General features: G+C 56.7%; 38 protein-coding genes and 1 pseudogene (1 of these 39 running past the window's edge). 21 read left to right on the top strand and 18 right to left on the bottom strand.

Translation table 11 applies throughout. The annotated features are described in order from the left end of the window. Both RDV48_24945 and RDV48_24940 read right to left on the bottom strand, forming a co-directional pair. On the bottom strand, window positions 1–4429 hold the 5' portion of the coding sequence (locus RDV48_24945) for an SDR family NAD(P)-dependent oxidoreductase (GenBank protein MDQ7826074.1). Its footprint begins 2021 nt before the window's first position; 4429 of the gene's 6450 nt are visible here — the first part of the coding sequence; the start codon lies at window positions 4427–4429; its stop codon lies beyond the left edge, outside the window. A gap of 11 nt (window positions 4430–4440) precedes the next feature. Beyond that, a complete protein-coding gene (locus RDV48_24940) occupies window positions 4441–6147 on the bottom strand; it encodes a PfaD family polyunsaturated fatty acid/polyketide biosynthesis protein (GenBank protein MDQ7826073.1) in 1707 nt (568 codons plus the stop codon). A 494-nt stretch (window positions 6148–6641) separates the two neighbouring features. Here RDV48_24940 and RDV48_24935 point away from each other — a divergent pair, with 494 nt between their 5' ends. After that, on the top strand, window positions 6642–7412 hold the full coding sequence (locus RDV48_24935) for an EcsC family protein (protein ID MDQ7826072.1): 771 nt from the start codon (window positions 6642–6644) through the stop codon (window positions 7410–7412). On the opposite strand, the gene RDV48_24930 is transcribed toward RDV48_24935, so the two are convergent. Then, the gene (locus RDV48_24930) at window positions 7409–10918 is read right to left on the bottom strand and encodes an AAA family ATPase (protein MDQ7826071.1); all 3510 of its coding nucleotides are present in this window, start codon (window positions 10916–10918) and stop codon (window positions 7409–7411) included. The two genes, RDV48_24935 and RDV48_24930, sit on opposite strands and share 4 nt — an antisense overlap. A 90-nt stretch (window positions 10919–11008) precedes the next feature. After that, window positions 11009–11788 carry a polysaccharide deacetylase family protein gene (locus RDV48_24925; protein ID MDQ7826070.1) on the bottom strand — a complete coding sequence of 260 codons (780 nt, stop codon included), beginning with the start codon at window positions 11786–11788 and terminating at the stop codon, window positions 11009–11011. Between the two features lie 144 nt (window positions 11789–11932). On the opposite strand from RDV48_24925, the gene RDV48_24920 reads away from it, so the two are divergent. Beyond that, window positions 11933–12526 (top strand): class I SAM-dependent methyltransferase, encoded by a 594-nt coding sequence (locus RDV48_24920; protein ID MDQ7826069.1) that lies wholly within the window; start codon window positions 11933–11935, stop codon window positions 12524–12526. Here the strand turns inward: RDV48_24920 and RDV48_24915 are convergent, their stop codons facing one another. From RDV48_24915 to RDV48_24900, 4 genes are all read right to left on the bottom strand, one after another. Beyond that, window positions 12527–14599, bottom strand: a complete 2073-nt coding sequence (locus tag RDV48_24915) for a S46 family peptidase (GenBank protein ID MDQ7826068.1) — start codon at window positions 14597–14599, stop codon at window positions 12527–12529. Window positions 14600–14994: 395 nt separating this feature from the next. Beyond that, the gene (locus RDV48_24910) at window positions 14995–15195 is read right to left on the bottom strand and encodes a hypothetical protein (protein ID MDQ7826067.1); all 201 of its coding nucleotides are present in this window, start codon (window positions 15193–15195) and stop codon (window positions 14995–14997) included. Between the two features lie 212 nt (window positions 15196–15407). Beyond that, on the bottom strand, window positions 15408–15620 hold the full coding sequence (locus RDV48_24905) for a hypothetical protein (GenBank protein MDQ7826066.1): 213 nt from the start codon (window positions 15618–15620) through the stop codon (window positions 15408–15410). 176 nt (window positions 15621–15796) lie between these two features. Beyond that, on the bottom strand, window positions 15797–17095 hold the full coding sequence (locus tag RDV48_24900; protein MDQ7826065.1) for an ankyrin repeat domain-containing protein: 1299 nt from the start codon (window positions 17093–17095) through the stop codon (window positions 15797–15799). 58 nt (window positions 17096–17153) lie between these two features. Between RDV48_24900 and pyrB the strand changes: the two genes are divergently transcribed. The 10 genes from pyrB (at window position 17154) to RDV48_24850 (ending at window position 27410) form a co-directional block, all read left to right on the top strand. Further along, window positions 17154–18761, top strand: a complete 1608-nt coding sequence (gene pyrB, locus RDV48_24895) for an aspartate carbamoyltransferase (GenBank protein MDQ7826064.1) — start codon at window positions 17154–17156, stop codon at window positions 18759–18761. Window positions 18762–18771: 10 nt separating this feature from the next. Next, entirely contained in the window at window positions 18772–19464 is a 693-nt protein-coding gene (locus RDV48_24890) for an orotate phosphoribosyltransferase (protein MDQ7826063.1), read from the top strand. 1 nt (window position 19465) lies between these two features. Next, window positions 19466–20374, top strand: coding sequence for an orotidine-5'-phosphate decarboxylase (pyrF, locus tag RDV48_24885; GenBank protein MDQ7826062.1), 909 nt, complete (start codon window positions 19466–19468; stop codon window positions 20372–20374). Continuing rightward, entirely contained in the window at window positions 20371–22089 is a 1719-nt protein-coding gene (locus RDV48_24880; protein MDQ7826061.1) for a dihydroorotate dehydrogenase, read from the top strand. Before pyrF ends, RDV48_24880 begins: the two co-directional genes overlap by 4 nt. Before the next feature lie 80 nt (window positions 22090–22169). Beyond that, window positions 22170–23210 (top strand): dihydroorotase, encoded by a 1041-nt coding sequence (locus tag RDV48_24875; protein MDQ7826060.1) that lies wholly within the window; start codon window positions 22170–22172, stop codon window positions 23208–23210. A 29-nt stretch (window positions 23211–23239) separates the two neighbouring features. Further along, window positions 23240–23812, top strand: a complete 573-nt coding sequence (locus tag RDV48_24870; GenBank protein ID MDQ7826059.1) for a hypothetical protein — start codon at window positions 23240–23242, stop codon at window positions 23810–23812. Between the two features lie 64 nt (window positions 23813–23876). Then, complete coding sequence (locus tag RDV48_24865) at window positions 23877–24404, top strand: GNAT family N-acetyltransferase (GenBank protein MDQ7826058.1); 528 nt, start codon at window positions 23877–23879, stop codon at window positions 24402–24404. A 132-nt stretch (window positions 24405–24536) separates the two neighbouring features. Beyond that, a complete protein-coding gene (locus tag RDV48_24860) occupies window positions 24537–25916 on the top strand; it encodes an NAD(P)H-dependent oxidoreductase (protein MDQ7826057.1) in 1380 nt (459 codons plus the stop codon). A 1-nt stretch (window position 25917) separates the two neighbouring features. Beyond that, window positions 25918–26562 (top strand): ankyrin repeat domain-containing protein, encoded by a 645-nt coding sequence (locus RDV48_24855; protein ID MDQ7826056.1) that lies wholly within the window; start codon window positions 25918–25920, stop codon window positions 26560–26562. A 5-nt stretch (window positions 26563–26567) separates the two neighbouring features. Next, window positions 26568–27410, top strand: coding sequence for an MBL fold metallo-hydrolase (locus RDV48_24850; GenBank protein MDQ7826055.1), 843 nt, complete (start codon window positions 26568–26570; stop codon window positions 27408–27410). Here RDV48_24850 and RDV48_24845 read toward each other — a convergent pair. From RDV48_24845 to RDV48_24820, 6 genes are all read right to left on the bottom strand, one after another. Next, window positions 27380–28531, bottom strand: coding sequence for an aminotransferase class I/II-fold pyridoxal phosphate-dependent enzyme (locus tag RDV48_24845; GenBank protein ID MDQ7826054.1), 1152 nt, complete (start codon window positions 28529–28531; stop codon window positions 27380–27382). The two genes, RDV48_24850 and RDV48_24845, sit on opposite strands and share 31 nt — an antisense overlap. After that, the gene (locus RDV48_24840; protein ID MDQ7826053.1) at window positions 28528–31098 is read right to left on the bottom strand and encodes a glycogen/starch/alpha-glucan phosphorylase; all 2571 of its coding nucleotides are present in this window, start codon (window positions 31096–31098) and stop codon (window positions 28528–28530) included. The genes RDV48_24845 and RDV48_24840 overlap by 4 nt, the downstream gene beginning before the upstream one ends. 36 nt (window positions 31099–31134) lie before the next feature. Continuing rightward, window positions 31135–32028, bottom strand: coding sequence for an aminotransferase class IV (locus RDV48_24835; protein ID MDQ7826052.1), 894 nt, complete (start codon window positions 32026–32028; stop codon window positions 31135–31137). A gap of 3 nt (window positions 32029–32031) precedes the next feature. Beyond that, window positions 32032–33063 (bottom strand): GDP-mannose 4,6-dehydratase, encoded by a 1032-nt coding sequence (locus RDV48_24830; GenBank protein MDQ7826051.1) that lies wholly within the window; start codon window positions 33061–33063, stop codon window positions 32032–32034. A 125-nt stretch (window positions 33064–33188) separates the two neighbouring features. After that, window positions 33189–33878: a WbqC family protein gene (locus tag RDV48_24825; protein ID MDQ7826050.1), complete on the bottom strand. Its 690-nt coding sequence runs from the start codon at window positions 33876–33878 to the stop codon at window positions 33189–33191. A gap of 28 nt (window positions 33879–33906) precedes the next feature. After that, window positions 33907–34851 carry an SDR family oxidoreductase gene (locus tag RDV48_24820; GenBank protein MDQ7826049.1) on the bottom strand — a complete coding sequence of 315 codons (945 nt, stop codon included), beginning with the start codon at window positions 34849–34851 and terminating at the stop codon, window positions 33907–33909. Between the two features lie 277 nt (window positions 34852–35128). Between RDV48_24820 and RDV48_24815 the strand changes: the two genes are divergently transcribed. From RDV48_24815 to RDV48_24790, 6 genes are all read left to right on the top strand, one after another. After that, window positions 35129–36607 carry a PAS domain-containing sensor histidine kinase gene (locus RDV48_24815; GenBank protein ID MDQ7826048.1) on the top strand — a complete coding sequence of 493 codons (1479 nt, stop codon included), beginning with the start codon at window positions 35129–35131 and terminating at the stop codon, window positions 36605–36607. A gap of 84 nt (window positions 36608–36691) precedes the next feature. Beyond that, window positions 36692–42373, top strand: a complete 5682-nt coding sequence (locus RDV48_24810; protein MDQ7826047.1) for an alpha-2-macroglobulin family protein — start codon at window positions 36692–36694, stop codon at window positions 42371–42373. Further along, entirely contained in the window at window positions 42370–44733 is a 2364-nt protein-coding gene (gene pbpC, locus RDV48_24805) for a penicillin-binding protein 1C (protein MDQ7826046.1), read from the top strand. The genes RDV48_24810 and pbpC overlap by 4 nt, the downstream gene beginning before the upstream one ends. 45 nt (window positions 44734–44778) lie before the next feature. Next, window positions 44779–47358 carry a PEP/pyruvate-binding domain-containing protein gene (locus RDV48_24800; protein MDQ7826045.1) on the top strand — a complete coding sequence of 860 codons (2580 nt, stop codon included), beginning with the start codon at window positions 44779–44781 and terminating at the stop codon, window positions 47356–47358. Window positions 47359–47430: 72 nt separating this feature from the next. Then, window positions 47431–48222 carry a hypothetical protein gene (locus tag RDV48_24795; protein ID MDQ7826044.1) on the top strand — a complete coding sequence of 264 codons (792 nt, stop codon included), beginning with the start codon at window positions 47431–47433 and terminating at the stop codon, window positions 48220–48222. Window positions 48223–48287: 65 nt separating this feature from the next. Then, window positions 48288–49391, top strand: a complete 1104-nt coding sequence (locus tag RDV48_24790) for an ankyrin repeat domain-containing protein (GenBank protein MDQ7826043.1) — start codon at window positions 48288–48290, stop codon at window positions 49389–49391. A 30-nt stretch (window positions 49392–49421) separates the two neighbouring features. Here RDV48_24790 and RDV48_24785 read toward each other — a convergent pair whose 3' ends face one another. The 3 genes from RDV48_24785 to RDV48_24775 form a co-directional block, all read right to left on the bottom strand. Next, complete coding sequence (locus RDV48_24785; protein MDQ7826042.1) at window positions 49422–51812, bottom strand: prolyl oligopeptidase family serine peptidase; 2391 nt, start codon at window positions 51810–51812, stop codon at window positions 49422–49424. A 97-nt stretch (window positions 51813–51909) separates the two neighbouring features. Continuing rightward, the gene (locus RDV48_24780; GenBank protein MDQ7826041.1) at window positions 51910–52338 is read right to left on the bottom strand and encodes a type II toxin-antitoxin system VapC family toxin; all 429 of its coding nucleotides are present in this window, start codon (window positions 52336–52338) and stop codon (window positions 51910–51912) included. Continuing rightward, the gene (locus tag RDV48_24775; protein MDQ7826040.1) at window positions 52322–52591 is read right to left on the bottom strand and encodes a type II toxin-antitoxin system Phd/YefM family antitoxin; all 270 of its coding nucleotides are present in this window, start codon (window positions 52589–52591) and stop codon (window positions 52322–52324) included. The genes RDV48_24780 and RDV48_24775 overlap by 17 nt, the downstream gene beginning before the upstream one ends. Before the next feature lie 239 nt (window positions 52592–52830). On the opposite strand from RDV48_24775, the gene RDV48_24770 reads away from it, so the two are divergent. The 3 genes and pseudogenes from RDV48_24770 (at window position 52831) to RDV48_24760 (ending at window position 54453) form a co-directional block, all read left to right on the top strand. Then, window positions 52831–53421 (top strand): hypothetical protein, encoded by a 591-nt coding sequence (locus RDV48_24770; GenBank protein ID MDQ7826039.1) that lies wholly within the window; start codon window positions 52831–52833, stop codon window positions 53419–53421. 344 nt (window positions 53422–53765) lie between these two features. Continuing rightward, a complete protein-coding gene (locus RDV48_24765; GenBank protein ID MDQ7826038.1) occupies window positions 53766–54149 on the top strand; it encodes a hypothetical protein in 384 nt (127 codons plus the stop codon). A gap of 97 nt (window positions 54150–54246) precedes the next feature. Further along, window positions 54247–54453 (top strand): annotated as a pseudogene (locus tag RDV48_24760) (aspartate/glutamate racemase family protein). A gap of 191 nt (window positions 54454–54644) precedes the next feature. On the opposite strand, the gene RDV48_24755 reads toward RDV48_24760, so the two are convergent. After that, complete coding sequence (locus RDV48_24755) at window positions 54645–57185, bottom strand: HNH endonuclease signature motif containing protein (GenBank protein MDQ7826037.1); 2541 nt, start codon at window positions 57183–57185, stop codon at window positions 54645–54647. Between the last annotated feature and the right edge of the window lie 486 nt (window positions 57186–57671).

The raw sequence follows: 57671 nt of genomic DNA, 5'->3' as shown, positions 1-57671 counted from the left end.
CAAAGAATGAACCCCTCTCCCGCGCGCTCTCCTTGAGAGCGGGAGAGGCTTCCTTAAGGACCTTGAAGGCCTTCATGAGGAAATTGCTTTCTGTAGCGCCCGATGGGGCTATTATAAGGAGGCCTCCGAGAGAGGGGGGCGCACCCTGGCGGAGCAAGGTTTCAATTTTTTCGACGTGCGGCCTGTATCCCATGGCCTCAAGAATCTCAGCGAGGCTCGAGGCAAAAGGCGACCCGTCATCGGTGACCCAGATTTCGGATCCGGCCTGCAAGGCGAGCTTTTCCCTTCCGGAGACCCCGTTGAGCATCTGCGTGATGAGCACAAGCCGCTTGAGCTGCTTTTCTCCTTCTTCGCGGGGCTCTGGCATGGGCATCTCCGTGGCAGGTCCTTGCAGCGGCTTTTCGTCCCGGGGGGCTTCACCTTCCAGGAAAGCCACAATGTCGCTCAGGGTTTTCATCAGGGCCATCATGTCGGATTTCACGGCAGGCATTGAGGGGAAGCGCTCCCTGAGGGCCGAGAATATCTCGACTCGCTTGATGGAGTCTATTCCCAGGTCTCCCTCGAGGCTCATTGAGGGCTCGAGCATCTCGGCAGGGTAGCCTGTTTTTTCCGCAATAAGGTCGGTAAGGGCAGCAAGGAGCTCTCCCGGCTTTTCCTGCACGGGAGGCGGCGAAAAGGTGACGCTCCTGGCGTCAAGGAACAGCACGATCTCCCTGAGGCTCTTCAATGCAGCCATCTCGTCGGACTTGATGGCCGGAAGGTCTGGATGGGCTTCCCTGAGGGCCGAGAATATCTCGACTCGCTTGATGGAGTCTATGCCCAGATCGCTGTCAAGGCTCATATCCAGGTCCAGCATCTCGGCAGGGTAGCCTGTTTTTTCCGCAATGATGGAAAGCAGGCTTTCCGCAATACCCCCGCCCCGGGGATTATCGAAAGGGCGGAGGGTGCCGGGATTCCCGCTCGTGCTCATGTGCTTGATGATGTCTCCCGGTGTTTTCATCCGGGCCATCTCGTCGGATCTCAGGCCGGGCATCGCGGGATAGCGTTCCTTGAGGGCCGAGAATATCTCGACTCGCTTGATGGAGTCTATGCCCAGGTCGGCATCAAGGCTCATGCCCGGCTCAAGCATTTCCACGGGGTACCCTGTTTTCTCGGAGATGACTTCAAGCAGGAGCTTGCCGAAGTCTCCCGCGGGAGCCGCCTCCTGAGATGCTGCAGGCGGTGGCTCTTTCATCAGGACCGGAGCTGCTTCTCTGATTTCCGGCAGCGGGAGCGGTGCGGCTGAAGCTTCCCTGCCGAGGGCTGCCAGCAGCAGGTGCTGCTGCTGCCCCGCTATCTGCTGGAAAGTGTGAAGGGCCTTGTCCTGGTTCTGGAGGAACTGCTGGTGCATGAGGGCCGTCTGCTCCTGTATCTGCTGGAGAGCTTTTATGTTCTGCTGGGTAAGCCTGAGCAGCTCCACCATGGACTGTTTCCGGGGGCTGTCGGCAGAGAAAGCCTTTTCGCTGCTCTCCGGCTTCGGCGCCGCAGTCCTTGGGGCCTCTGTGCCATTGTTCCTCTCCGGTGCTCCTTCCTCACTAATTGCAGCCTTCTTGGCGGGATTCACGTAGTTGGCCCCACAGAGGGGTATTGTCATGCGTTTCTTCTGCTGATCAACGGTTGTGATGTTTCTCTGGAGAGGGTTCCAGAGGGTAAGGTCCACCGCATGCCCTCCTGCGGCAAGAGCAGCAAGGGCTCTGGCCAGGTCGCCTGTACCGTGCCTTTTCCCTGATGACCCGTCGATGGAAAAGGCCTCGAAGTCACCCCTGCCATTGAGTATGGCCTTGACGAGGCCTGTCATCCTCGCGCAGGGCCCCACTTCAAGGAAGGTCCGCACGCCGGAGTCATACATGGCCAGGATCTCATCAACAAAGCGCACGGGCTTTGCCAGGTGGCCGACAAGAAGGGCCCTGGTCTTTCCGGGATCATCCGGGTACAGACAGGCCGTCGTGTTGGAATAGACCGGGATGGAGCAGCACCTGAAAGGCACCTTGTCGAGCCCCGCGGCAAAAGGAGCCTGGGCATCGGCCACGAGGGGACTGTGAAAGGCTGCGGAGACCGTAAGCTTTGTATTCCTTATGCCCATTGCAGTGATGACAGCGGCTGCCCTCTCTATTTCAGCGGTGGCTCCAGAGAGCACCGCCTGCTGGGGGGCATTGTGGTTGGCAATGACCAGGTCAAGGCGCTCCTTCTCAATGATGTCAGAGAGGAGCCCCGCCTCGAGCTGCACGGCGAGCATTGAGCCCAGGTCGTCCTTCCCCTCGACCATCAGGCTCCCCCTGAGAGAGGAGAGATGGTAGAGCTCTTCCGGGGTGATTGAGCCTGCCACGCAGAGGGAGACAAGCTCGCCGTAGCTGTGGCCGCCCAGTGCTTCCGGCTTTATGCCGAAGTGCTCCAGGACTTTCCAGGCTCCGTAGCTTACGGCACCGAGGGCGGGCTGCGCCACGCGGGTATCGCGGAGCTCCCGCTCCTGCCTCTGCTTCTCCTCTTCGCTGAAGGCAGGGTGGGGATAGAGGTAATTTACGAGGCCCGCCCCCAATTCTTCGGGAGCCAGGGAGGCAAATGATTCATGGGCATCTCTCAGGACAGCGAGCATTTCAGGGAACTGCGAGGCGAGGTCCCTGAGCATGCCTGTATACTGAGCGCCCTGCCCTGGGAAGAGGATCGCCAGCCTCCCCGAAGGGGCTCCGCTTCCGTAGAATGCTCCCTCGGGCGTGTTCCACGCTTTCCTTTCAGGGTGCTTTCCAAGCATCACGAGGGCGCTCGAGACGACCTTGTGGGGCTCTGCGCCCTCTCTTTCAAAGACCATCAGAAGCCTGCAGGGCTCTTTCAAGTCGAAGGTCTTCCGTGTGGCCTCGGATTTCTCAGAGAGCTCTCTCCATGAGATTCCGCCTTTCCAGTCATCGAGGGAGGCTTCGAGCCCGCCGGGGCTAGAAGCCGACAGGGCGGCAATCTGCACACGGCCGTCCCAGTCTGTGGAGAGCTTCACCGGTGATGGCTCTTCCAGCACGCAGTGGAAATTGCTCCCGCCGAAGCCGAAGGAGCTCACGGCGGCCCTCCTGGGATGGGAGGTGCTGCCTATCCAGGGCCTCTTCTGCGTGTTCAGGTAGAAGGGCGTCCCCTGGGCAAGCAGCTCATCAAAGGGTTTCTTCACTTTGATCGTGGGAGGCAGCACCTTGTGGTGAAGGGACATTGCGGCCTTGATGATTCCTGCGATGCCTGCGGCAGCTTTCGTATGGCCAATCTGTGACTTCACGGAACCGAGGGCGCACCAGGCGCCGGCGCTTCCGCCCTCGTTGAAGACAGCATTAATGGAAGTGAACTCTGTGAGGTCTCCTACCTTCGTGCCTGTTCCGTGGGCTTCCATGAGCTCCACGGTGCGGGGCTCTATTCCAGAGATGCGGTATGCCTCCCTCATCGCCCTTATCTGCCCGCCGGCCTGGGGGGCGAACACCGCGGCGCCCTTGCCGTCGCTTGAGGTCCCCATGCTTCTTATGACGGCGTAGACCCTGTCGCCGTCCCTCTTCGCATCTTCAAAACGCTTGAGCACTATCATCCCGATGCCCTCGCCGAGGACTGTTCCGTCACAGGAAGAGTCAAAAGGCCGCGCGTTGCCCGTGGGTGAGAGGGCCGGGGTTTTGCTGAAGCACATGAACATGAAGATGTCATTGAAGGTGTCAACGCCCCCGGTGAGGACCATATCACTTCTCCCTGATGAGAGCTCAAGCCCCGCCAGGTGAAGAGCCGAGAGGGAGCTTGCGCAGGCGGCATCCACCGCGCAGTTTGTCCCCCCCAGGTTGAAGTAGTTGGCAATTCTCCCTGCCACCACGTTTCCCAGGAGCCCGGGGAAAGAGCTTTCCTGCCATTCCACGTAGGAATCGGCAATTCTTTTCACCACGCGCTCGGTGAGATCGCTGTCAGCTCCCTCGTCTCTGAGAGCCCTTCTCCAGATGGGGTGGCCCAGCCTTGCACCCAGGGGGACCACAAGCTCCAGGGTCCCCGTAACACCCAGGATAACGCTTGTGCGCTCCCTGTTGAACTCTTTGCCGTTGCCGTACCCGGCATCCTCGAGGGCTCTCTTTGCCACCACCAGGCCCAGCAGTTGCGAGGTGTCCGTCGCCTCGAGGGAATTGGGCGTGATGCCGAATTCCATGGGATCAAAGTCTATGGGCGATATGAACCCGCCCTTTTTCCCGTAAGTCATGTCGGGGACCCTGGGATTCTCGTCAAAATAGTCATTCACGCTCCAGTGCGTGGGAGGAATATCGGTGATGGCGTCAATTCCGTTTTTTATGGTGGACCAGTATTCCTGGAGGTCCTCCGCCTTGGGAAATACGCAGCCGATGCCTATGATTGCGATGGGGGCGGGGGTAAGCGTCGATTCGCGTTTCAAGGTATTCTCCTTTAACTCAGGTAATTGGCAAGCTGTTCTTCTTCAAGAGGCCTGGGGCTCCCCACTTGGAAAAGGTCGATACCCTGGCTTCTCAGGTGGGCAAGCCTCATGGCAACAGCGGCTCCGTGGAGCAGGTTCAGGGCGACAAGGGCAACTTTGCGCCGCTTCACATGCTCGAGCGGCGAGCCTTTCACCCATTCATTGAAGGCTCCCATCGAGGGGCCGCACCATATCTGGTAGTCCAGCTGCCTTGAAGGCTCACCGAGGATTGCCCACCGTGCCGACTGTCCAAGATAGTACCTGAAGAGAAGCGCCATCTTGTGTCTGGCGTTCTGCCCGGCGAGATCAATCTGGCCCGGGTCCCGTTCGAGAAAGTACTCACATGTCTGATTCCAGACTTCCTGAAAGGATGCCCGGAAGAAATTCTTTTCTATGGTTTCCCGCTCTTTCGGCGGGATCTCCTCCAGGCTCGCGCAGGTCTGGTAGAGCTGGTAAAGCTTTGCCGCCCTCATGGGAAACATGGTGCCTGTCTTGATGGCCTGTATTTTCACCCCCAGCTCGAACATGTCTGCCGAGGGGGCCATGGTGATGTCAGCCTGCCTTGTCTTTGAGAGAAGGTCCCGGACGGCTTCGGAGGTCCCGGATTCTATGCAGGACTGGTTCACCGAGCCTGTCATTATGTATGCGGCTCCCATGGTGAATGCGGCAGCAGCCGAAGCAGGAGTGGAGATCCCTCCCGCTGCGCCCACGTGCAGCTTCTGTCTGTAGCCGAATTTTTTCTGCAGCTCGTCGCGGAGGGCGCACATGGCGGGAAGGAGCGTCACGAGGGGCCTGTTGTCGGTGTGCCCACCCGAATCAGCCTCGGCGGTGAGGGCATCGGCCAAAGGGATCACAGCTGCCAGGGCTTTCTGCTTTTCCGAGATGCGGCCCGATGAGACAAGCTCTTCAAGCACCGCCTGAGGAGGCGGCGAGAAAAACCTCGTGGCCACCTCGGCCCGGGAGGCTTTTGCAATGATGCGGTTTGCCACTGTTATGGAGCCGTCAGGCCCTTCTGACAGTCCCGCTGCGCGGTATCTCACCAGGGCGGGCGTGATGTCCATGAAGGCCGAAGCCTCAATGAGCCTTATGCCGCGCCGGAGATAAAGGTCTGCAAGGGCCTCTTCCATGGCGGGCTCCCCGGGGCTGTGTATGAAGTTGAAACCGAATGGCCTGGTGCCAGGTGCAACGCTGAGGCGGTCTATGGCCTGCTCTACCTTTGCCGCTGTCTCGCCGCCCGCACCGAAAAAGCCCAGCATCCCCGCGGCAGCCATTGATTCAACCATCTCAACGGAGCTTATGCCATGGGCCATTGAGCCGGCAATGCATGGATAGCGGATACCGAGGAACTCCATGAACGCAGCATCTCCAAGCAGTTCCGGGTGGCTTGGAGGCACATATGCCGCCACGGCGAGGGTATCTTCACCATGGGCGCATGATTCCCTTAGATCCTTCCTTGTCACTGAGAATCCCCCGTCGTCTGCAATGAGAAGAAAGGACTTTCTCACATTCAGCAGGGCTTCCCGCAGAGCGGCGTCTCCCCTCCGTAGCTCTGCGTCGCCGCGGTGCCACCATCCAAGAGGAGAAAGCTCGGCCTGGGAGCCCTGTACATAGGGAAAAGCGCGCGCAGAAGAAACCCTGGACGCCTCGTGAGCAGATAAAGTCAGCCCGGGTGCATTCATGTTCATTCTCTTTATTATAATAGAAATGCCGGGGAAAATAAATACTTTTCTCTTATTTCCCCAAAGCGGTGAATCTTTTCGCCACCTCCGGGGAAAACCCTTCTTGAAGGGGAGTATTTCATGGTCAGGGGGGGATAAATATCGCCTGTGGACTTCTGGAATATATGGATTGGCAGGTTCAAGAGAAGAGAGGAGAGATTAATTAAGGGTGAGTCGAGGGGTTCAGGGAGGCAGGCAGATTGAAAAGGCCAGTGATCAGGGTCTGGCTGACCAAGGGAACGTCATTTGTCCCTCTTTCACTTTCAGCCCCCAGCCCCTGGTCGCTGGCCTTGTGCTCCCCGCACAGTTCATCCTTATTATAGCAGGCAGGTATTGCCAAATTGTTGCGATTTTGTAATATTTTTTGCAGCCTTTCAAAGGAAAGGCCCCGCAGCAGGGAGAAATGATAAGTACCCAGGACCGTAACCTACGGCCGGAAATAAGGAGGAGCGACGATGGAAGACAACGGGATGGACCTCTTGGACAAGCTTTTCCGCGATATCGACGCGGCAAAGGTCAGGCTGAAGGTGAGGGAGCTCCGCGATGAGCACCCCGATCTCACCACTCATGAGCTCTGCCTTAAAGTCATCGAGGAAGACGCTTTTTTCGCCGGGCTCATCGGCGGGACCACCGCCGCGTTCCCCTGGCCCTGGACAATGATCCTTGTGGCGCCGGATCTCATTATGCTTCTTGGTCTCCAGAGCAGAATGGTTCTCAAGATAGCCTACCTTTTCGGCTTTGACCCTGCGGGCAGGGAGCGCGCCATGGAGGTGCTCGGCTGCCTTGGGGCTTCTGTGGGAGCCGTGGCAGGCACCTACGGAATCAAGAAGATGCTTGAGGGCCATGTCACAAGAAGACTCGTAAAGATGCTCATAAGGAAAGTGGTGACTTCCCTCGCCAGGAAGTCGGCATCACGGATGGCGCCGTTCCTCACCACCCTGGCCGGCGGCGCACTCAACTATGGAAGCGTGCAGCTCGTGGGGAAGACAGCTCTTCACTTCTATGAATCCCGCTGCAAGGAGGAGTCCCCTGAACCGGATTCTCCTTCTTCAGATGAAAAAGATCTCGACAGGCACAGCGGGCTCACAGAGGATGAAGATGAGAGGCCCGGGCCCCCCTCGGTGGAAGATATTGAGAGGGAGGTTGATGAAGAGATCGGCGCAGAGGAGCCTGCAGAGGAAGAGGAGTCCGGCGGAGACAACGTTGACGAGATAGACGAAGACTAAGGAGCATCCTCATCGACATCCCAGGCTTCTCCGGCCTCGAGACTCCTGAGGTGGGCCAGGATGAACTCGTCAATGAAGCCTTCAAGAACCTGGCTCACCTGCGTGGTGCGCACGCCGGTGCGGACATCGCGGACAAAGCGATCCCCCAGGGGGGAGTAAATCCTTATGATATCGGGCACATCCTGCCCCTTTTTCTTTTCGCCGCGCTTCCCCTTCAGCGCTTCACGGGCATTGAGCAAGTCGGCAGGCGAGTCTTTGTCATCAAGGCTGTCAACGGCTGCTGCAACGGTCCTGAAAGGCGCAACGGAGCCGCGCTCTTCGCCGCGCAGCACCAGCTTGTGGGTGCCGGCCTCTCCCTTCAGGAAGCCGTATACATTGGTGCCTTCAATAAGGATGCCAAGCTCCGATGCCTCAAGCTCTTCAATGCGCTTGAAAAGGCCCTGGAGCGAGTCGGCGGAAAGCCTGGTCCAGCAGGGCTCCATGGGGGGGCCTTTCCTGAAGTCAGGGATATGGGCCTTCACCTTGAGGCCCTTTTCCTCTATCCAGTGCACGTATTCGCCAGTTCTCACCATGACACCCGACTCATATCCTTTCCGCCCCGCCCAGGAGAGGTACATCTTCGCCAGGGCCGCCACCCACTCGGCGCGCTCCCTGGCCGAGCGCTCGCCCCTGACGGCCTGGCCGATGGCAGAAAGGTGCATGAGGGCTCGGCCGCTCTCCGAAAGATGGGCGCAGAGGAGCTCGATCTCCAGGAAATCAGCGTCACGGCAGAGATCGGTGTAATTCTGGGCCAGGTCGGCGCCGTAACGTGCGTCGCGCTGGCGCTTCGTGAGGGTGGCAAACTCCTCGAGGTAGGAGGCGCGGTCCGCGAGCTGCTCGAGGCGCTTGGTGAGGCGCTCCAGCTGGTATATCCTCTCGAAGGCTTTCATGCCCTCCCGGCCGTCGGAGCGGAACTCCTTTTTCCTTGTCTCTGCGAGGAGCCGTTTCCATTCAATCCTTATTCTTTCCACATTGTCGCTCTGCAGCCAGCGGTGAAGCCTCAGGCGGATCTCTGCAAAGCCTTCGACAAGCTCCGAGATCTGCATTTTTCTCTCAGTGGCGGCACTCAGCGACAGGGGAGCCTCTTCCTGCTTTACCACCTGCCGCGCTTCTGAGAGGGCCGTGGCATGAATCACCGTCCGGCCGTCTTCGCAGGACACTCCTATAAGGTACGGAGACGAGATCCTGTGCGATACCAGGTAATGGGCAAGAGGCACGTTGATGGACCTCTCAATCTCCCGCTTGAGAGGCCTGGCGCCATAGTGGGGGCTGAATCCCTTCTCGATGAGGAGCTCCATCATGGAGGGATCTACCTCCACAAGGAGGCTTCTCCTGGTAATCCCCTCGCGCTCGAGAAGCTTTGCAAGCTCCCGGGAGGCAACCTCCTCCATTGCGGCTCTGCCGAGAGGGTGGAACACGACGATGCCATCGAGCCTGTTGACAAACTCGGGGCGGAAGAAGTGCTCCACCTGGTCCCGGAAATGCTCCTCCACGGAGTGCATGGAGCTGTCCCGGCGGAGCCCCGGCTTTCGCTGTTCTTTAGCCGTGGCTCCCAGGTTCGAGGTCATGATGATGATGGCGCTCCTGAAGTCTGCCGTGCGGCCCTTGGCATCGGTAAGGCGCCCTTCACCAAGCACCTGGAGCATGCAGTCAAAAATGCTCCCGTGGGCTTTCTCGAACTCATCCAGGAGCACCACAGAGAAAGGCTGAAGCCTGATGCGCCTTATGAGCTCGCCTTCCTCGTCGCCATGAGGGGAGCCTATGAGCTTTGCCACGTTGAATGGCTCTGCATACTCGCTCATGTCGAAGCGGACAAGCCTCTCGCGGCTGCCGAAAAGGTATTCCGCGAGAGTCTTTGCCATCTCGGTCTTTCCCACGCCGGTAGGCCCTACGAAAAAGAGGCACCCCATGGGCTTCTGGGGATCGTTCAGGCCCGACTTGATGACGGTGACAAGATCCACAATGGTGCCTACGGCATGACCCTGGCCCTTGATTTGCTCGGAAAAGAACTTATCGATGCTTTTCGGCTCAAGAGTGAGATGATCGGAGAGAATAAACTCGGGGAGCCCCGTTTCCCGGGCAAAGGCGCTCACAATGAACTGCCTGGTGATTTCAGGCCGCTCCCTTGCACCCGTTTTTCCCGCGTCGGAGGCCACACGCTCAAGGAGCCCCACGGCTTTTCCCGGGAGAGAGAGGTAAGGCTGGAAGCGCCTGGTGAGCTCCAGGGCTGCCTCGGAGGCTGAAGGCCTGATGCGCACGCGGAAGTCGTTCTCCAGCGAAGCGGCATAGTTTCCCAGTATGCTGAGCGTCGAATTTTCATCAGGCTCTGCCATGGTGATGATCCTGAAGAGCGAGAAAAAGGAAGGATCGTAGCGCTCCCCGATGCTGAGGCGGCCCGGCGTGGTCTCGCCGATGATCACCACTGTCCCGTCGGCAAGGTAATTTTTCAGGAAATGGCCTATGTTCTCATCGCTCTTGCTCCACCGCCCCGCCTCCAGAAGGCCCACGATGTCATCAATATGGAGGATATGGCGTTTCTTTTTCACCTCTTCAACAATGTTCTGCACCTTTTCCTGCCATTCCCCGATATAGCTGCAGCCTGCAATAAGGCTGCCTGCACTGGTGTGCCACACCTGCCTCTTCCGGAGGGCCGGGGGGCACTGCTCAGCAGTGATGCGCCGCACCACCTCATGTGCCACGGCTGTTTTTCCCGTGCCCGACTCGCCGACAAGGAGCACCGAGCTGCTCCTTTCCGACGAGAGGACCGCCATAAGCTCGTTTACCTCTCTTTCCCGGCCATAAGCCTTCAGAAGGCGGTTTTCCCGGGTTCTCGCGCTCAGGTTTATCCCGGCGCCCCTGAGGGCCCAGAAGCAGCCCTCGTCCTGTTCCTTCTCCTTCTTTTCCCGGAAGGGCTTCATCGGGGTGAAAGCCACCTCGATCTCGTCAAGGAACTCCTGGCGCTGGTAACAGTAGGGCAGGATCTCCTCCAGGGTGAAGCTGCTGAAATAGGCGGCAATCTCCCTTGTGGCCGCCTCACGGAGCTCGGCCATCGAGTAGCAGTAGAATGAAAGAGGCGGTGAGGCGAGCTTGGGAGCACTTACCAGGAGCTGCGAGCCCTCCTCGGGTGTCACCATGAGGCTCACTGTCAGCTTTACCCTGTCGTGGCGCTTTTTCCCCCTGCTGTCAGAGGGGCGCAGCTCCACCTCGACCTTTTCGAGAGTCTCTCCCGGCCGATGGTTGCTGAGCATGGCCAGATGTGAGGGATCAACCCGCGCAAGCCATTTTTCCAGGGCAATACGCACGTCGTCTTTCACTTCCTCGAGTATGGGCCCGTAGGAGGAAAGACTTGAAGAGGCAGGTTGCACGGCATCATCGATGGGGACCGGGACGTAGTGAATGCCTGGCAAGGTAACGGTATAGGTGCCGTTTTCATGCTTCTGGACAAAGAGCCGGAATTTCTGCTTCATGGTGCCCTTCTGCCCTCATCAGGGGAACTTTTCAGGTCAAAAAGATGAGCCTCTCATCTTTTCAGGTCAACAGGATGAGCTTCTGCCTCTTCAGGGGAACATGGTGAGCTTGTCCTCAAGGCGCATAAGGTCATCATAGGCCGAGGAAAGGGCGATGCGCCTGATGCGGATCGTACCCTCCCCCCTGTGGTTGGAGCCTTCATCAGTGGTGAAGAGTACCTTGAAGCCGCAGTTCCTGGCGATCTCGATGGTGCGATCATCATAGCCTCCATAGGGCCAGGCAAGGTAGTCGGTGAGAATGCCAAGATGGTTGTAAATATAAATGCGCGACTTGCAGAGATCCCTGATAAGCTGGCTCGAGGTGATCCTGCCGTCCCGCAGATCCCATTGCACTTTCTGATGAAGGGCGTTGGTGTGTGAGCCGATGTAAAAAAGGCCGCTGTCTCTCAGCACACGGAGCTGCTTCCAGGAAAGGTGCCCTGTTTCGCTTCTTTCCCCGTTTTCGGTGATCTTGCTCACCACGAGGAACACCACGGCGGGGAAGCGGTATTTTCTGAGTATGGGGAGGCCGTAATGATAAATCCCGTCATACCCGTCATCAAAGGTAATCATCACCATCTTCTGCCTGGTAGGCTTCCTGCCCTTGAGAAAGGCCACGGCCTCTTCCATTCCCACGGGGTAATAGTCATGGGTCCTCAGGTACCTCACCTGGGCCTCGAACATCTCAGGCGTCGTGGTCATAATGTCTTTTGCCACGGGGGCAATCTGGTGATAGCAGAGAATCTGGAGCCTGGGAGTGAGATCGTCATCTGAAAAAGCCGGTATGGCTGTAGCAGCAATGAGCAGCAGAACCAGAATGATCCGTTTCATGGTGTGGGCAACCTCCGCCATAGCTGGTAAGTGGAGCGTGAAGATAAATTCATTAAGGACGGAAAATTTCCTTCTGGAGGTGCACCTTGACCGCCAGATTTATGCCGGCAGGAGGTATGGCTTTGCGTCGCCAACTCTTTCATCATGGATCACCGGAGCTACTTTGATCATATGGCTTCCCGATGGGATGAGCAGGCCAGCCACGATCCATTGCGGCTGGCCCTCATAGCGGAGGCCCTTGAGCTTTTTCCCGGGGCCCGGGTCCTTGATGCCGGCTGCGGCACGGGGGTCTTCACTGATTTCATGGTCAGGGCCTTTGATGGGGCTCTCGACGTGGTGTGTGCCGATTTTTCGGGAAAGATGCTCGAGGAGGCTGAGAAAAAGCTTTCATCCCGAAGCGGAGTGTCGTTCTGCCGGGCCGATCTTACCACTGACACAGTGCCCGGGAGAGCTTTTGACAGGATAATCTGTTACTCGTGCTTTCCCCACTTTGCCGACAAGAGAAGGGCCCTCGCCAACCTGAGACGCCACATTACACCGGGCGGCTTCCTGCTGATAGCCCACTCGGAGAGCTGCAGCAGTATCAATGAGCTCCACAGCCGCCTTGAAGGGCCTGTGCGGCACGACATGCTCCCGGGCCCTGATGAAATGAGAAAAATGCTGCAAGAGCTCCGGTTCTCAAAGGTTGCCATTACCGATAAGCCCCACCTGTATCTTGTGAAAGCGAGCCCTGCCTGATTATTTCCCCTGGAGCTCGTCAGCAAGAGGCCCCGCATCGTAAAGCTTCCTGAGGGCTTCTATGATGGCCGCCGCGTGGACTGCCACGGCGCGGTTTGTCTTGTCGGAAAAGATGAAGCGCCCTGCCAGGCTTTCCATGTTCCCGTCAAAAATGAGTCCCACGAGCTCGGCATCTCGCGTGATGACAGGAGAGCCCGAGTTCCCTCCCGTGATGTCGGCAGTGGAGACGAAATTGAATGGCGTGGCCAGGTCTAAGCTGTCCTTTTTCTCAAGGTAACGCGGGGGAAGCCAGAAGTCCATTTTTCCCGAGAAGCTGTAAAAGCGGTCGTAGAGCCCGTAAATGGTCGTGACGGGAGGGGCGAGGGTGCCGTTCATCTCGTAACCCTTGATGGTGCCGTAGGCAAGCCTGAGGGTAAAGGTGGCGTCAGGGTAAGTGGTCCTGCCCTCGATGGCGAAGCGGGCTTTCGCAATATTCTCCGTGGCCGGCGTGACGACGCTCTCGATATTCGCCTCGCGCCACTTGATGAATTCCCTCAGCTTTGGCTCCAGGGCGAGGGCAAGCCTCACCAGGGGATCGTCGGAGTTTTTCAGCGCCTTTTCGCCGCCCTCGATGAGGGACCAGCGGTAGGAAGGGTCTTTGAGCTTTGTGTCCCTGACAAGCTCCCGGGCCCTCACCTGCGGCGTTTTCCCCCCCAGGAGCACTTTCACGAAGGGATCGGCCTCGCCGAGCTTTTTCCTGGAAAGCTCCATGTTGAAGGCCAGGAGCGCCTCCTCAAGGTCGTCATAGAGGGGCTCAGGCGAGAGGTTCACGAACTTCCATGTGTCAATCTGCGAGTCATGGTAGCCGTTCAGCCGCTCGCCATCGGGCTTCTTTGTCTCCATGATGAAGAACACCACCTGCGTGGCTATTGCAGGGAGCCTGTGACCTTTGAGGGCCTGGTAGCGCTCGTGATCATAGCGTTGTCCGTATTTCTTCATGGCGGCGGCAATCTGCTCCCAGGAGGCGCCGGCCTCTTTCCTGAGGGCGGCGCTGGCATTCACCGTAGAGCGGAGACGATCCTCGCGAGCCTTGAAGTCCTCGCTGAAGGCACGCTCCCTGAGCCCTTCGTATTCTCCGGCCAGGGCCTTCTGGGAGTTGCCATAGGAGAACCTGAGGGTGGCGGCGCGGCGCTTCTCTTCGGGACCTTTCGCGGAGTATTTATCAAGGGTTTTGAGGGATCCGTCGAGCCACGTGAGTATTGCAGGGTAGCTGTGGTCACGGTTAAAGAGATACTGCGAGTATGTGAGGAGGCGCTTCGTCGTGCCTGGATGGCCGCTCACGAAGACAAGCTCGCCATCCTTGCCTCCATTGGTGTTGAATTTGAAATAATGCTTCGGGTGTAATGGCTTCCCGTCCTCGTAGACGCGGAAGAGGGCGAAGTCGAGGTCATAGCGGGGGTAGGTGAAGTTATCCAGGTCGCCGCCATAGAAGGCGATTTGCTTTTCAGGAGCCATGACAAGCCTCACGTCGCGGTATTTCCTGAAGGCATAGAGCCAGTATTCGCCGCCATGGTAAAGGGTGATCACATCTGAGCGGAGCCCTGTTTTATTCATGGACTCCTTCTCGATGAGGGCCATCTCAGCTTTCCTTGCTTTGAGGGCCTTTTCGCCCGTGAGGTTCTTCACGGACTTTTTCACCCTCTCGGTAACATTTTCCGTAGAGACCAGCATGTTCAGCTCGAGGTCAGTGCACTTAATCTCCTCCTCAGGGCTCCTGGCGAGGTAGCCGTCGGTCACATAATCCTTTTTCTCCGACGACATTTTCTGGAGCTGCCCCACAGCCACGTGATGGTTGGTGAGCACAAGCCCCCCGGGGCTCACGAAGGAGCCGCTCCCGCCGTCATTGAAGCGCACGCTCGCAAGGCGCACATGCTCGATCCACTCCCTGGTGGCGGTGAAGCCGTATCTTGCCTTGAGGCGGGCAGCGGGAAGGTTGTCGAGGGTCCACATGCCCTCCTCGGCGGAAGCCTCAAAAGCCGCTGCGGCAAGAAAAAGTATGACAAGTACAGGAAGCAGGATGCGATGATGTTTCATGACGGTTACCTCTCTGATGGTTATCTCTGAAAGTCCATGAAGAATTTGGCACACTTTCCCATAAAACCTTCATGAGATAGCTCCGTATGGAGAGTCCAGGGGCCATTCTCCCGGCAGCTCCATGCTCCCTTCACGGGCCTGCCAGAGCCTCAGGCGGGAACGGGAGCTGTTGCCGGTTCCTTACGGTATCTGGAGGGGAACTGTCACTGACTTCTCATGCTCAAGCGTCCCCACGGCTTCGGCAAGCTTCAGGTAAGAGCTCTGCCTCCCCTCAAAATGAGCCTCGGGAAGACCATTTTACTGCAGATCCCTGATTCCCTTCCCGCCATGCTCCGCTTTACTTTTTTTCCGGAGAAGGGTATTACCACAGGGCGTTAAAATCCATAGGGAAGAAGCTATGGCTCAGTGGGCATTTCATAGGACAGCGGCTCAGTGGCCATTATATAAAACTGGTATAAATCATCTCTCATTTTACGGATGGCTGGGCCGATCCCAATGACACACTTCCAGAGAGAGCTTATCACGTCTCTTTTTCCCTCTATTTCTTTCCGGTCCTTCCTGTATGATGTGTTCTTAATTCTTTTCTGAGTCGCCATTGTGATGAGCCTCCTTTACTTCCGAGCTGGTCTGTTGCCTGATATCCGGGACTTTTTTCTCTCCGGGGAATCTCTGTTTCTCTCTCTGTTACCTATCTGCCAGGATAAATATTCCATTCAGAGAGACAGGCATTCTTTTAGAAGATAAAGAGGCTTTGCCGGGTGATCTTTATGAGGCCCCTGCACATTGAAATGCATTGTCACAGTCATACTCAGTTCCCGTTTATTCTCCACACGCTGATATGCCAGGAGCCCTTGTTGAACGAGGCGAGGAGCGGCTTCTCGGGGTGGAACTCGAGGGCCCGTGAGTGTTCCGGGTATTTTACGGAATTACCCGAGAGGGGCTTGAGAATCGGGCGGTGCCATGCTCCCCGCCTCCAGATCTCCAGCTGGCCGTTTCCTCCATAGGAGGCCTCTGAGCGCACGGCGCACCACTCCCCGTCGCGGGAGAGGGAAAGTGAAACCGCGTTGTTGAGGCACGTAAGCGGAATCCTTATTTTCCGCGCAGCAGGTGAACATTTCCTCATAGCGCCAGAGGAGGCGGCCTTCACGGCTGTCCCAGAGGGCTATCTCTCCCTGGGCTGACAGGGAGGCGATACAATCACCTGCGGGAGCCCATGCCGCTCGCGCCGTGCCTGCCGGAATGCTGATCTTTCCTGCAGGAGCAAGGCCTTTTTCGAAGCCGAAGATATCGATGCCGCCAGGCCCGCACCAGGCAGCGCCCGGCCTGCATGGATTCCAGAGGAAGCGCACCGGCGCACCGCGGAGTCCTCCCGAAGGTGTCACTTACCGAGAGGATGGCGCCTCGTGACAGGAGAAAGTCCACCATCTCTTTCTGGTCATAATACTCTGCATAATAGAGCGGTGTCCACCTGAACACCTCATCGGCACTGTTCGGATGAGCTCCATGCTCGATGAGGAGCTTCGCGACAGCTACATTGCCCGACATCGCCGCCTCGTGGAGAGGCTGGGCGCCGCCGTCATCACAGGGGTATGCAGAGGCGCCCTTCTCGATGAGAAGCCCGGCGGCTTCCAACTGGCCAAGAGCTGCCGCATAATGGAGGGGCCTTGCTCCTTCATTGTCCTTGGCGTTGAGATCCGCGCCCTTCTCGATAAAAAACGCCGCCAACGCGGTGTTTCCACGTTCTGCCGCAAGATGGAGGACTGTCGCACCTGAAGCGTCCACAGGCACCTTCACCAGATATCCGTCCCGGCCGGCAAGCTCCTCCGCCTTGGAAGCGTCGCCCTCCACGACAGCACTCTTCAACATCTCTTTCTTTTCCTTCAAGGCTTTTCCAAAGGTTCCAAGAAACTCCGCCATCGCCTGCCTGCCCTGTTTCAATGCATAGTCTGCAAGCAACTCTCCGCCGGGGGCTTTGAGATAGATCCTCTCGGGTAAGATCCCGAGCATCTGGTTCACCACCTCCATGTCTCCATGGAGGACCGCCTCGAGGAAGCGTTTCTTTTCGCTTTCCTCCTGCTTACAGGCTTTATACCGGGGTGAAAAATCGATGGAACTCTCATGTTTTCTCCTGAACCATGGGATGATGACCGCATATAGCACATAGTACCCTGCCAGGATAAGAAGGATCATCAGTACCAGATCCCGTTTCCCGAGGGAAATCCCCTCCAGGCTGCCGCGGTGGATGATCGCGTGCAGCACGAATCCTGTGATGAGAACAACATAAAGAAAGGATACATTGAGAAAATCACCTGGAAAGAAATCCTTTTTCAGGAGCTTCTGAACAATGATTCCCAGGGTATAAGCAATAAACAGAATGAGCAGGAAGTCGCGGTGCATGGTTTTATTGTAGGGGAAATCTGCGCAGAAATCAAGGCAGGAGCGGTCCATGGCGTCCGGATTACCGATGAATGATTCCCGTGGATGAGTGTGCTCCACTTGACTTTTTTCCCGGGGGAGGGTATTATTCACAGGATTGATATCGTGTGAGGAAAGTATGGAAACTGCGGCAACAGGCAGGAAGAAAGAAAAGGGACCCTTCAAGGGGCGGTCAGTGTCGGTGGTGGGCGACCTCTCCCTTGATGAGCAGTATTACCTTTACCAGAAATCGCGGGAGCTCAAGGAAACCCTCAGGACAGGGGGCGATACCTCGGCGTTCTGCGTAGATGATCCCCTGATGGCCATCTATATCCTTTTTCTCGAGGACAGCACGAGGACCAGGGAATCCTTCATCAACGCCGCCCGCTTTCACAGGACCAAGCTCAACATATTTGACGCCGATTCATCTTCGTTCTCCAAGAACGAGAGCTACCGTGACACTTTCAACATGCTCTGCGGCTACAGCCCCTATTCTGTCTTTGTCATGAGAACAAAGCTGGAGGGAGTGTGCCGGTGGCTTGATACCTCTGTTGCAGAGTTCGCCGCGCGCCACGGGATAGAGAAGCCCGCCTTCATCAACAGCGGCGACGGCAAGCATGAGCACCCCACCCAGGAGTTCCTTGACGAGTTCACTTTTCTGGAGCACCTGGGATGGAAGCGCGGGAAGATAAGGATTGCCCTTATCGGCGACCTTTTCCACGGGAGGACCATCCATTCCAAGCCTGACGGTCTCTGCATCTTCCAGGAGGTCTCCGTCGATCTCGTGGCACCTGAGGAGCTTGCCATGCCCTCCTACTATATTGAGAAGATGGAAGGGAACGGCTTCAGAGTAAGGCATTTCTCCTCGATAGAGGAGTATCTCTCGCAGGACGACGTGGCCGATATATGGTATTTCACCAGGCTTCAGCTTGAGCGCATGGGAGAAAAGATCCTGCAGAAGGAGCACCAGCTCAGGCAGGCCGTTACCTTTGAAAAGAGCTTCCTGGAGAAATACCGCCTTCCCGATGACACAAGGTTTTATCATCCCCTTCCCCGGAACAAGGAATACCCCACGATACCCTCGTTTCTCGATGAAACTCCCCTCAACGGATGGGAAAGCCAGTCAATCAACGGCTACTATACCAGGACGGTGCTCCTTTCAATGCTCGGCGGGGCCACAGGTCTTGACTTCCAGGGTGCCAGCCCTGAAATCCCCTCCGCCAATGACGACTTCATTGAGGAAGTGACGCCGGTGGAGAAGGTAAAGCCCGATTACAAGGTGGGCATAAAACCCATTGAGACCGGCATAGTGATAGATCATATCGAGAAGGGCGAGGACGAGGGGACTATCTGGGACCACATCGACAGGACCAGGAAAATCCTGGCCCTGAATCGCATGAGCTCTCATGGGGTCTACAGGGGAGAGAATGACGGCAGATTCAAGGGCATCATCTCGGTGCCGGGATTCCTGGGCTTCGGTCCCAGGGAGATGGAGAAGCTTGCCGCCGTGAGCCCCGAGTGCACCCTTAATGTAGTGAAGGAGTGGAAAGTGGTCCGCAAGTTCAGGCTTCACATGCCTTGGCGCATCGAGAATTTCGGGCAGACAAGCTGTAAAAACGTTGACTGTATCTCTCATCCTTCCCATCATGAGTATACTAAGCCCATATTTCACCGTATGCTGGGCCATGTCTTCAAGTGCCACTACTGTGACAGGCTCCACAATTTCAAGGAGATATGGGATCTGTGAGGTGGCTTCAATGAGGATTTTTTCAGAGTACGCAGGGAGAATTGCCCAGGCAGGCCTGGAGATAAAGGCTATCAGGCTTGACGCCAGGGAGCCCTTTCAGTGGGTCTCCGGTTACAGGATGCCCATATATAATGACAACAGGATGTTCCTTTTTTTCCCGGAATACAGGAAGCTCATCACCGGTGCCTTTGATTGTATCATCAAGGAAAAGAACATTGCTTATGAGGTCATTGCCGGCACCGCTACGGCGGGAATACCTTTTGGAATGGCCCTCGCTGAAAGCCTGCAGGCGCCATTCGTCTATGTGAGGCCGGAGGCCAAGGACCACGGAATGGGATGCCAGGTTGAAGGCCTTGGAAGGGGGAATACCCTCGGGGGCAGAAAGGTAGTGCTTATCGAGGATCTCATCTCGACGGGAAGAAGCTCCGCCCTGGCCGTCAGGGCCCTGAGGGCTGCCGGCGGTACCGTCTCTCACTGCCTGGCCGTATTCAGTTATGGCTTTGATGAAGCCGAGGAGCTCTTCCTCTCAATGAGGCCGCCCTGTGAGCTGATTCCCATCTTCGCCTATGATGTGCTGCTGGAGAAAGCCCTTGAAACAGGCTATCTGAGCCAGAATGAAGTATCGATCCTGAGAGAATGGCGCCATGATCCATTCGGGTGGGGAGCAAAGCATGGATTTCCTCGAGTGGTGAAAGGAGAATGAGATGAACTATCTGGATGTCCTGAAAAAAAGCGCCCAGGAGACCTCGAGCATCGTGTGCATAGGGCTGGACCCTGTAATTGAGGCAATGCCCGCTCACCTCGCATCGGAGGGCATTGCGGGAGTGCCTGAATTCTACAGGGCGCTCTTCGACAGGATGGCGCAGGTAGGATCCAGGCCGGGAGCCTTCAAGCTGAATCATGGTTTTTACCTGAAGTATGACACTCCCCTGGAGGGTTCCTTCAGGGGGAGCCACGTGATGGCCCAGGTCATCGGCGAGATCAGGAAACGCTTCCCCGGAATCCCTCTTATCCTCGATTACAAGCGCGGCGATATCACCACTTCGTCGGCCAATTACGCCGATGAGGGCTTCCTGTCCTGGGGCGTTGATGCCGTCACCGTGTCGCCATTCATGGGCTCAGATTCGATTCTGCCCTTTGCAGAATATTGCAATGATGAAAAGGGGCGCGGTGTATACCTGCTGAACAGGAACTCCAACAAGGGTGCCCTGGACTTTCAGAATCTCATGGTGCTGGAGGGTGAGCACAAGGTCCCCCTTTACATTGCCATTGCCGAAAAGATCGTCAAGTGGGCGAAAGAGCGGCCTGGTGTCGGCGCCGTAGTCGGTGCCACCTCCCCTGAAGAGCTCACCGATATCGCGAAGCTTTATGTAAACCGCCATATTCCCCTCCTCATTCCCGGCGTGGGAGCCCAGGGGGGATCGGCAGGCGATGTGGCGCGGCGCCTGCGCAACGTGGGATATGATCTCTCAATGGTGCGGATCAGCAGCTCAAGCGGCATCACCCACCCATGGCAGCGGGCCAGGAAAAAGGTTCCCTCCAACTGGCCGGAGGTGTCCGTTGCCGAACTGGTGACGCTGAATGACGAGATTGCCTTCAGGCAGGTGGGATGATGGGAGGCTGCTCCCCCGCCGAGGTTCTTGCCTGTCTCTCGTCCCCGGCGCTGAAGTGCGCCACTGTCTCCGGCATATTGACCACGAAGCCCTCTCTCATCGAATGGGTGGACCGCAATGTTCCCGGCATTGATGTCATTACGACCAAGAGCTACCAGGTGATGCCTGATGCTGGCAACAGGGAACCTGTCCTTGTAGAGGCAGGCATAGGCTGCTACGGGAACGCTGTGGGCCTTCGAAACCCCGGTATGGAGAAGGGCTTTGATGAGCTTTTGAGCCTCAGGAGCCGCCATTCGATGCGGGCGCTGCTGAATATCTCCCTTTCCGGGAATTCTGTTGACGATTTTGCGCTGCTGGTAAAAAAGTTTGAGCCTGTGGCGGACCTGCTGGAGCTCAATTTCTCCTGTCCCCATGCCGGAGAAGGCTATGGCTCTTCAATCGGCAGTGATGCCGCGCTGACGGCCCGGTATGTGAAAGCTCTCAGAGCCCTCACGTCAAAGCCCCTTTTCCCCAAGCTCACTCCCAATGTGCCCAGCATAGAGGCCGTTGCCGTGGCTGCGATGGCCTCGGGGGCTGATGGCATAGCAGCCATCAACACGGTGGGCCCTGAAGTCTATTATGAGCCGCACACGGGGATGCCCATCCTTTCAAACCCCAGGGGACATAAGGGCGGGAAATCAGGCCGGTGGATACTTGATGAGGCATTGAGCAAAATAGCAGCAATAAGGGGTGAAATCGGCCCCGGAGCGCCTCTCATCGGTATGGGAGGTATCACCACTGGTGCCGATGTGAGGGCAATGCGCGAAGCAGGTGCCCAAACCGTGGGCCTGGGGAGCCTCTTCATACGCGTTCCCCACCCGGTGCGCCCTGCTTTTGTAAAGGCTCTCAGGGATGACACGGAACAGGGCACATGCCTGTCGGGCGAGCTTCTGATAAATGAAAGGCTCATGGAATACCGCCCTTATAAGATATCCAGGAGGGAGCAGAAGGGCAGTGACCTCCTGCTCCTTACCCTCGATGGAGCCTGTGACTGCAGGGCAGGAGAGTATGTATTCCTGTGGGTGCCGGGTGCAGGGGAGAAACCTTTTTCAATGGCGTACGGAAATCCGATGACCTTTGTAATAAGAAAACGTCATTATGACAAGGCTCTGGAGCAGGGGATCGTGACAGAGGCATTGTTTTCGTTGAAAGTCGGCGATACTGTTCTTATCAGGGGACCCTATGGAAAAGAGGGGCCGCCGTGCGGCAGCAGCACCGTGATGGTAGTGGCGGGCGGCACCGGTATAGCCGTGGTGCCGGCCCTCCTTTCGATGCTCTCGGGAAAAGCCTCGCATATCAGAATCTATTATGGGGTGAAGAGGGGAGAGGAGCCCCTGTTTTCTGACCTCATCAGAGAGTATGGCCACCTTGAGACTGTGGCTGACCAGGATGAGCCTGGCGCCGTGCTGGGGAGCGTTTCCAGGGACCTGGAGTCCCGTAAGATCCGGCCTGACTGCTGCTATAACATCGGTCCTCCTCTCCTGATGGCAGAAGCCTCAAGGCTCCAGGAGACGGCAGGCGTCAGGGCAGAGAGAATCTGGAATTCACTGGAGACTCATACCATGTGCGGAGTTGGAATATGCGGCGAATGTGAATGCGGCGGCCATCTCACCTGCCAGGAGGGGACCTTTGTCTCTTACGCTTTCCTGCAGGACCATGGCCTGGACCTGTCGTAAGAAGCATGAAAGTACGCCGGTTCCGGCGGGAATGTGGCATTAAGGCAGGAGCCGGAAGCCGCGATAAAGAAGAAAGACCTATGATTGATCCTCATGTCCATCTGAGAGACTGGAAACAGGCCTATAAGGAGACCCTTGCCCATGGCCTCAGGGTCGCCTTTGATGCAGGTCTTGACGGTGTTTTTGAGATGCCCAACACCGATCCCCCCCTCACGACCATGGAGAGGGTTCTTGAAAGAATAGCCCTTGCCGATTCAAGCGGAGTCCCCCTCTTCCACGGGATTTTCATGGGCCTTACGGCCGATCCGCAGCAGGTAAAGGAAGCCGTGGCAGCCCATAAATCGCTTTTCCCCCGCGTGGTAGGCCTCAAGCTCTACGCGGGAGGCGCCGGGGGAGCTCTCGCCGTCAATGACGACGAAGGGCTGGCGAATGTCATTACCGTTCTTGCAAAAACACATTATGATGGAGTGCTTGCTGTTCACTGTGAGAAGGAATCTTTGCTGAGAAGAGATCTCTTTGAGTGCTCGAGCCCTGAAACCTATGCCCTCGCAAGGCCTCATGAAGCAGAAGTCCGCGGGGTCGCCGAGTTTATAGCGAAAGCGGGAAAAGCGGGATTCCGCGGGATCCTCCATGTATGTCATGTATCGCACCCTGACACGATTTATGAGATTGAGCGCGAGAACGAGCGCGGGCTCTTTCCCATCACCTGCGGTATTACCCCCCATCACGCGCTTCTTCATACCGGCATGATGAAGGGCCCACGGGGGGGCAGCCTTATAATGAACCCGCCCCTTCGCAGCGAGGAGGTGCAGCGCAGGCTCCTCGGGCTTCTCATGAACGGGAGGATTGACTGGATAGAGACCGATCATGCACCCCACCTTCTCAAGGAAAAGCTGAACAGGAAAGATCCCCTCCCCGGAGTGCCGGGATTGCCCTTTTATCCTCGTTTCATTGCAAAGCTGAAGGAGATCGGGATGCCGGCGCGCATCATTGAAAGGGTTACGCACCGCACCATAGAGAGGGCTTTTGGAATCGACGTGGCGCGCATCATCCATCCGCCTTCGCAGCCCCTGGAAAAGGAATATGATTTTGACCCCTTTGCATGCCTGAATGACCTGTGAAACAAAAGAGAGGAGCGACTATCATGGGGATGGGGAGATTAAAGGTAGCAATGACTCTTATCATGACGGCCCTGTTTGTTGCCGCAATGGTGGCTTCCCTCTGGTGCCAGCAGATTACCACCGATGAACAGGGAACTGCCTGCTGCAAAGAGGCGAAGCGCATCCTGGGCCTGCTGGGAGTTAAGATAGACAGGGATATTCTTATCATGGTCAGGCCTTATGATGAGGTGCAGGTGCAGCACAATTCAGGCGGCGGCCGTGCTGTCGAGGTGGGAGGCTATTATCAGTCTCACAGTCCTGAAAGCATATGGATTGTAGCCGGCCTCTCCAGGAGCAAGGCTATCGCCGTCCTGGCTCATGAGCTTGCCCATGCCTGGCAGTCCTCGAACAGTCCTCTCCAGGACAGAACTCTCAAGGAGGGCTTCGCCGAGTGGTGCAAATGGAAGACCCTCCTGGCCCTGGGAGAACTCAGCCTCGCGGGGAGACTTCTCTCTCTGGATGACCCCGATTATGGCAGGGGTTTCAAGATTTTCTGCAATGTCGAGGAAAAAGGCGGCATCCCGGCAGTGATCCAATATGCCCGCACGGCCACAAAGCCCTGAGCCAGATGCCCCTCTTTATCTTTAAGACAGGAGTCGGGGGGCGGAAGGAAGAAGGGCATTTCTCATGAGGGAACTTGAAACACCGCGGCTCCGCCTGATTCCTCTCACCGGAGAGGAGCTTTGCCTCTGCCGCAGCGGTCGTCACGTAATGGAGAAACGGCTGGGTCTTGAAATGACGGTAAGCCCCCTTGACCGGGAGACTGCCGAGGCCCTTGAGGCAGCCCTTGAGGCGATGATTTCCCTTGTGGAGGAAGACCCGGAGAATTACCTGTGGAACACCAACTGGGAGATAGCGCTCAGGGAGCAGAACAGGATAATCGGGGGCCTATGCTTTCATGGCCCCCCCGATTCTGAGGGAAGAGTGCAGCTTGGCTATATCATGCAGGAGGCTTACCGCTGCCGGGGCTATATGACGGAAGCGCTGAGGGCCGTATGCTCCTGGGCTCTTTCAATCCCCGGCGTGGCCATGGTGACAGCCGAGACTGAGAAGGACAACATGCCTTCCCAGAGGGTCCTTGTGAATATTGGAATGATGAGGACCAGGGAAACCGGGCGCACTTACTGGTGGGCCCTCACCTCTCTCAGGCAGTGAGAGTTTTTATCTGAATAGGAATAAGGGCGATAAAGCACGAAATCATTACTCCATGAGTGAGCCAATTCGTTGTGACTGTTTGAGCAATTCACCCTTATTCATGATGCTCGGAGTAAAGGAAAGGAGCTGCTTATGAAAATCGTGGTTTTGAGTGGAAGCCCCAAGGGCCCCCACAGCGTAACCCTTCATTACATCCGCTACCTGGAGAAGTATTTTGACATGCATACCTTCAGGGTCTTTCACACAGGCATGGAAATAGGCCGTTATGAAAAAAAGCCCGATGCCCTGAAAGAACTGGCCGAGGAGATTGAGGCCTCCGATGCGGTGATATGGTGTTATCCGGTCTATGTCGGCCTTGTGCCGGCCCAGATGAAGCGTTTTATTGAGCTTGTTTTCGAAGGCGGCTTTGCTGAGGCCTTCAAGGGCAAGTATGCGACGACCTTCACCACGTCGGCCCATTTCATGGACAACGTGGCCCATGCTTACACGGAGGCTGTCTCTTCAGATCTGTCAATGAGATATGTCGAGGGATACTCTGCCGGGATGGATGATCTTATCAAGAAGGAAGAGCGCCACAGGATTATCACTTTCATGCGCGCCTTTTTCCTCCATGTGGAGGAAAACTGGCCGGGAAAGCAGCCTTTCCTTCCGCCTTCCGCCAGGCTTTCGGAATACAAGCCAGGCAAGATAGCCGATGTCCCTAAGAAGGGCTCACGAAAAATCGTGCTCTTTACCGATGCGGAAGAAAAGGATGTAAACCTCTCGCGCATGACGGAAGTCCTGGCGAAATCGCTTGCCAATCCCCTTGAGATCATCAACATAAGGTCAATTTCCATGCGGGGGGGGTGCCTGAGCTGCTACCGGTGCGTGTCGGAGAATGAATGCTCTTACAAGGACGGATTCACGAAGATTTACAGGGAGCATCTGATGCCGGCCGATGCCATCATTTATGCAGGGACGATCAGGGACCGCTTCCTCTCGGCGCGCTGGAAGATGTTCTATGACCGCAGCTTCTTTAACGGGCACCGCCCTACTACCTCGGGAAAGCAGGCAGCCTTCCTCTTCTCGGGCCCACTGGCCCAGAACCCCCAGATTGTCCAGTACCTTGAATGCATAGCCGGCGCAGGGCAGGTGCACAACCTGGGGATTATCACCGACGAGGGATCATCGGCCGAGGTGACCGCGCGCCTGAATGCCCTGGCAAAGAAAATTCTCTGGAGCATCGGCGAGGGCTTCATCAGGCCCCTGACCTTCCCCGGCGTGGGAGCCCATCTTCTTTTCCGGGACCTCGTGTACACCCATCAATGGCTTTTCAAGGCCGATCACCTTTACTACAGGGAGCATGGGCTCTATGACTATCCCCAGAATGACGTGACAGAGAATATGAAGAAACACTTCTTGGGCCTCATGATGCTCTTTCCTTCGGGGCGGAAAGCCATGATACGGGAATCCAAGAAAAAAATGCTTGAGCCCTACCAGAAGGTAATCCAGGAAATGGCAGGGATGAAATGACATGGAAAAACACCTGAAAATTCTTATTACTGCTCTCATCGCCGTGTTGTCTCTCATGAGGCAGCCCTGCCCGGCCGGGGAGATTCATGAAGCCGCCGGTGCAGGCGATATCAAGAAGGTACAGCAGTTTCTGAAGGAGAATCCCGAGCTCCTCAACGTGGGGGATATGGTGCAGGGGCAGCTTCCTCTTCACCGCGCCGCCCAGGGGGGCAGCAAGGAGATGACGGCTTTCCTGATCTCCAGGGGAGCAAGTGTCCACGCGAAAGACAGGGACGGCCAGACCGCTCTTCATGTCGCTGCCTCTCCCGCCGTGGGCGATCTCCTTATCGGGAGGGGTGCTGACGTGACGGCCCGTGACAGCTACGGTCGCACGCCCCTCCACTATGCGGCCTATTACGGCAGGGATAAAATGGTGGGATATTTCCTGGAAAAAGGGGGCGAGATAAACGGCCTTGACGAGGAGAAGAACACGCCTCTTATGTGGGCTCTCATGAACGGCCACCCGGAGACGGCCCTCCTTCTCATGGCCCAGGGCGCGGCGCTGAACCTCCGCAATGCGGCAGGAGCCTCGGCCCTCTCCATCGCGAAGAAAAAAGGCTACAGGACCGTCGTTGACGAACTCACGAAGAAAAATGTCACCGAGTAGCTCTTATGGAAAAAATTGGAGACCAGCTCCATGTGCTGAAGTTTCCCGATCTTTTTAATGCGAACTGCTTTCTTATTGAGACAGAAAGCCTCTTCATTGTGGTGGACACCTTCATGGGTCCTGCCAGTATGGTGCCTTTCCTGGATTATATGAAATCCCGCGGCGGGAAGCGCTCTCTTTTTATAGTGAACACTCACCATCACTTTGACCATGTCTGGGGAAACTGCGCATTTGGGGACGCTGCGGTGGTGATTGCCCAGGAAGAGTGCCTCGCCATGATGAGAGAAAGCGCCCAGGCCACCCTTGATTCCTACAGGAAGAGCAGCCCTGACTGGGAGAAAGGCAGGGTGACCATAGTGCTTCCCGGCATCACCTTCTCACGGCGCCTCACCATAAGCGACGGTACCGTCGATGTCGTTCTTGAGCACCTGCCCGGCCATTCACGGGACTCCCTCGTGGTCTTTCTCGAGCCTTCCCACGTGTGCCTTGCCGGCGACATGGTGGAAGATCCCTTCCCCCTGGCCCATGAGGGAGGTCCCGGCACCTCGCTTGACCTGTTTATAAGAAACCTCGGGAGGCTCAGGAAATGGAAGCCCCGCCAGGTCTTTCCCGGCCATGGGGAGAGGACCGATCCCTCCCTGGCAGATGATAACAGAGAGTATCTTTCAAGGCTCAGGAGCATCGTGAAGAAGCTCATCAAAGAGGGGAAGGAGCCTGAGCCTTTGAACGTGGCTGTGGAGGAGTGCCTCGGGAGGAAGTCCGTCCTCAGTGATTTTTACAGGGAAGCCCATGAAGGCAACGTGCATGCGGCGGCAGCTCAATTATCGAGCCCCCGGGGGCCGGCCTGACCTGCAAGCTGCTCCTTCACGTATTCCTCAAGACGGCCCAGGGCTTCCGGCATGTTCCTTCTGCCGAAGCCTATGCGGAAGTGCCTCTCGTCAAAGTCGTAATGGGTGCCCGGCATGAGCAGCACGCCTTTTTTCTCCACAAGGTCTGTCACGAAATCCAGCACATTTTTTTCAAAGAGCAGCGAGGGGAAGGCAATGGACCCTGCACGGGGGGGAGCCCACCTGAAGAGGTGCCCGTATTCCCTGAAGAATCCTGACAGAAGCTCCATGTTGAGGGATATGATTGATAGATTCCGCGCCAGGAGCTTATCCCTGTTCCTGAGGGCAATCATCGAGAGGAGCTCCGAGGGAGCGCTGCTGCAGATTGTGGTGTAATCCTTGAAGGAAGCCATTTTCCGCCTCAGGTCCCTGTCAGCGGTCGCAACCCATCCTATCCTGAGGCCCGCAAGCCCGAGGGATTTTGACATGACTCCCAGTGATATGCCCTTGTCAAGGCAGTCGCAGAGGGCAGGGAGCCGCAAGGAACAGTCATGTTCCAGCATGCGGTACACCTCGTCGCAGAAGAGGGTGATGCCCTTCTGCGCTGCTATCTCAATGAGCCTTTCGTAATCTGCGCGGAGCATGAGGTGGCCCGTGGGATTGTGGGGCGTATTGATGATAATGGCCCTGGTATCTTTCTCGATCAGTCTCTCCAGGAGGTCCATATCCAGGTGCCACAGCCCCTTGCGCTCATCCATTACCCAGCGGGTGACACGGCACCCTATGGAGTCCGCCACCTCATAGAGTGACTGGTACGCCGGGAACTGCACGATGACGTGATCGCCTTTGCCGAGGGCCACGTTCATGAAGATGAAAATTGCCTCCTCGGCGCCGGAGAAGACAATGATATCATCGGCGCCCATCCTCTCATAGAGGCGCGCCAGCTCCTCCCTGAGAGCGGGGTGCCCCAGGGACTCCGTGTAGCCGAGCCGCAGGGCCCGCAGCTCGCTCAGGCTCCCCTCCTCCAGGGAGAGGAGTTCCTCCACCGACCAGCTTTCGCAGTCGGAAGAGCAGAGAAGATAAGGGGCGCTGAACTCGTGGCGGGCAAAAAACCGCTCGAGCCTGAAATCGGCTATCTTCATCGCTTTGAGCAGGCCGGCTCTCGCGAGGGCCGGCGCTTCTGCTCAATGACCACCGGCTCGGCCTTCCAGATCTCACCGTTGTATTCGCTGATGGTCCTGTCACTCGAGAATTTGCCCATGCGGCAGGTGTTCAGGATAGACATCTCGGTCCATTTCTGCTGGTTTCTGAAGAAGAGATTCACTTTCTCCTGGCAGGCGATATAGGAGGCATAGTCCTTGAGCACCAGGAAGAAGTCACCCTTTCCCAGCAGCGAATCAAGGAGAGGCTTGAAGAGCTCCCTGTCGCCACCGGAGAAGAGCCCTGTGGAAATCATCTCAAGTGATGCCCTCAGCTCATCGTTGTCGTGCACCTCCTGGAAGGGATCATACCCCGAGGCCCTGAGCTCCTGGACCTCCTGGGCCGTGAGGCCAAAGATGAAGATGTTCTCGTCGCCGACCTCTTCCCTGATCTCGATGGTGGCACCGTCAAGCGTCCCTATGGTGAGGGCGCCGTTGAGGGAGAGCTTCATGTTCCCTGTCCCTGACGCCTCCATGCCGGCGGTGGAAATCTGCTCCGAGAGGTCCGAGGCGGGGATTATCAGCTCGGCGAGCGTCACGCTGTAATTCTCCATGAAGACCACCTTGAGCATGTCGCCCATGTCGGGATCGTTGTTCACCACTTCAGCCACGGCGTTAATGAGCTTGATGATCAGCTTCGCCATGAAGTACCCCGGTGCCGCCTTCCCTGAGAAGATCTTTGTGCGTGGCACAAAATCCCCTCCGGGATTGTTCTTGATGCGGTGGTAAAGGGTGATGGTATGGAGCACATTGAGGAGCTGCCTCTTGTACTCGTGGACCCTCTTGATCTGGGAGTCAAATATTGATTCGGTGTTCAGGGTGATGCCCATGGTCTTCTCCACGTATTCCGCGAGCCTCTTCTTGTTGTTCTGCTTGATCTCCCTCCAGGCACGCCTGAATTTTTCGTCTTTTGCAGACTTTTCCATCTCCCTCAGCTGGAAGAGATCCTTTACCCAGCCGTCGCCTATGGTCCTGGAGGTCAGCGCGGCGAGCTCGGGGTTGCAGAGCAGCAGCCAGCGCCGCTGGGTGATCCCGTTGGTCTTGTTGCTGAATTTTTCAGGCCACAGCTCGGCAAAGTCCTTGAAGACCGACTCGACAAGGATCTGGGAATGAAGCTCCGCCACGCCGTTCACCGAGTGGCTTCCCACGACGGCCAGGTGCCCCATGCGCACGGCCTTCTCGGGAGTCTCCTCGATGATGGACATCCTTGCAAGGCGGCCCGTATCACCGGGGAAGCGGACGCTCACCTCATCCAGGTGGCGCCTGTTGATCTCGTAAATAATCTGGAGATGGCGGGGCAGTATCTCCTCCATCAGGGAGACGGGCCATCTCTCGAGGGCCTCGGGGAGCACCGTGTGGTTGGTATAGCCTATGGTCCCCTGGACTATGTCCCAGGCCTTCTCCCATCCGTAGCCCTCCTTGTCCACAAGGATCCTCATCAGCTCGGCAATGGCAAGGGCGGGGTGGGTGTCGTTGAGCTGGATGGCCGCCTTTTTCTCCAGGTTGTCAAGCGAGCGGTTCTTCACCTTGTGGCGCCTGATGATGTCCTGGAGCGATGCCGATACAAAGAAGTATTCCTGGATGAGCCTCAGGGTCTTCCCCTTGATCTGGTCGTCCTTGGGGTAGAGGACGCGGGTGATGGTCTCCGCGAGGCTCCTCTCCTGGACCGCAAGCATGTAATCTCCTTCGTTGAACTTCTCGAGGTTGAACTCGTGGATGGCCCTAGCCGACCAGAGCCGGAGCGTATTGGCCGTGAAGTTGCCGTAGCCGGGAATCGGTGTATCATAGGGCACAGCAAGAGCCTTTCTGGTGTCAACCCAGTCATGCCGGAGACTTCCTTTGTTGTCCGTGTATTGGATCACACGGCCGCTTATCTCGATGACATAAGTGTAATCCTGCCTCAGGGTTTCCCAGGGATTACCGAATTTCAGCCAGTTGTCGGGAAGCTCCACCTGGAAGCCGTCCTTGATTTTCTGGTTGAAGATGCCGTAGTCGTAGTGGATGCCGTAGCCGAAGGAGGGGATGGAGAGGGTGGCCATCGAGTCCAGGAAGCAGGCGGCGAGCCTTCCGAGGCCCCCGTTGCCCAGGCCGGCATCGGGCTCGAAGTTCATGAGCTCCTCCATATCCAGGTCATACCGGGCAAGGGTGTCTTTTGCCAGGTCGTACATGCCCAGGTTCACCAGGGCGTTCCCCAGTGTTCTCCCCATAAGGTATTCCATCGAGAGGTAATAGACGCGCTTCGCGTTTTCACCGTAATAATGGTGGTGAGAGTTGTTGGAGCGCTCCATGAGATAGTCTCTCACCGTGTAGGCGAGGCTCATGTAAAAGTCGATGTCCCTGGAGGTGAATTTTTCCTTGCCCTGGGTGTACTCCATGTGATTTGCCATGAAGCGCTCAATGCTGGCCCTGTCCAAATCCAGGAAGTCCTCCATGAGTGCCCAGAATGCCTCTCTTTTCGGGTCCGGCGAGGGTGCGGTGCCTGTCGATGAACTTTTCTTCACTGTGATCATACCTCTCTTTCTGTGCGGAGCTTTTTTCGCTTGTCTCTATCCTGATTGCCTCGTTGCCCTGCCGAAGGCTTCCATGAGCCTTCCCGTGATCTCTCCCGGGCAGGCAAAGAGAGTCTCGTCAACCTTCCGGACAGGGAGGAGCGCCTTGATGGTGCTCGAGACAAAGCACTCGCTGCATCCACTGATGATGTCGGCAGGGAGGCGCTCTTCCCGGGCAGTGATGCCGATCTCCAGGGCGAGCCTGAGAATGAACTGACGCGTAATTCCGGGCAGGAGGCCTGACTCGAGTGCAGGCGTGAGAAGAACGCCTTCTCTGACAAAAAACACGTTGCTTGACGAGCACTCAGCTATCTCGTTGTTGAGATTGAGCATGAGGGCCTCGTCGCCTCCCTTCCTGTGGGCGTCCATGTAGGCCAGCCTCACATTGAGCAGGTTGCCCGACTTGATGGCGGGGTTCAGGCATGCCACGTCATTGCGTTTTACCGTGGCAGTGTAAAGGGTAATTCCTTTCCGGTAATATTCCGGGGAGAAGCCCTTGAACTCAAAGCATATCATCACTGTCGTGGGCTTCTGGAGCTTATCGAGGCGGTAACCCGGCTTGCCCTCACCCCGCGTCACCATGACCCTGTAGAGATACTCTTCGGCCTCAACGTGGTGAGCCAGGCGCTTCATCTCGGCGGCACACTCCTCGAGGGTGAAGGGGATGGTGAGTTCTATGGCCTGGCCGGACCGCGCGAGGCGCTCAAGGTGCTCTTTCAGCAGAAATGGCGCTTTCCCGTACGTTCTGATGGTCTCATAAATGCTGTCTCCATAAAGAAAGCCATGATCGAAGACCGGTATCTTCGCTTCCTCTGCCGCCGTGATGGTGCCGTTTATGCTTACTGCCGTCACAATGATTACCTTCTTTCCCTGCGGGCTCTTTTCCGGCATACCTTAATGCATGCTCTTTTTTCCGTCCCTTGTGATGATAGGGATATGGCGCATCCAGAGCTGTTTTTCCCACCACTTCATGTTATGCGAGTACCACTCGATGGTCCTGTCAAGTCCCTCTTCCAGCGTGAATTCAGGCTCCCACCCCAGGATACTTTTTGCCTTGCCGATAGCGGCCGTATGGCGGAACACCTGGCCCGGCCTGTCCGAGATGGAGGTGATCATTGACTGGGGCCTCCCCATCTTCTTCACGATGAGGGAAGCGATATCCATTATGCTCACGCTCCTGCACGTGCCGATATTGATGACCTGGCCTTTCACTTTCTCGATATCGCAGTGTATTATCATATCGAGAGCCCTGCAGTGATCCTCCACGAAGATCCAGTCTCTCTCTGCGCTCCCGTCGCCATGGACAGTGAGAGGCTCATCAAGCAGGCAGCTTGTGATGAACCGGGGAATGGCCTTCTCCAGGTGCTGATGGGGGCCGAAGTTATTGAAAGGGCGGACAATGACGGCCGGTATGTCATAGGTGGCCCAGTAGGAATAAACAAGCCTGTCGGCACCTGCCTTGGCGCTCGCATAGGGGCTCATGGGGAGAAGGGGATGGTCCTCGTCCATGACCTCGGTGGTGGCCGTTCCGTACACCTCCGAGGTGGAGATATGGATAAACCGCTTTACCTTTCTGGCATGGTTCACCACGGCGTTCGCCACGGCCTGGGTGCCGAGGATGTCCGTCTCGAAGAAGAGAAGGTTGTCAAAAATCGAGCGTGTCACGTGGGTTTCGGCGGCAAAGTGGACCACGATGTCTGACTGTTCCACGAGGGTATCCACCAGCTCGGAGTTTCTCACGTTGCCGTACCAGAAAGAGAAATTCTCGACCTCATTGATGTTCCCCGGGAGGTTGTCCATTGTTCCCGCGTAGGTGAGCGCATCAAGGACAACGATGGTGTAGGAGGGATATTTCTGGCGGAGATACCGCACGAAATTGGAGCCGATAAAGCCGGCTCCCCCGGTGATGAGGACTGTGGTGCTCATTGAAACGCTCCTTTATGCTTAAGATTACCGTGATGAAGCACCTTTCCAGAAGCCAGGCGCCCGGTGGCGGCTCGTTTTTTATACCTGGTGTGGTGGTGCCCGTTTATACTTCTCCCCCCGGGGCTTTACCTCCTCTGAGAGAGAAGTATCGGGAGGCTTTCTTTTCCATGATTGAAGGTAAGATCTGCCACCGAGAGGTACGGCACGAACTCCCCGTAAAGCTGGGTATAGACCGGGTGGACATACTCCTGGAAGAGGACTTCTATCCCGTGGCTCCTGAATCTCTCCTCCTCGATATAGGCTGCCCCCGCCTTGCCCTCGTAAAACCTGTCGGCGCCGAAATGCATGCACAGTGAGATGAGCCTTCCATTCCTGTCGCCCTCTATGGCCAGCGATGAAGAACATACGAGGGGCCTGTCAATCTCAAGGAACTCCATGAGCCTCCTGATAAAGAACATGTCGATATCAATGAGCATTTCCCAGTGCTTTCCATAGGCCTCTTCAAAGATGCCTATGGTCTCAGTGAAAAAACGCGCCTTTCGGTAATATTGCGCTATCGAGGCGAGGTGCTTCTTTTTCCAGTCTGTCCTGTTATTGATTTTCACGTCTTTCACCAGGGTGGCCGTGAGGTTTTCCTGCTCGAGGGGCACAGTGAGCCAGCACCATCCCCCCGGGGTCTTTATTCTGTTGCGGTTTCTCCACCCTCCCTTGTCAAAGGTGACGTCATCATAAATGACAAAGAGATCGCTCCTGTAAAGCTGCTCGAAGAAGCCGAGCCAGGGAAGGTAGCCGGGCTGAAGGATGCCTATGGTCATAAGAAGCTCCGGAATATCAGGCCAGGTGTTATTGTCTCTGGAGGTTCAACCTTGCCGCAAAGTACTCTTTCGTGTACCCGAGGCCTTCATTGAGGGTCACCCTGGGGCTCCAGCCAAGCTTTTCCCGGGCCAGGGATATGTCAGGCTTCCGGCGTCTTGGATCATCCTGGGGGAGAGGCTCATGGATGATCCTGGAGCCAGATCGGCAGATTATGCTGACCTGCTCTGCAATGTCTTTTATGGTATACTCTTCGGGATTGCCCAGGTTCACCGGCCCGATGAAGGCGGGGCACTCCATCATGGCGATGAGGCCCTCCACAAGGTCGGAGACATACATGAAGCTCCTTGTCTGCGTGCCGTCGCCATAGATGGTGATTGGCTCGTTCTTGAGGGCCTGGACCAGGAAATTGGAAACGACGCGCCCGTCGTTCTGGGCCATCTGGGGGCCGTAGGTGTTGAAAATCCTCACTATCTTTACATCAACACCGTTCATCCTGTGGTAATCCATGCAGAGGCATTCAGCCACGCGCTTGCCTTCGTCATAACAGGAGCGAATTCCTATGGGATTTACATTTCCCCAGTATGACTCCTTCTGGGGATGGACCTCGGGATCGCCGTAGACCTCAGAGGTCGAAGCCTGGAGTATCCTGGCTTTGACCCGCTTGGCAAGCCCGAGCATGTTGATCATACCGAGCGTCGAGCACTTGATGGTCTTGATGGGGTTATACTGATAGTGTATTGGCGAGGCAGGGCACGCCAGGTTATAGATTTCATCGACTTCCACGGTGAGAGGCTCAATGATATCGTGCCTGATGAACTCAAAGTTCCTTTCCCCCATGAGCTCCCTGAGGTTCTCTTTTGACCCTGTGAAGAGGTTATCGACACAGAGCACTTCGTGGCCGCGCTTCAAGAGCTCCCTCACGAGGTGCGAACCTATGAAGCCGGCGCCGCCGGTAACAAGAATCCTTTTCATCGCGCTCCTTTCTTCCAGGCCGCCGAGCGTCCCGGGTAGACGGACCTGTTCCCTATATTCCAGGAATATTTATAAAACCCCTCCACTGCCTTACAGGACTTTGGCCTTTCCCGTTGAATCTCTCCTTGAAAGCAGACCTCGCTGTGCCAGGAGTTTTCCCATTATACAGGCGGAAATCTTGCAATCTGACCCTTCAGCCTCCCGGAGAAGCCCTCGAGGTTTTCCGGGATAGAAAGAGAGAGCCGCGCTGAGGTGAAGATGGAGAAGAGGGTGGGTTTTGGAGAGAAAGCCAAGGGAAATAGAGCGTGGGGTCGATGAGAGCCACACCCACGGGAGCCTGCCGGTGCTCCTGGGCACCCTTTTTGCCTCCTTTCATGATTCAGTGGTCATTACCGATCTGGAAGGGAAAATTCAGAGAGTGAGCAAGGGGACCCTCACAAGTCACGGTTTTTCTGATGAGGGGGAAATACTCGGCAGGAGCGCCTTTGATCTCATCCACCCCTCTGAGTATGAGCGGGCGCGCCGGAATCTTGCAATCGCCCTCGAGTCGGGCCTTGTGAAGGATGCTGAATATCTCCTGGTAAGGAAGGACGGCACCACCTTCTACGGGGAGCTCACTGCAAGCACGCTGTGCAGCGAGTCGGGAGCGCCTGCGGGCTTCGTCGCCATCACAAAAGATATCACGGCAAGAAAGGAAAACGAAGAAAAGCTCAGTTTTTTCTATAATGCGGTGAATGCCGCCCTTGTGGGGTTCCTGGTGATAGACCGGTCGGGGACCCTTTATTATGCCAACGAGTACTTTTCCAACCTGCTGGGGTTCGAAAAGAGGGAGATGGCGGGCCGCGATATATGCTCCTTTTTTTCTGAGGCCACGCGGGAGCTCCTGGTAACAAGGATAGGCCTGGGAACCATAGCAGGCAGGTGGCATGAAGACCTTGTCGCCCTGGAGAAGGATGGGGGAACCATAGAGGTGGCAACGTTCTTTTCCCCTTACATAGATGAAGAGGGCTCAGTGAAGGGCTATCTGGTCACCCTGGTGGATATTTCGGGGGAGAGGCAGCTGAGGCGCGATCTTGCCGAAAAGGTAAGAGACATGGAGATCTTCGGCCATATCATCGCCCATGACTTCAAGACCCCCCTCATCTCGATACAGGAATTCTCCAGGCTTCTCGCAGAGCATGCCACCAATAAGCTCTGCGATGAGGAAAAGGATATGCTGGCGCGGATTGTGTCAGGCTCAAGAGAGGCTCTTGCCATGATTGACGATCTGCGCAGGTACTATCTCATCGACAGGGAAGAGGAGCATTATGCCGAGGTTGACGTGAAGGCCATGCTCGAGCAGATCTCAATGCAGATAAAAGCCGAGGACCGGTTCGCCCGGGTAAGGATAGTGCCAGAAGGGGAGCTTCCCTTGATGATGGTCCGCCCTTCGGCATTTCATCACATCCTGCACAACCTGCTGGAGAACGGCGCAAAGTTCGGAGCCAGCCTTATTTCTGTCAGGTACGACCGGCACCGTGACTTTCACCGGTTCACTATCAGTGACGACGGGTGGGGAATTGAGCCTTTTTTCATCAAGAAGGTCTTTGATATCTTCAGCAGGTCCCCCAAGGCGAGAAAGGAAAGCTCCGGTACGGGAATCGGTCTTGCCATAGTCCAGAGGATGGTAAAGAAGCACGGCGGGAGAATAACCGCGGAGAGCATCGAGGGGAAAGGGACCACCTTTTCCCTCGAGATTCCCGTGACTCCCTCCTGAATGGAATTTTTTCCCCCTCGCGAGGTAGCAGAGTGAGGGGAGTATGATACGGTTTTAGGGATATTCTGAAAAGCGAGGTGTTCTATGAAAAAGGCATTGGTAGTCCTCCTGCTGGTGTGCGCTGGCGCCCTGATCCTCTCGGGTCTTGCCTCATGCAAGAAAACAGTCCCTGAGCAGAGCGCGGTTCCCCCTCCGCCAAAAAACGTGGGGACTCTGGAGGTGGTGATGGGAGTCCCCACTGGACAGGTCACCGAAGAGGAGGAGCTCTCTACCGTCACTGCCTATTTCAACCAGCCCATGGCGCCCCTCACCACGGTGCCCAAAGATGACTCGACGGGCCCTATGATCTTTGATCCGCCTCTTGCGGGAAAATACCGCTGGCTTGGAACCTCGACCCTCACCTTTACCCCCCGGGAGCCCTTTCCCAATGGAATACAGGTGAAGGCCACGGTGCCGGCCGGGACCAAGTCTCTTTACGGGGCGGCCCTTGCCAAGGAGTACAGCTGGACTTTCGAGACTCTCAAGCCCCAGCTGAAAGAGTCCTTTCCAGAAAATGAGAAGAGATTCGTTGCCATTGACAAGCCTTTTTTCCTTCTCTTCAACATGCCCCTGGACACTGCAAAGGCAAAAATGTTCATAGATTTTGCCGCCATTAACAAGAAAAAGAACCGCCTGCCTGTAACCTTCACCGTGAGGGAAGCCACGGCTGCCGACAAGGACATTCCCGAAAAATGGAAGAAGGAAAATGTCCTTGTGGTGACGGCTTCCTATCCTCTCGGGCGGAGCACTACGTACAGCATCCTGCTCAAGGCCGGGCTGCCGGGGAAGAACGCCACCATGGGGATGGCCGAGAAGACCGAGCTCACCTTTACCACGCAGAATCCCTTCGCCGCCGTGAAACCCAAGACAAAGCCCAAGATAAACCCTGAGGACCATATCGCCTTCAGATTCACCAACCCTGTCTATATCAAGGACCTGGCCAGGAACCTCTCTTTCTCGCCTGAGGTCAAGATTCCCGATTATTATGAACAATACGAGTGGGACACTGAAACACCTGATTTTTACATAGACTTCAAGCCCCAGACGGAATACAAGGTGACCATCAGGGGCACCCTCAAGGACGTGTTCGGGAATACCCTCGGGAAAGATGTAGTCTATCCCTTCAAGACCACTGATTATGACCCCTCGTTCTCGATGGCGGAAGGCAACGGCGTCATCGAGGCAAAGTCCAGGCAGCAGTTTCCTGTCTATTTCTGCAATATAAAAAAGGTGCGCCTCAAGATGGCCAAGGTGCCCAAGGATGACGTGATTCCCGTTCTCACTTACAACAGCGATCAGAATCGCGGGAAGCTAATCGATTCTTACGAGGTCAACAGGGAATGGGATATAAGCCTCCCCCGGAATGAGAAGCGCGCCCTCCCCATCACCATGAGCGAGGTCCTGGGCAAGGATAAGACAGGAATTGTCTCCATTGTGCTGGACCATGAAACATTGCTTCGCAACCAGGGAAGAACAGCCGATTCCTTTGTACAGGTCACCAACCTCGGCGTCACCGGTAAATTCTCCCCGGAAAACGGTGTCGTCTGGGTCACCTCTCTCGACAAGGGAGAGCCTGTCGAGAAGGCCAAGGTGGAGATCCGCGATGACGACAACAAAGTCCTCTGGACCGGCGAAACGGACAGGAAGGGCACTGTGGAGACCAAAGGCTGGGCCATGCTGGGTCTGAAGAAGAAGGACCGCTGGGATACGCCGACACTCTGGATATTTGCGAGCAAGGATAAGGACCTTGCCTTTATCAACTCTGCCTGGGGATGGGGCATCTCCCCCTGGGCATTCAACATCGACTATAATTACAACCCCGATGAATGTGAGTACCAGGGGAGCCTTTTCACCGAGAGGGGGCTTTACCGCGGTGGAGAAGAGGTGAAGCTCAAGGGCATTTTCCGCGAGAAGCGCTGGGGGAAATGGGCCGTCTCGCGCCTCAATGAGGTGAACCTGAGGGTCACCGACTCGCGGGGCGAGAAGGTTTTCAAGAAAAATATCAGGCTCTCGCCCTTCGGTTCCTTTGACAGGTCCATTGCCCTTGAGGGAAATGCCCCTACGGGCCTGTACTCCATGAGCCTGTGGTGCTCCCCGCCCGGCATGAAGGAGCCTTTAGAGGTGGCCTCCGGGACCTTCCGCGTCGAGGCTTATGAGACGGCGGACTTCAAGGTCAACGTGGGATCCACCAGGCCCGACTATGTCATGCAGGATACCTACAGGGGCTTCATCCAGGGATGGTATCTTTTCGGCGCCCCCATGGCAGGGGAAAAGGTCTCATGGAAGTTCAGGCTCACTCCCTATGACTTCACGCCCAAGGGCTATGAGGACTATCTTTTCGGCCCCATGGGCCTGGATTATGACGGCAGGGAGGGCAGAGAAGACAGGGAAGACGGGGAGCAGAGCTCCCTTCTCGGGTCAGGCGAAGGGAAGCTGAACAGGGAGGGCAAGATAGATGTGAGCGTCCCTCTCAAGGCGGAGAAGGTCACGAGGACCATGCTTCTCACCGTTGAGGGCTCCGTGACGGCGGCAAACAGGAAAGAGCTCTCAGGAGCCGGTGAGTATCTTGTGCACAAGGGTGATTTTTACATCGGCGTGAAGCCGTTGAGTTCCTTCATCTCCGCAAAGAGCGGCCAGAGCATAGAGTTTATCACCGTGACGCCCGACGGGAAGAAGGTCACAGGCACTCCGCTGAAAGTGGACATATGCAGGCGCGAGTGGCACTCCGTGAGGAAATCTGGAATGTACGGGAGCCGCGAGTGGGTGACCGAGATGAAGGATGAGCCTGTCAAATCCTTCGAGGTGAAAACCAAGGATCAGCCCGTATCGATAAGCTTCACTCCAGAGAAGGCGGGCTATTATGTCGTCAAAGCCCAGGGCTCCGACAGAAAGCAGAACGTGGTCCTCAGCGAGGCAGGGTTTTATGCCTCGGGAACCGATTACGTCTCCTGGGCGCGCAGCGAGGACAACATGATGGAGCTGGTAAAGGACAGGAAGGAATACAGGCCCGGCGACAAGGCCCGCATCATCATCAAGTCCCCTTACGAAAAGGCAAAAGCTCTTGTCACCTTCGAGCGTGAGTTTGTCATGCAGAGAAAGGTGATTGACGTGAAGGGGAGCGCCGATGTCTTCGAGTTTGACGTGGAGCATGATGATATGCCCAATGTCTTTGTCTCGGTGCTCCTTGTCCAGGGAAGGGTCGCCGACGAGAAGTTCCAGGACGGCGAAGACCTGGGGAAGCCTTCCTTCAGGATAGGCTATATCAACATTCCTGTCGCATCGGAGAACAGGAAGCTGAAAGTTTCCGTCAAGTCAGACAGGGAGAGATATAAGCCCGGCGACGAGGTGGAGGTCAAGCTGAAGCTTGAGAACAGCGAAGGGAAGCCTGTGGTAGGCGAGGTATGCCTTGCCGCAGCCGATGTGGGAGTGCTGAGCCTCATCGATTACAAGACGCCCTCGTATTACAAGGACTTTTACGGTTCCCGCTCCCTCTCGGTGGAGTCGGCCGACACGCGCCTCCATATCATAGGGCAGCGTGACTACGGTGAGAAAGGAAAATCCGGCGGCGGCGGCGGAGTTGACCTTGCCTCCCTCGCCATGAGGAGCAACTTCAAGGCCACGGCATACTGGAATCCTACGATTGTCACCAACAGGCAGGGTGAGGCCACGGTAAGGTTCAAGCTTCCCGACAACCTCACGACCTTCAGGCTCATGGCCGTGGCAGAGACCAAAGACTCCATGTTCGGGTCGGGGGAGCAGGAGTTCACGGTGACCAAGCCGCTCCTCCTCAAGCCCTCCCATCCCCGCTTCGTGACCATACATGACAGGTTCCAGGCAGGTGTCCTCGTATTCAACGGCACCAAGGAGCAGGGTGAGGTGGCGGTGCAGATCGAGAGCCAGGGGCTTACATGTGAAGGCGGGCCTTCCCAGTCCATCTCCCTGGCCCCGGGCCAGGAGAAGGAGGTGCTCTATACTTTCAAAGCCGAGACTCCCGGCAAAGCGAAGCTCTCTTTCGGCGTCCGCATGGGCAGTGAGACTGACGGCCTCATATGCGAGATCCCTGTACAGGTCCCTGTTCTGACCGAAGCCGTGGCAACTTTCAATTCCACGGAGGCCGACAAGGCCCAGGAGAAGCTTGCCATCCCCGGCAACATCGATCCAGTCACAGGAAGCCTCTCGGTGGCCCTCTCCTCGACGGCGATGGTGGGCCTCAAGGGTGGGATCAATTACCTTGTTTATTACCCTTACGAGTGCTGCGAGCAGAAGCTCTCCAAAATAATGCCGGCCCTTATGGCGCAGGACCTCGTCGAGGCCTTTGACCTCTCGTCAAATCTCAAGGGGAAGCAGTACCGGGATTTCATCCAGTCCTATCTCAAGGCCCTGGAGAATTACCAGAAAGAGTCGGGCGGCTTCAGCCTCTGGGAGGAAGAGAAGAGCAGCGAGCGTGAATACCTCTCCTGCTATGCCATGTATGCCCTTGCCGTTGCAAAGGAAAAGGGCTATAAGGTCGATGACGGGGTGGTGAAGAAAGGCCTGGGCTACCTGAAGGCCGTGCTCACGAGGCAGGCCTCCTCTACCTGGAGCCTCCCTTACGGCGAGCGCGGCATCTATAACACCAAATGCTTTGCCCTCTATGACCTTTACCTCATGGGGGCGAGTGACCCCTCGTACCTTGCGCTCCTTTACAGCAAGAGGGAGAAGATGTCCCTCTTCGGGCAGGCCCTTCTTCTCAGGACGCTCCACAGGGAGCCCTCGATGAAGGAGCAGGAGAGAGAGCTCGGCGCTGCCCTGATGAACAAGATCAAGACCAGTCCCACCTCGGCACATTTCGAGGAGGGCACTGATGACGCAGGCCTCCAGTGGATTTACGACTCGAATGTCCGCACCACGGCCCTTCTGCTCCAGGCATTCATTGAATGTGACGTCAATTTCCCCGACGTGTCAAAAGTGGTGAAGTGGCTCACTGCACAGCAGAAAAGGGGACGGTGGGGCACCACCCAGGAGAACGTTTACTGTTTCAGCGCCCTCTCGGCGTATTTGCGAAAGTATGAAAAGCAGGTCCCCGACTATGACGTGAAGGTCCTGCTGGGCTCACAGGATATCCTGGATGCCTCTTTCAAGGGGCGGGAAATGAAGGTGCCGTCCAAGGAAGTGCCCATGAGGGATCTCAAGGCCGGCGCCGATTCGCCGGTGGTTTTTGAAAAGCGCGGCAAGGGCAGGCTCTATTACACGCTCCGCCTCAAGTACATGCCCCTTGAGAAGTCGCCATGCAAGGATGAAGGGATTGCAGTCTTCAAGACCATCGAGCCAGTGGACCAGGTGAAGGAGGGCGAAGCCCTCAAGGCCGGTGCTGTCTACAAAGTGACCCTCAGCGTGGTGACACCCCAGGAGAGGAGCTTTGTCGTGGTGGACGATCCCCTCCCCGGCGGCTTTGTGGTCGTCAACACGGCCCTGGCCACGGAGAAGGGCGAGCTTTCGAGGAAGCTCGCGAAGCTCCGCCTCGATGAGCAGGAGGGTCTCTGGGGCTCAACCTTTGACCACTCGGAGATTTACGATGACAGGGTCCTCATCTTTGCCGACTGCCTCCATGCCGGCGAGCACCGCTTCACCTATTTCGTGAGAGCCCTTTACTTTGGAACTTACATGATGCCCTCCACAAAGGCTGAGCAGATGTATGAGCCAGAGGTCTTCGGCTATTCCGAGCAGAAAACGGTGGAGATAAAATGAGAGCAGGGAAGCGTCGAAAAGCGACAAGGGGCGTGCTCATCTTTCTGTGCGTGCTCCTTGCCGCCTATCTTGCGATTCCTCTCCCGGGAGACGAGCTTTTCCCGGGGACGGCGGCCTCGGCCGAGCTGCTGGACAGGCAGGGAAAGGTCCTCAGGACGGTGCTGTCCGATGAGGAAGGGACAAGCTGCTGGAAGAGCCTCGACGAGATATCGCCATATCTTCTGCAGGCGACGGTGGCGGCCGAGGACAGGAGGTTCTACCGCCATTGCGGAGTCGATCCAAGGGCTGTGGCACGGGCCCTGGTGCAGAACCTGCAGGCCCGGCGGATAGTCTCGGGGGCTTCGACGATTACCCAGCAGGTTGCCGGGATAACCTATCACCTTCCCCAGGGGAGGGTGGTCTCGAAGCTCCGGGAGATGATCTATGCCCTCAAGATTGAGGGCCGCCTCAACAAGAAGGCCATTCTGGAGGTCTACCTGAACCGTGTCCCATACGGGAACCAGCTTTATGGCGCCGAGGCCGCGTCGGAAGCTTATTTTGAGAAGCCCGCCAGAGATCTCTCGCCGGCACAGGCTGCATTTCTTGCCGCCATTCCCCAGGCTCCCTCCCTTTTTGACCCTTACAGGAATTTCGGCAGAGTCCTTGCCCGGCAGCGCGAGATTCTGGGACTCATGCGCCAGGAAGGGTTCATTGGCGAGAAGGAGCTCATGGGTGCCCTCAATGAGCCGTTAAAAGTGGCCCCGAGAGATCTCTCCTACAGGGCGCCTCACTTCTGCGACTATGTCATCGCCACGCTGAAGTCGCAGGGCATCAGGCCGTCAGGGGCCGTCACCACCACGCTTGACGGGTATCTCCAGGAGAAGGTGGAGGTCCTGCTCAGGGAGAGAGTGAGGGCTCTCAGGGACCAGGGAGTCTCAAACGGTGCCGTGGTCGTACTTGACAACAGGACATGGGAGGTGCTCGCGATGGCGGGCTCCGTGGATTTCTGGGGGCCTGACGGGCAGGTCAACGCCGCCCTGGCGCTCCGTCAGCCTGGTTCGACGCTCAAGCCTTTCACTTATGCCATCGCCCTCGAGACGGGGCTCAAAGCCTCCGATATCATTCCCGACCTCAGGATAAGCATTCCCACGGAAAGCGGCGATTTCACGCCTCTCAATTATGACAACACCTTTCATGGCCCCGTGAGGATGCGGACTGCCCTGGCCTGCTCCTATAATGTCCCTGCCGTGAGAACGCTTCAGCATGTGGGTAAGGAGTTCCTCTGCAAGCGCCTCCGCGCGGCGGGATTCACGAGCCTGATCAGAGATCCCAGATTCTATGGGCTTGGACTGACCCTGGGGAGCGGCGAGATTACGCTCCTTGAGCTTGCCAGGGGATATGCGATGTTTGCATGCGGCGGAGAGACCTTCCCGCTCCACGTGGTGAGGAAGGTGAAGGATGCCCGGGGTGGCGCTGTGGCGCTCCCCCTCGATACGGCACCTTTAAGGGTATTCTCGCCACAGGCCTCCTTTATTGTCACGGACATCCTTGATGATGATGAAGCACGTGTCCCCGCATTCGGGAGGTACAGCCCCCTCTCGCTTCCTTTCCACTGTGCCGCCAAGACAGGCACTTCAAAGAATTTCCGTGACAACTGGACCGTGGGATATACTCCCTTATATACCGTTGCCGTGTGGGTGGGGAATTTTGACAACACTCCGATGAAAAAGGTCTCGGGCATTACGGGAGCAGGCCCCCTTTTCTATGATGTCATGATGACCGTCATGAAGGGAAAAGCCTGCGAGGACTTCCCCATGCCCCCCGGGATGGCTGAAATGGCCATATGCCCCCAGTCAGGCATGCTCCCCGGCGACTTCTGCCCCGACAGCATGAAGGAGTATTTTATGGAAGGGCATGTTCCCAGGACCCGGTGCGACGTCCACCGCATGGTGAAGATCGACAGGCGCACCGGTGCGGCGGCTTCCCCGGACTGTCCCCGCCATTATGTCCATGAAAAGGTCTATGAAGTCTATCCGCCCCTCTATGCCACCTGGATGGCAGAGCATCACATCAGTCCGCCCCCTGAGGCCATGGCGGCCTCTCCGGAAAGCCGGAAAGAGAGCCTTGCAGTCGTCTTTCCAAGAGATGGCGACCTTTTCCGGATCGATCCTATTCTCAGGAGGGAATATCAGGTTCTCCACTTCAAGGCCATGGTGCCTGAAAGCGTGAAGGAGATCACATGGTGGCTTGACGGCAAGCCTCTTGGCCTGGCGAAGTACCCCTTTGTCTATGAATGGCCTCTCCGTGATGGCGTCCATACCCTGGCAATAGGACCCGGTAGAGTACCCCCGAAGGAAAAAGTGACATTTTCCGTGTATTAAGAGAGAATGCCTGCTCTGCCCGTCGGCCGGAACCGGAGAGAGAATTTGATTAAATGGCTTTCCCACATCATAGACAGTGATGCTGCCCTTGCAGGCGCCAAGGCCCTCAACCTTGCCAGGCTTGTGCGCATGGGATTTCCCGTTCCCCGCGGCTTCTGTGTCACCACCTCTGCCTTCAGGGAGTTCATGGGCCAGCGGCCCCGTGAAAATCCTCTCTCCCGGCCTTCTCTTGAAGAGGTCTGCTCCCTTCCCATGCCTGAAAGGGTGAGAGCCGAAGTGGAGAAGGCACTGGCACGCCTCGGCAGCGGAAAAGCCTTTGCAGTCCGCTCAAGCGCCACTTGTGAAGACGGCCGCCACCTTTCCGGTGCGGGCATGTTCGATACCTTTCTTGACGTGAGCAGCCCCGGAGAGGTCATTACCGCGGTAAAGGCCTGCTGGGCCTCGCTTTTCAGCGAGCGGGCCATGACCTACTTCAATAACTCACCTTTAGAAAGTGCCTCCATGGCCGTCGTAATCCAGGAGATGGTCGAGGCGGAATTTTCAGGGGTTCTTTTTTCCGCGAACCCTCAGAACGGCTGCAGGGGAGTCCTGGTCATAGAGGCTTCACATGGCACCGGCGACACTGTCGTATCGGGAAGAACATCGCCGGAGAGGGTTATTATATGGAAAAAGAACCTGAGGCCTCTTTTCGGCACCGCGGGAGCCACCACGAAGGGAGAGCCCTTTTACCGTGCCCTTTTTGAAAAGCGCGCCATCAAGAGCCTTGGAGCCAGTGCGAAGAGACTCGAGAGACACTTTAATTACCCGGTGGATATTGAGTGGGCCCTGAGCGGAGGGAGGCTCTTCCTCCTCCAGGTCCGTCCCATCACTGCCCTTCCCGACCCGAAGACACCCGAGGTGTGGAGCAACGTCAATTCGGGCGAGGTCCTCCCCGACGCCGTGACGCCCTTGACCTGGTCCATCGTGAAGGTCTTCGTGGCCAGCATATTCTCGCCAGTCAATGAGCTTTTTGGCATTGACGTTGAGAAAGAGCCGGTCTTTGACCTCATAGAGGGCCATGCATATGCCAATGCGAGTATTTTCGCATGGATCATACACTGTATCCCCGGGCCTGGAAGGCCTTCCCTCACTGAGGTTTTCGGAGGCGAGCAGGAGGAGCTCCTCGAGGAGCTTTTTGCCTCTTTTCCCGATGAGTCTCTCAGGGGGAGGCGCCCGTTCACCTTGAGTGCTCTTGCGAGGCTCCCTGTATCCGTCGCAAGGTTTCTCTTCCATGCGCGCCTCGACAGGAGCAGGAATTTCTTCAAGCTCTCAGGCGATGAGATTGACGCGCTCCTGAGGCTTGATCTCTCCTCCCGGAGCGTGGCCGAGCTCCTTGACCAGGTGGACATGCTTATGGAGAGAATACTTGGCATAAGGAACGTGGTCCCTAAAATCGCGACAGGGATGGGATATTTCGCTGCCTTCCTCGGCTTTTGCAGGAAATACCTCGGGGACCCCCATGGAATGATTGCCAACAGGCTTGTGGCAGGGACCGGAAACATGGATTCCGCCGAGGGAGGGATGGCCATTTACCGGCTGGCGGAAGAGGCCTTCAAGTCCGGGGAGGTCGGGGCCGCGCTCCGTCAGGAAGAGAGCTTCAGCGAAATCCGCGGAATTCTTGAAGGGAGCGGCGTCGGGAAGGCCTTTCTTGCAAAGTGGGATGAGATGATGCTCCGTCATGGCCATCACACGAGAGGGGAAGTGGAGCTTTACAATCCCCGCTGGTCTGAAGAGCCTGACTACGTGCTCCACCTCCTGAGGGGCTACCTTGAGACCATGACAGCCCCATCGAGTCCTGGAGGAGAGAAGAATGACGGCCGTGAGGCGCTTCTTGCACAGTGCAGGGGAAAGCTCAGAAATCCTCTCCTCTGCGGGCTCTTCCTTTTTCTTCTCCAGAACGCGAGGAAGGGGGTCTGCGTCAGGGAAAATGCAAAAAGCGAGGCGGTGAGGCTCCTTGCCGTGCTGAGGAAAACAGTTCTTGAGCTCGGGGAGAGGGCCAGGGAGCTGGCCTATCTTCAAAAGCGCGATGACATATTTTTTCTTGAAAAGGGGGAGCTCAGGCCCCTTTTTGAGTCTTCAGGCTCCCTGACGGCGGGAGAGCTCGTTGCTTCAAGGAGGGCTGAGTACGAGAGAAACCGGCAGGTCGTCCTTCCTCCCGTGCTCGCGGGAGAGAGAAGCCAGTGGAGCCGGGCGGTCCGCAGGGAAAGAGGGCCCCAGAGGGAGCTCAGAGGAATTTCGGTAAGCGCCGGCACCGCAACAGGGCCGGCGCGGGTTATCCTCCTCCATGATCTTGAAGAAAGGGTGATGCCGGGAGAAATCCTCGTGGCTCCTTTTACCGACCCTGGATGGACGCCCTATTTTGTCACTGCTGCCGCACTGGTGACCGATCTTGGAGGGGTGCTGAGCCACGGCAGCATAGTGGCAAGGGAGTATGGCATCCCTGCTGTGGTAAATGTGGGCTCCGCGACAAAAGTGATAAGAACCGGCCAGGTGATCACGGTGGATGGGAACAGGGGAATCGTGACGATTGCGGAGGGCATGGAGCAGCAGGGAAACCATGAGCCCCCAGGAAAATCTCCGCAGTGACCGGCAGGAGAGGGGGGAGGCTCAAGGGGAACATAATAAAGAGAATCTATATCTCTCAACCCTGAGGTACCTATGAAATTACAAAAGATCCTGTGTCTCCTGCTTGCCTTTTTTCTTATAGGCTCCCCCTCATTCGCCGACAAAGAGGTTTTTGACGACGAGGCGAAAGCCTATGTGGTGCAGAGCTCGCTCGTGGTGAGCGGTGAGCTTGATCCCCCCTCCGGCGATGCTGCGTCGTCTCTGAAAGACCAGGCCATGTACAAGTTCACCATTATGGCGATTTTAAAAGGCACGGTGAACTCCAACGTCATCCAGCTCCCTGTCCCGAAGCAGGGCGGGCAGATTGCAAGGGGAAGATATATTCTCTGCCTCACCAAGGAAAGCGAGAGCCCCTATTACCGCCTCGCCGGCCCGAAACCGCAGCCCCTCAAGTATTCTACCTCCATGGAGGACAAGATAAGGAAATTTGCCGACGAGCTTAAATCGGCCGACCGCGACGCCTCTTCATTGAAAGAGCGTATCTCTCTGTCGGCAGAGCTCTATGACGTGAAGAAAGATGGCGACTCAGTCTCGGCGTCAATCAAAGCCACCATGAGCAACATCTCGGACCGCCAGATCAGAGCTTTATGGGATTTCTGCCCCGCATGCTTCTGGACCGTCTCCGTAAACGGAGAGAGCTTTGTTCCCCTCTCCAGCGGAAAGAATCACGCCGGGCCATGCATCCCGGTGAATGTGATCACCCTGAATCCCAAGCAGAGCTTCACCCTCCTCTTCACGGGAGAAAACGGCCTCAATGGGAAGGGAATCAAGACCATGAAGCTGCGCTTTTCCGGTATCGAAAGTTCTCAGATTGCCGTGCCTTAGAAAGCCCTTCATGGTGAGTCCTCTTCTCATGGCTTGAATGTCAGGAAGGAACCCGGGGAGGTGCAATGGATAATCTGTTCAGGTCTCTCAGGAACAAGGCGGGGGACCTCATTGACACAGTAAAGAAAAAGGGCGAGAACATCGTCCAGTCCATAAAGAAGCAGCCCGAGGAGTTTTTCAGCGCCGTTACCGCAGATGATTGCGGTCTTGTGAAGCGCTCCCTTCACTGGGTTATCCTTGTCAATGAGAAAAATCCCTTCGGAAACACTCCGCTTCATATTGCTGCAATCAATGGCAGCAGGGAGATGGCAGATCTTCTCATCGCCTGGGGCGCAAGAGTCAATGAAAGGGATGATGAAGGCTGCACCGCCCTTATCAGGGCCGCTGAAGGCGGCCACGAAGAGGTGGTGAAGCTCCTTCTCTCCACTATGGCGGAAATCGGTGCCGCCGACAATAAAGGTGCCACAGCCCTGCATTGCGCTGCAGGGAGAGGCCAAAGAGGCATCGTGGAGCTCCTTGCCTCATACGGCGCTTTTCTCAATCTCAAGGATTACCAGGGGAGGCTCCCAAGGGATTATGCTGCCGAGGGAGGCCATGGGGAGATTGTCACCTTCCTTGAGACTCATGGCGCCAGGGAAAAGGAGGCAAGGGACAAGGCCTCCCAGAAGCGTGCCCTGGAAAAGGAGGAGCTCTTGAGACCCTCTCCCATGGGCAAGGCGGCAGAAAGCCGCGAAGCCCCCGGTGCGAAAGAAATCCTTCAGGCTCCCATGGATGAGATCGAAAAATATGAAGCACTCAAGGCGGCAGGCCATTATACCGAGGCCTGCCACCTGGCGGAGATGACGCTTCAGAGCTCCGTTCAGCAGGGGCTGGGGCTTCCCTCTCTGCTGTGGATCATGAAACTCATCGACCTCTACGCGGAGACTGCTCAGTATGACAGGATGAAGCAGTTAACCGGCTTGATAATTCCCCTCATGAATGCCATGATGCCTTCGCTTGCCACTGCCTTTCTCATTGATGCCGCAAGGATTTACCGTGAGGTGAACGATATTGATTCGGCAAGGCTTCTCCTGAAGACAGGTCTCGAGATTGCACAGAAGGATCCTGCCGGGCAGGATACCGGCACACTGAGGGAGGCCCTGGCAAAGCTTGAAGCGGCCTCCGGGTAGTCGGGGCTGAGGAAATAGGGCCCGGCTGGCTCACCTTTTCCCATGGCGCTCACCCCAGTCCAGCATCTCTGCAATCACATGGAGCACCGACTCCCTGGCGCCGTAAGCATGGCTCTCCAGCGGCAGCAGTACGAGGCGCGCCGTGCCGCCGTTCCCCTTTATGGCATCATAGAGGCGCTCGCTCTGCATGGGGAAGGTGCCCGAATTGTCATCGTCCTCGCCATGGATGATGAGGAGGGGATCCTTTATCTTGTCGGCGTAAGTGAAGGGCGACATCTTGATGTAGACTTCGGGCGCCTCCCAGAAGGAGCGCCTCTCGTTCTGGAAGCCGAATGGGGTGAGGGTTCTGTTGTAGGCGCCGCTCCTGGCGATTCCGGCGGCAAAAAGGCGCGAGTGGGCCAGGAGGTTCGCCGTCATGAAAGCACCGTAGGAGTGGCCTCCCACCATTACTTTTGACGGGTCGGCGATGCCCCTTGATGCAAGGCAGTCGATAGCCGCCTTTGCAGACTGCACTATCTGCTCGATAAAGTTGTTATTCTTTGTCTCAGGATCGCCCACCACGGGCATTGCGGCGTTGGAGAGGACAGCATAGCCCCTGGTGAGGAAGAGAAGGTGAGAGGGGCCTGTGTAAAGGGAGAACTGGTAGGGAGAGCCCCTTACCTGCCCGGCTACCGAGCTGTCAGTGTACTCAAGGGGGTAAGCCCATATCACCAGGGGGAGGGGCCCCCGTTTCTTCTCATAGCCCGGCGGAAGGAACAGGGTCCCTGAGAGCTCAACGCCGTCGGCCCTTTTGTATTTCACAAGCTCCTTGGTTATCGACCTCAGCTCCGGCGTGGGATCGACGTAATCGGTAAGCTTTTTCCTCTCGCCGGATTTCAGGTTCAGCAGGTAGAAGTTGGGAGGAGTATCGACATCCTCGCTCCTTATGAGGATGGTATCCCGCGCTCCCCTGTAAAAGGCAATGAAGGATTCATAAGCCTTGTCCCTCGAGCGGAAAAGGGGCTTCTGCTCCCCGCGGGGCAGCATGCAGGCCGAGAGGAAGGGCATCTCTCCCTCGGGAGTGGCGCCTTTCCCTGCTAGGTAGATGGTGCTGCCGTCCTGGGCGACACACCACTCACCGCCTGTCACTTCGTTGACGGGACTCCCGGGATCATGGTAGTCGTCGTTGAAATTCCTGCTGAAAAGAGGCTCACCGAATGGGAAGCCCGTGCTCATCTCCACGAGGTGGGTGGTGGTCCAGCGTTTTGCGCGGTCAAAGGAAGTGACTATTGCCCTGTTTTTCTCCTTAAGGAACGCGAGGGATGTAAAACGATCCTTTATGGTGAATAGAGTGGAAGGCGTGCCGGTGAAGGGCGCCTCAAATGAGACCACCTTCTCCCTGAATGGGACACGCCTTTGGGGGTCGCCTCCATCCAGGGCTTCAACCCATATAAGGCGTGCCTTGCAGAAGGGCTGCCATGTGATCTCCCTGGGGCCCTCGGGCACGCCGTCGGGGGGCACTTCCTCCTGGATGGGGATCCTGGCAATCACCTTGAGCACCTTGCCTTCACGATCCCAGATCTCTTCGGAGCAGGCGAACATTGAGAAGGGCACCTTGCGCGAGTATGGCTTTTCAAGCCTTGTCACATGGAGGTACGACCCGTCAGGAGACAAGGAGATATCCAGGTAGATTCCTGGTCCGCCCACAGCGGCAATCTTGCCTGTTGCCGTATCCAGAAGAGCCGGCTGGCACTTCCCGTAATAATCAAAAAGCTTCTCGTCGTAGCTGCTCTTGATGAGGTTCTGGTAAGTCTTCACCTTGGCGACGCGGCCTTGAGTCTCTTCTGTGACTGGGCTTTCCGGCACCAGGGGCTCGGGAGGGGGCGGGCCGGAGGACCCGGGAACGAGGCGGAGGAGCATATGGATACCGTCGCGCTCCCACTTGAAGGGGGAACCGGTGATGTTGGTGAGGGTTATCCCTTCAATTTTCCGTATCTTCCCCTCTGGAAGGCTTCCGATCCAGAGTTCGAGGCCCTTTTCACCGTCACGGGTAAAGGCAAAGGAGCCACCCTGCGGCGCCCATCGCGGGACATCGATGTTTGAGCCCGCTGGAAGCTTGATACGGGTGGTCTTTCCAGTGCCGGCATCTACAAGGGAGAGCCCATGATAAAGGGTAAGGCGCTGGAGGCACCATTTTGCCGGTTCAATCTTCATCCCTGCCAGGGGCCGTACCGGCCGCGCAAAAAGCTCAAGAGGAGGGTAGAGGGTCCGCTCTATCAGAATGAGGTTCGCGCCGTCAGGCGAGACAGAGACCCTCGGCGGCACCGGCGCGTCAATGAGCTTCACGATGTCGGGGGGAGGGAGGCGGTATGATGAGGAGGCCCGGGCGCCCGCGGGGAGTGAAAGAAGACAGAGTAATGCTATAACAATTTTCTGCACCATTTTCATGGATACCTCCGGGAGAGGAAATTCAGGTAAATGTTCTTCTCTGTGACGGCGCGGTATCCTTCCCCACAGGCCTTTTCACAGGCCGCTCACTTCAGGCGCTGTAATTGCCGATCCACATGATATCACCCTTTTTCCCGGCGACTCTCTCAAAGAGCTTCCTGTCCGCGGTGATAAGAGGCGCGCCCAGGCTCCCCGCCTGGGCGAGGTATATGGCGTCATAGGTGCATATCTGATAACGCTCCGAGAGCTCCAAGAGCTCTGCGGCGTCAAAATCATCCTCGCAGAAGCTTACCATGTCATGAATCGCTTCGGATATCTGTAAAGCCTTCGGCAGTATCACTCTTCCTCTCCGGAACGCGACATGGCAGGCATTGATAATCTCATAGCGGGCAAAGCGCGGAGCGAAAAGCTCCACCATGTCGGCAGCACAATTGCCCATGAGCGTCTGCGCCTTCATGTGAGTATCCTCATCAGGGAAGTATGCAGAGAGAAGCACGCTTGCGTCAACGACCATCATCATGACGGGATTCCAGCATCTTTCTCGATTCCTCTATCAGTGAAGACAGGGCGGGAGCCCCGCCCTTGAGCTCTTCCGCCAGGGTTTTCATGGAAATATAGCTCATGATTTTCTTGATTTTGCGGTATTCGCGGTGAGGCAGCAAGACCGCCACGGGCTTTTTCCTCTTCAGGACCTTTATAAGCTCACCTTTTTCCGTGAGGGCGATAAGCGAGGTAAAGTGTTTTTTGCCTTCGGTAACCGATACTTCCTTCAAAATGACCACCTCTTTCAACTATATTATATGGTCATTTCATCGTTCCGTCAACAAGGGATTTTCCTTGCAGATATGACTGTTTTACCCTCTTCTGCCGTCCCCGCGATGAACAAGGTGTGAACAGAGAGAGCTATATATTAACAAAACGTTAACACCCTCCATCTTACATGCCCTTGTTCTTTATGGTAATATTAGTATGTCGGAGGAGATAATAAATACCATTCAGGAGGTTTTCGAATATGGACTCGATAAGAAATGCAGGTACGCCAGTAACCCGCCCCGATGCCGGCCAGGTGCAGACACCGGCTGAAAAGCCTGAGGCCGCTCCCGCTCCTCCCCAGGACAGCGTGGAGACAGGAGGGCAGGTCAAGGATGAGGGTTTTGCCCATAAAGCCTTCAGGGGCCTTGGCAAACTTGTCGGGGGCGCCATAGGAGCAGTTCCCGGCGCGGTAAGCGGCGCCATCAAGGGAGCGGCCACCGAGACTCCCCACGAGCTCGTAAGTCCCGGGGTCATGAAGGTGATGAGAGCAGCCGGAGCGGTCGGCGGCCTTATCAACGGCTCCGTAATGGGCGTTGTCACCGGAGGCCTTCCCGGCCTGGTGATAGGTGCGGTGCTTGGCCCGATTATCGGAGCAACAGTCACCTCGGCGCTTCCCGGAGCCGTTGATGGAGCATTCGCAGCCACCAAGGGTGCTGCCAAAGGTACGCTTGGAGGCATGAAGAAAGGCGCCGAGATGGGCGGTAAATTCGTGGACTGGGTGGCAGGCAAGTTTGAAAGCCAGCCCCAGGCTCCCCCGGCCCCGCCCCCGTCGGAGCAGCCTAAGCCATAGCCGTAGCAGAAAAACCTGACAGTGTATGATACAAGGCCCTCGAAAGAGGGCCTTTTTTGGTGTGCCATTTTCACGGCCTTCATCTGCCCGGCCTCTTTATTGATAACGTCCTGATGGTGAAATTTCTCCGCTTCAGTGTCCTTTTGAACGACCTATTGCTCTGGCTCCCCACAATCTCAGCAAAAAAGAACCACCCCGGCAAGAGTTCCCCTGAGAGCCATGCATAACTCGCAGTATAAGTGTGCGCAAGCAGGAAGAAGCCTCAGCCCGGGAAATATATCAAGAGCACCATTTTTAAAGCAGTGTCTCTGAAACCGCAGGACCGGAAGAAGGAGGATTCTCTTATGGATGAGATTACCGGATTATGTGCACGCGTCAAGGCTCTTGAGAGGGAGGCCAGGCTCTGGAGGATCTCTTTCTGCATCATTATCGCTCTCCTGATGTGCCTCATGGTGGTGCAATGCCTCCGCCCCCCGCTGGCGCAGGCCCAGTCTGATACTATTACCGCGGGCACGATTAAGGCTGATATGGTGGAGGCCCAGGTATTCGAGGTGGTGGGACGCTCAGACAGGACCGTTGCGGCATTGGCAGTGCGGCCCCAGGGATACCCGGTCCTTTTTCTCTATGACAGCAGGGGCAATGTCCGCATGGAGCTCTCCATGAAAGACGACAAGCCGAAGATAACGCTGACGGATGCAGCCATGAAAAAGCAGTGGCAGGCTCCCTGAGCCGGGCTTTCGTGGAATTCGCTCCTGACAGGCCGGACGCGGCTCCTGCTCACTGCACGGGATTGAGAAAGAGAGGAAAGGAAAATGCAGAGACATAGAGCTGGTGAAGGGAGTGCTGAATGACGGCTCCAGGGACTACTTCGTGGAGGTGATCAGAAAGCTGGGTGACAGGGGATGCGATGCCGTGGTGCTTGGGTGCACGGAGATCCCTCTCATCATGAGCAATGAGCGGTCACCTCTCCCAACCCTGGATTCTACGAGAATCCTTGCCCGGGCGGCCCTGAGGGAATCGGTCCGGCAATAATGGGTACTACTGATATGGATGGGCCCTGTCAAGTGATGGGTGAGTTATCGTAATACCATATTTCACAATCTTTGGAGAAATTGAAATTTCTTTGCAGCACCAGAGCCGGGAGGCCCGGAGATTTTCCCTGCCCTCCTGCGGAAAAGCCTTTATCCAGGTTATGGTATCATCTCCTCAAGCGTGCTTTCGGCTCAGAGCCGCTTTCTCGAGCCGTTCCCATAAACCAGGAAAGGGGCCCCTCCTTCCAAGGGGGATCCGAAAGTGAAGCTGAGGTCATAGGGCGCCCTGCCCCTCACAGTGAGGGTCCGGAGGCCATGGAGGAGGTGGAGGTGGCAGGCTTCGCAGAGCACGATGAGATTCCAGGGGGCATCGGTGCCGCCCTGGGAGCGCCTGATGATATGATGGACATGGAGGCCCCGCCGACAGCAGCAACCCGGGGTCTGGCAGCGGAACCGGTCACGTTTCAGGATCTTGTGATGATGGGCCGCTTTTTTCAAGGTGCCCTCGGTCCTGAGATAGTCCGCCATGAGCGCGGCAAGGAATTTCTCTTCAGGGCCCCTCAGCAAATCACCGGAGCCCCCGCCGGAGGCCTCCGCCCGGGAGAGCCTTTCGAGAAAGGCCCTTGCGGCATTGTTCCAGACTTCATAGAGCTCCCGGGGGAGAAAGAACTTGATTGTCATGAAGCCCCTGGTGGCCTGAAGAGGATCTCTTGATGAGAGGATATCCACCAGGAAGGTCTCCTCAGGGCTCTCTCCGTGAGGGATGGTGCAGGCTCCCCTGGCTTTTTCCACTGCCCCATGACCTGCACACAGCGTACATGTGCACTGATGCTCGAGATGCCCATGCGCTACCCCGTAGTGTTCACCTGCACACAGAGAATTTCCCTCCGCCTGCTCCCCGAAGCCCGCACACAGCCTGGAATCTTTTTCAATTTTACTGGAAGCCTCGGCGGCCTTCATCTCTTCCACATCGCTGAAATATTTCCAAGGTTTCTCAAAGCGCCTGTCCCGGGAGGCGATGAGCTCCTCGTCGTCTGACTCAAGGGGCCACGAAGGATTGAGAGAAGGACCTGTATACCAGGCTCCTGTCCTTATGATGTCCTGCATCTCCTCCGGCAGGTCGTGAAACCTCTCGTCGGTGACATAGCGAAACCCGGGAAGAATCATATAATTGTGCGAGGCAAGGCAGTCATACTCCAGGATCCTGGCGATGCGCCTCGTCTCTTCCCTGAGGTCAACGGTGGGCACACTCGCTGCATAGGCAATCCACTGCGACTCATTCCTGGAGTCCACAAGAGGCAGAATGAGGCGCGCCTGCTCCCTGGTGATGGTGCCCTTCCTGAAGGCATCTTCCGTGAGGGAGTGGCGGTGGAAGCCCTCGGCAAGCCTTATGAGCTGGCGGGTCTGGGCCATCGAGAAGCCGCAGCGATCCACGGCGTAGTCCTCGATGAACTCAAAGCCGAGAAGGCGCTGAAGCTGCCTTGTGTCCATAGCCCGCAGGAGCATCCCTGTGGCCACGTCGAGCCTCTGGCGGATCGAGGCGGCCTTGATGAGCTTCCCTGCGATAGCCCTGGCAGAGACCGCGCCGGCTTCACTGCCACTGCGGCACTCTTCCAGCCACGACGGGTAGAAGATGCTCCACTGAGAAGACCACGGAGTTTCAGCGGCCTGCCCCTCGTTGCCCCGCCCCTCGCCAGCCTCCCGGGCGACCTCGCAGGTATCGCCGATGCGGCAATTCCACATCCGCCTCTTCAAAAGAGGCACCCGGGAGAATATGGGGCGGCTCCCCTCGGCATCAAGGGCCGGAAGCCCGGGAGCGGCTTCCCCTGAGGCCAGGTAATTGGCAAGGAGCGCCTCGACGAAGCCCGCGAGGGGCCCGTCATAGTGCTCCTTGTCCCGGAAGAGGGAGAGGGCGAAGTCCCAGGTGAGGGCAAGGGAGGGCGCCACGCTGAAATATAGCATCGTGCCCTCTGCTTCGGCGTCGTTTGAGTCGCTGCACGCCCCGCCTGCTGAGGAATCCATCGCTTCCCCGGCGCAGGAGCCCTTCACCGCCGCAGTATTCTCACCGGCCCCGGAGGCTTGCCCGCCCGCCATGCTAGCGCCGGAAGGGATTGCCGAGCTGGCCCTCCCATCGGCGATGGCCTTCTTCACCTCGCGCTCGAAACGGGAGAGCGGCATGCTCTCGGCGAGGCTGGCCCACTCCCCCTCGTTCTCAGGGGTGGCGACCCTCGAGAGATGCCTGAGAGCGCTCTTGGCGATCCTGCCCTGCAGATAAGCCTCCCGAGTGAGGGGCAACTTATTGAGAAGCTCGAAATTGTGCATCAGCTCCGAAGCGGTGCGCCCCGAGAAAGAGAGATGCTCCGTGGCGAACGACCCCATGGAGCGGTAGCCCAACTGATCAACCCCTTTCGTTTTCAGTGTAACGAGAAGGCCGCCAAGCACAAGATCAAGCGCCAGGCGGCCGCGGACTGCCTCGCAGAGGGTGAAATCGATCTGAGCTGCCCGCTCATCCCTGTCGATGGAGGCGAAGGAGCTGTTCTCGGTGAGCTTCTCTGCTTCGGGGATGAGGCCACCTCTTGTGATCTTCACCAGGTGCTCCGGTCGGCAGGCGGTTCCCTCGGGAAGCTCATAAGACTCCGGCAGGAGCAGCATATCCTCGTAATCATCGGAAGTCAGAGGATCAGCGAGGTGAAGAAGCTCATCTTCATCGGGAAGGAACAGATCACAGATCATGTGGGTCTCATGTGTATCCATGTCTATATTGTATCACAGCAACAATATATAATCAAACAGGTCACCCCTCAAAAACCCACTCACCGCAATGATAAAAGGCCATCGCCAGATGGCTTCCAAAGGGTCTGAAAGGGGTGAAGAGGTCAAAAATGACTCCGAAAAGCATAATGTTGCAGCCAGTGAGTGGCCAGGCCCGTTTCCGGGCGTTTCAGATCAGACCTGCCCTCTGTAGGGAACAATTTTTTGTGAGAAAGATTTTTTTAAGGCGGCAGAACCATAGCATCCCAGAATGCAAGCTGGTACCGCCCGTGGATTTTGATGGCTTCAAAGATATCTTCGGTATCGGGGGCATGGACTTACCACTAAAGATGCTCACAAGCAGCGTCTGATTCAGCAAGTATGATGATCCCTTTTTGTTAACAGCGGGTATTGTGTCCCAGCCCGGTTAACTAAACCAGATTTTCCTGTGGATTTCCCATTTACCTT

Source organism: Candidatus Eremiobacterota bacterium, from assembly GCA_031082125.1.
Taxonomy (GTDB): Bacteria; Vulcanimicrobiota; CADAWZ01; order CADAWZ01; family Ess09-12; genus Ess09-12.
Note: the sequence above shows the minus strand (reverse complement) of the source record. Positions and strands in the feature narration are given on the sequence as shown.

Excerpts from the sequence above, each read along its gene's own strand:
- RDV48_24940 (MDQ7826073.1), bottom strand. The coding sequence starts at position 6,147 with ATGAATGCACCCGGGCTGACTTTATCTGCTCACGAGGCGTCCAGGGTT.
- RDV48_24935 (MDQ7826072.1), top strand. The coding sequence starts at position 6,642 with ATGGAAGACAACGGGATGGACCTCTTGGACAAGCTTTTCCGCGATATC.
- RDV48_24930 (MDQ7826071.1), bottom strand. The coding sequence starts at position 10,918 with ATGAAGCAGAAATTCCGGCTCTTTGTCCAGAAGCATGAAAACGGCACC.
- RDV48_24925 (MDQ7826070.1), bottom strand. The coding sequence starts at position 11,788 with ATGAAACGGATCATTCTGGTTCTGCTGCTCATTGCTGCTACAGCCATA.
- RDV48_24920 (MDQ7826069.1), top strand. The coding sequence starts at position 11,933 with ATGGATCACCGGAGCTACTTTGATCATATGGCTTCCCGATGGGATGAG.
- RDV48_24915 (MDQ7826068.1), bottom strand. The coding sequence starts at position 14,599 with ATGAAACATCATCGCATCCTGCTTCCTGTACTTGTCATACTTTTTCTT.
- RDV48_24910 (MDQ7826067.1), bottom strand. The coding sequence starts at position 15,195 with ATGGCGACTCAGAAAAGAATTAAGAACACATCATACAGGAAGGACCGG.
- pyrB (MDQ7826064.1), top strand. The coding sequence starts at position 17,154 with ATGGAAACTGCGGCAACAGGCAGGAAGAAAGAAAAGGGACCCTTCAAG.
- RDV48_24890 (MDQ7826063.1), top strand. The coding sequence starts at position 18,772 with ATGAGGATTTTTTCAGAGTACGCAGGGAGAATTGCCCAGGCAGGCCTG.
- pyrF (MDQ7826062.1), top strand. The coding sequence starts at position 19,466 with ATGAACTATCTGGATGTCCTGAAAAAAAGCGCCCAGGAGACCTCGAGC.
- RDV48_24880 (MDQ7826061.1), top strand. The coding sequence starts at position 20,371 with ATGATGGGAGGCTGCTCCCCCGCCGAGGTTCTTGCCTGTCTCTCGTCC.
- RDV48_24875 (MDQ7826060.1), top strand. The coding sequence starts at position 22,170 with ATGATTGATCCTCATGTCCATCTGAGAGACTGGAAACAGGCCTATAAG.
- RDV48_24870 (MDQ7826059.1), top strand. The coding sequence starts at position 23,240 with ATGGGGAGATTAAAGGTAGCAATGACTCTTATCATGACGGCCCTGTTT.
- RDV48_24865 (MDQ7826058.1), top strand. The coding sequence starts at position 23,877 with ATGAGGGAACTTGAAACACCGCGGCTCCGCCTGATTCCTCTCACCGGA.
- RDV48_24860 (MDQ7826057.1), top strand. The coding sequence starts at position 24,537 with ATGAAAATCGTGGTTTTGAGTGGAAGCCCCAAGGGCCCCCACAGCGTA.
- RDV48_24855 (MDQ7826056.1), top strand. The coding sequence starts at position 25,918 with ATGGAAAAACACCTGAAAATTCTTATTACTGCTCTCATCGCCGTGTTG.
- RDV48_24850 (MDQ7826055.1), top strand. The coding sequence starts at position 26,568 with ATGGAAAAAATTGGAGACCAGCTCCATGTGCTGAAGTTTCCCGATCTT.
- RDV48_24845 (MDQ7826054.1), bottom strand. The coding sequence starts at position 28,531 with ATGAAGATAGCCGATTTCAGGCTCGAGCGGTTTTTTGCCCGCCACGAG.
- RDV48_24840 (MDQ7826053.1), bottom strand. The coding sequence starts at position 31,098 with ATGATCACAGTGAAGAAAAGTTCATCGACAGGCACCGCACCCTCGCCG.
- RDV48_24835 (MDQ7826052.1), bottom strand. The coding sequence starts at position 32,028 with ATGCCGGAAAAGAGCCCGCAGGGAAAGAAGGTAATCATTGTGACGGCA.
- RDV48_24830 (MDQ7826051.1), bottom strand. The coding sequence starts at position 33,063 with ATGAGCACCACAGTCCTCATCACCGGGGGAGCCGGCTTTATCGGCTCC.
- RDV48_24825 (MDQ7826050.1), bottom strand. The coding sequence starts at position 33,878 with ATGACCATAGGCATCCTTCAGCCCGGCTACCTTCCCTGGCTCGGCTTC.
- RDV48_24820 (MDQ7826049.1), bottom strand. The coding sequence starts at position 34,851 with ATGAAAAGGATTCTTGTTACCGGCGGCGCCGGCTTCATAGGTTCGCAC.
- RDV48_24810 (MDQ7826047.1), top strand. The coding sequence starts at position 36,692 with ATGAAAAAGGCATTGGTAGTCCTCCTGCTGGTGTGCGCTGGCGCCCTG.
- pbpC (MDQ7826046.1), top strand. The coding sequence starts at position 42,370 with ATGAGAGCAGGGAAGCGTCGAAAAGCGACAAGGGGCGTGCTCATCTTT.
- RDV48_24795 (MDQ7826044.1), top strand. The coding sequence starts at position 47,431 with ATGAAATTACAAAAGATCCTGTGTCTCCTGCTTGCCTTTTTTCTTATA.
- RDV48_24790 (MDQ7826043.1), top strand. The coding sequence starts at position 48,288 with ATGGATAATCTGTTCAGGTCTCTCAGGAACAAGGCGGGGGACCTCATT.
- RDV48_24785 (MDQ7826042.1), bottom strand. The coding sequence starts at position 51,812 with ATGGTGCAGAAAATTGTTATAGCATTACTCTGTCTTCTTTCACTCCCC.
- RDV48_24780 (MDQ7826041.1), bottom strand. The coding sequence starts at position 52,338 with ATGATGATGGTCGTTGACGCAAGCGTGCTTCTCTCTGCATACTTCCCT.
- RDV48_24770 (MDQ7826039.1), top strand. The coding sequence starts at position 52,831 with ATGGACTCGATAAGAAATGCAGGTACGCCAGTAACCCGCCCCGATGCC.
- RDV48_24765 (MDQ7826038.1), top strand. The coding sequence starts at position 53,766 with ATGGATGAGATTACCGGATTATGTGCACGCGTCAAGGCTCTTGAGAGG.
- RDV48_24755 (MDQ7826037.1), bottom strand. The coding sequence starts at position 57,185 with ATGATCTGTGATCTGTTCCTTCCCGATGAAGATGAGCTTCTTCACCTC.